Below are 56,557 nucleotides of genomic sequence, written 5' to 3' on the forward strand. Positions count from 1 at the left end.
GGGCGGCCCGCTCCGCTCGACGCCCGCGGCGGTGACCTCGGCCGTCACACCCAGCCGCGGCGCGCAGCCTGCACGCCCAGCTGGAACCGGCCTTCCGCACCCACCCGTCGGGCAAGGTCGGCCAGGCGCCGTTGCACCGTGCGGTGCGAGAGCCCGATGGCGCGGGCCATCGCCTCATCCGTCATCCCGGAGCTGAGCATCGCCACGAGCCGCCGTTCCACCTCGGTCAGGACGTCACCCCCGAGGCCGTCAGCCCCGTCGTCTCCGCCCCGGGCGACGTCGGCGATCGGCAGGGCCAGCTCCCACTGGAGTTCGAACAGCCGCACGAACGCGTCGACGAGCAGGGATCCCCGCACCACGAGGGCCTCCCCCTGGCCGGCCGCACCGGCCAGGCCGACGAGCGCGGCGTCGTCGTCGGCGATCAGCAGCTTGAACGGCAGCCGCGGCAGGATCCGGCCGGTCTCTCCGGGCGTCGAGCCGAGGTGTTCCCACCGGTCCGGCGGCTCGGCCTGCAGGGACCGCCCCTCGTAGACCACGCGCCACGGCACACCGCGCGTCCAGGAGCGGGATTGCGCGTCGTCCGGCAGGGAGCCGTCATGGAAGTAGGGGCCGCGGTCGAAGCCACGGACGAGCCGGCGCGCCTGCCGCGCGATCTGCACGCCCGCGCCGACGATCTCCGGCCCTCCGACCACCACCTCCACGGCGTCGCGGGCAGCCCCGGGACGCCGGTGGAACTCCGCCCGCAGCGTCTCCGCGGTCTCCCGCAGGGCATCCGCACGGGACTGGGCCCGGTGCGCCTCCGCCAGCAGGGGCCGGTGCGGGGGCAGTGCGGCGAGGGCCCCGTCGACGCCGCGGCGCACCAGGCCGAGCGCCTCCAGGCGGTCGACCGCGGCGGGGTCGAGGTCGGCGGCCAGAGTCTCGGGCCGGGCCAGGAGGGCGCGGAAGACGTCGACGTCCGCCGGGTCCAGCCCGGCGTGGCCCGCCATGTCCATGCGACCCCTCCCTTCCTGCCGGGCGAACGGCCTCGGTCACGGCCCGACGCGCAGAGCTCCCCCGGGGTGGCGGGATCACGCCATGGCATGTTCACGCTAGCGCACACCACCCTGTGACGGCTCTCACAGTGATGGGATGGCTCGAACGGCCCGCGGGCGGGCCGGCGCGGGTTCGAGGAAGCACCCCGCCCCCACCCGCGGGCCGGACCCACTCACCGAAGGGCTTTCCATGACTCACTCGCATTCCCGCCGCCAGCAGGCGCTCGGGATCACCTCTGCGCTCGCCCTGGTCCTGGCGGGCGCGGCCTCGGCCTCCGCCACAACCGACCCGGACGGCTCCGCCGTCGACGACGCTGTCGCCGCGGCCCCCGCGCCGACGCCGGATCCGGCGCAGCCGCGCACCGCCCCCGAGACGTTCGAAGACGGCGGCTACATCGTCCTGCTCGCCGAGCAGCCCGTGGCCTCCTATGACGGCGGCACCCCCGGGTTCGCCCCCACCAAGCCCGGCAAGGGCAAGGGCCGGGAGAACGGGTTCCAGCCGAAGAGCGCGAACGCCAAGGCGTACGCCGCCCACCTGAAGAAGAACCAGGACGCGACCCTGCGGCGCGCCGGCGCCGGTCCCGACACCCCGCACACCCGCTACACCACGGCCCTCAACGGCTTCGCGGGCACCTTCACGGCGGAGGAGGCCGCCGCCCTCTCGGCGGACCCGGCGGTGCTGGCCGTCGTCCCGGACGAGATCCGCCCGCTCGACACCGTCTCCTCCCCCGACGTCCTCGGACTCACCGGCAAGAAGGGCCTCTGGGCCCAGGTGGTGGGCAAGAAGACGCCCGCACAGGACGCCGGTCGCGGTGTCGTCGTGGGGATCGTGGACTCGGGGATCCGTCCGGAGGCGCCGTCCTTCCAGGACCAGGGGCACCCGGCCGCCCCTGCCGACTGGGTCGGCGGGTGCGAGACCGGTGATGAGGACGCGTTCGCCACCGACTCCTGCAACGACAAGCTGATCGGCGCGAAGTACTTCGTCAACGGCTTCGGCACGGGACGCCTGGCGCCGGTCGAGACCCTGTCCCCGCTGGACGCAGGCGGTCACGGCACCCACACCGCGTCCACCGCCGCGGGCAACTCCGGGGTGAGCGCCGTCGTCGACGGTGTCGAACGCGGCACGATCTCGGGCATGGCCCCCGGCGCCCACGTGGCCGCGTACAAGGCGTGCTGGGAGGGCGTGCCCTCCGGCGGCTGCGCCACGTCAGACACGGTCGCGGCGATCAACGCCGCCGTCGCCGACGGCGTGGACGTGCTCAACTACTCCATCTCCGGCACCACGACCAACGTGGTGGATCCGGTGGAGGTCGCGTTCATGCACGCCGCGAGCGCCGGCGTGTTCGTGGCCGCGTCCTCCGGCAACTCCGGGCCCACGGTCTCGACGACGGCGCACCCGTCCCCGTGGATCACGACGGTGGCCGCCTCCACCCATGCGGTCTACGAGCAGACCCTCGTCACCGGGGACGGTCAGCGCTTCATCGGCTCGTCCATCACCGCACCGCTCGAGGCGGAGACCCCGATGGTCTACGCCGGCGACGTCGCCGCGGCCGGTGCCACCTCTGCCTCGGCGGCCCTCTGCCTGCCCGGCACCCTCGACTCGGCGGCCACCGCGGGCAAGCTCGTGGTCTGCGACCGCGGCGAGAACGCCCGCGCCGAGAAGTCCCAGGTCGTCGCAGACGCCGGAGGCGCCGGCATGGCCCTCGTGAACGTGACCGACGCCGGGCTCAACGCGGATCTGCACGCGATCCCCGCCGTGCACCTGTCCCACACGGAGCGGGACCGGCTGCTCGCCTACGTGAAGACGGACCGCCCGACCGGCCGCATCCTGGCCACGAACGAGGGCACCGCGACCCGCGTGCCCGAGGTCGCCGGGTTCTCCTCGCGCGGGCCGTCGCTGGCGGCGAAGTCCGGCCTGCTCAAGCCGGACGTCTCGGCACCGGGCGTGGACGTCCTCGCGGCCTACTCGCCGGACAACGGCGGCGAGCGGTTCGCCTACTCCTCCGGCACCTCGATGTCCTCCCCGCACATCGCGGGCCTGGGAGCGCTTCTGAAGCAGGCGCGCCCGGATCTGAGCCCGATGGGCATCAAGTCCGCCCTGATGACGACGGCGCGCGACCACGCCTCGGCCACCTCGCCCTTCGCGGGCGGCGCCGGGTTCGTCGACCCGCTGAAGGCACTGGACCCGGGCCTGGTCTTCGACTCGGACCAGCAGGACTGGTACGACTACCTCGCCGGCCAGGGCATCGCGTGGTCGAACACGGGTGAGCCGGTCTCGGAGCACCCCATCCCGGCCGCCGAGCTGAACGTCCCCTCCCTGGCGATCAGTGAGCTGTACGGCTCGCAGACCGTCACCCGCACCCTGAAGAACGTGGGCGGCAACAACGGCACCTGGACCGCCCACGTGGAGGGGCTCCAGGGCCTCGACGTCGCCGTGTCCCCGAACGTCATCCGGCCGACGCGCGGCAGCGAGCAGGACGTGGCGATCACCGTCACCGCCGCAGGTGCGCCCGCGGGCCAGTGGGCCACCGGCCACGTGGTGTGGTCCGGCCCCGCCGGCAAGCAGGTGCGGATCCCCGTGGTGGTGCGCCCCGGCATCGCCGACGCACCGGCCGCGATCACCGTGGCCCGCGACGCGGACACGCTGGAGCTGCCCGTGGTCTCCGGCATCGACGGCACGCTGTCCACCCGCGTGAACGGGCTCGTGCGTGGTGACCAGTACACCGGCTCCACCGTGCGCCGCGCCGTGTTCGACGCCTCGGACGCGGCTCTCACCGCCCACGACTTCGCGTACCCGCGGGGCTACCCCAAGGTCCGCATCGAGGCGGAGGCCGCGAACCCGGACGTGGACCTGGACATCTACGTGACCAGCTCGTGGTCCAGCTACCCGGTGGCACGGTCGGTCACGCGCGGCACCGGAATGGAGGTGCTGGAGCAGTCGATCATCAGCTCGGCCCCGCAGCACAGGATCTACGTGGTGGCCAAGCCCGGCGCGGACCTGAAGGACTCCGACGCGCCGATCGACTACACCCTGCGCGTGTTCTTCCCGAAGGACGGAGACGCGGGGAACCTCGTGTTCGACCCGGCGTCCGCGGACGTGAAGCCCGGGGCGGAGCACGTCTTCCAGGGCACCCTGACCACGGACGGCACGAGCGTGTACCTGGGCACCGTGGACATCCTCCACGGCAGCACGGTCGTCGACTCCACGAAGATCCGCGTGGAGTGACCGGTCCCGGCGACGGCTGCCGGGCCTGAGGACGGGGCGGTCTCCCAGCGGAGGCCGCCCCGTCGTCGTCCGCACGCCCGCTCCGCCCGACGCCCGCGCACTACCCTGGGTCCCATGTCTGAGAGCCCCGCCGCCCCGACGCCGCAGCCCGCCTCCGGTGCCCCCGCGCATCCCTCGCAGTTCGGCTTCGAGGTGACGCACCGGCTGGAGACCGGCGGTGCGGACGGCGCCCCGCTCGGGCGCACCGGCGTGATCACCACGCCGCACGGGCGGATCCAGACGCCGGCGTTCATCCCCGTCGCGACGCAGGCCTCGGTGAAGGCCGTGCTGCCGGAGTCCATGGCGGAGCTCGGCGCGCAGGCGCTGCTGGCCAACGCGTATCACCTGTACCTGCAGCCCGGTGACGACCTCCTGGACGAGGCTGGCGGCCTCGGCGCGTTCATGAACTGGCCCGGGCCGACCTTCACGGACTCGGGCGGCTTCCAGGTGATGAGCCTCGGCTCGGGATTCAAGAAGGTCATCGACATGAAGGGCCCCGGCGCGCCCGAGGGGCAGGGCGCCGACGACGCCGTCGCCCCCGGCAAGGAGCGCCTGGCCAATGTCGACGACGACGGCGTCTGGTTCAAGTCCCACCTCACCGGGGACCGGCACCGGTTCACCCCCGAGGTGTCCGTGGGCATCCAGCACAACCTCGGCGCGGACATCATGTTCGCCTTCGACGAGCTGACCACCCTGCACAACTCCCGCGGCTACCAGGAGGAGGCGCTCGAGCGCACCCGTCGCTGGGCCCAGCGCTGCCTCGACGAGCACGCCCGCCTCACCGGGGTGCGCGCGGCGCGGCCGTACCAGGCGCTGTTCGGCGTGATCCAGGGGGCCCAGTACGAGGACCTGCGCCGCAAGGCCTGCCGTGACCTCGCGGCGATGCGGGCCGAGTTCCCGGCCGCGGGGGAGCTCGACGGCGTGGCCTCCGGCTTCGACGGCTACGGCGTCGGCGGGGCCCTGGAGAAGGAGAACCTCGGGACCATCGTGGGCTGGTGCGCGCAGGAGCTGCCCGAGGACAAGCCGCGCCACCTGCTGGGCATCTCCGAGCCCGACGACCTGTTCACCGCCGTCGAGAACGGCGCCGACACCTTCGACTGCGTCTCCCCCACCCGGGTGGCCCGCACCGGCGCGTTCTACACCCGCGACGGGCGCTACAACCTGCCCGGGGCGAAGTACCGCCGCGACTTCGGGCCGCTGGATCCCGAGTGCGACTGCTACACGTGCGCCCACTACTCCCGCGCGTACCTGCGGCACCTGTTCAAGGCGAAGGAGATGGTGGCGCACACGCTCCTCTCCATCCACAACGAGCGGTTCACGGTCTCGCTCGTGGACCGGATCCGCGCGGCCATGCAGGACGGCACGCTCGCGGAGCTCAAGGCCGAGACCCTCGGCCGGTACTACGCCCCGAAGGGCTGAGCGGTGCTGGGTGCGCCGGCACGCTGCGACGGGCGCGAGCCAGACGTTTCTGCTGTTCTGAGGGGGCTGTCACGGCCGATTCGTCTGGCTCAGCGCCGCCCGGACGCTTGGGGGATGTGAGCCAGACGATTCAGCGGCTCCTGCACAGGGCCGCCGGCCCGGCTCGCCCTCCACGGCCCTCGCGGTCGCGGCACCGGGTCCGCCCGTGGAAGGGGACGCTGGCGGCATGGTCGCCCCTCCTCCGCACGACGACGACGCCCTCAGCCCCGTCTTCCCGGTCGCCGCGGGGCTGCAGGCTGGTCTGACGGCCTCGCAGCTGCGCGGCCCCCGGTTCGACGCCCCGCACCACGGGCTGCGGCACACCGCCGGGGGTCAGCCCTCACTGGCCGACGTCGTCCGCGCCCTCCAGCGGACGAACCCCGGCACCGCGGCCACCCACGCCACCGCCGCTCGCCTCTGGGGGATGTGGCTGCCGCGGCAGTGGGAGCGCGGCCCCATCCATCTGGCGCGCACGCGGGCCGAAGGCGGGGCGCCGCGCCGCAGCGGCGTCGTCGGGCATGAGCTGCACCCGCAGGACCCCGTGCTGGTGCGTGCCGGGGTGCGGATCACGACGCCGGCCGCCACCTGGGCGGCGCTGGCGCAGCTGGGTCTGCCGTTGGCCGACGTCGTCGCCGCCGGGGACAGCCTGCTGCAACGGGCTGACGGCCCGGCGGGCCGGCGTCACCCCGGCGAGCATCCACGGTGCACCGTGCGTGATCTGGAGGCGGAGGTGCTCCGGGTGCGCGGGAGGCGAGGGACGCGGACCTTGCGGGCGGCCCTGCCGCTGCTCAGGGACGGCGCGGATTCGAGGGCCGAGACGCTCCTGCGACTGGCGCTGACCGACGCGGGCGTGCCGGAGCCGGAGGTGAATCCGCTGCTTCTGCTGCGTGACGGGTCCACCGTCCGGCCGGACCTGGTGTGGCGGGAGGCCCGCGTCTGCGTGCAGTACGAGGGCGATCATCACCGGACGGACCCGCAGCAGTGGCGCCGTGACATCGAGCGCGACCGCCGGATGCAGGCCGAGGGGTGGATCGTGCTGCGCGTGGCCGCCAGCGTCTTCACCCAGCGCGGCCTCGACGCCCTGCTGCGCGACCTCGCCGCCCACCTGCGGCTCCCTCTGCCTGCGTGAGCCAGACGAATCGGCCGCCGAGCCAGACGAATCGGCGGCCGGGGGGCGTGCGTACCAGCAGAAATCTCTGGCTCACGCCGCCCCCGCTCGCGTCATCTCACACGAACGCGCCGGTCCCCGTGATCTCGCGGCCGATGATCAGCCCCTGCACGGTCTCGGTGCCCTCGTAGGTGTGGATCGCCTCGATGTCCGCGAAGTGGCGGGCCACCTCGTTCTGGATGAGGATGCCGTTGCCACCGAGCAGGTCGCGCGCGTTCGCGGCGATGGACCGCGCGGCCCGCGTCGCCGAGTACTTGGCCATGGACGCCATCGGCCCGGTGAGCCGGCCCTCGTCCTCGAGCCGGGTCGCACGGAGCACGAGCAGCTGCACCTGGGTGAGCTGGGAGAGCATCTCGGCCAGGCGGGTCTGCACGCTCTGGGCGGCGGCCAGCGGTCGGCCGAACTGGACGCGCTGCCCCGCGTAGTGCACCGCCGCCTCGTAGCAGCCCACGGCCTTCCCGAGGGCGGACCACGCGACCCCCACGCGCGTGGCGAAGAGGACGCGGGAGGTGTCCTTGAAGGAGCGGGCCTCGGGCAGGACGTCGGCGTCGGGCACGAACACGCCGTCGAGGGTGATGTGGGCCTGGTCGATAGCCCGCAGCGCGACCTTGCCCTTGATGACCTCGGCCGTGTAGCCCTCGGACTCCTGGCGCACGATGAACCCGCGGACCTTCTCGTCCTCGGCGCTGCGCGCCCACACCACGGTCACCCCGCCGGCGGCCCCGTTGCCGATCCACTTCTTGTGCCCGTGCAGCCGCCAGCCGCCGTCGACGCGCTCGGCGCGGGTCTCCAGCGAGACGGAGTCGGAGCCGTGGGTCGGCTCCGTGAGCGCGAAGGCGCCGTAGAGCTCGCCGCGCGCCATGGCCGGCAGGTGCTCGGCACGCTGCTCCTCGCTGCCGCACAGCTGGATCGAGCGCATGGCCAGACCGCCCTGCACGCCCGTCATCGTGGCGATCGAGCCGTCCAGGCGCGAGAGCTCCATCATGGCCAGGCCCGCGGCAACGCGGGAGACGTCGGGCAGCCCGTCCACGGGGACGCCGTCGCGCAGCAGGTCGGCCTGGCCCAGGCGGGCCACGAGGTCGAGCGGGTACTCGTGACGGTCCCACGCCTCCCGGATCCGGGGCAGCACGTCCGGCTCGAGCGCGAAGGCGCGGGCCCGACGCCACACGTCCTTCTCGGCGTCGGAGACGTCCGCGAGCGCGAGGTAGAAGTCGGTGTCCAGCGGCGTGGCGACGTCGTACTCGGGCTCGACGGTGGGCAGGGTCTCGGTCATGGTGGCCTCCCGGGCGGGGTCGGAGAGATGGGTGTGTCCGTCATCACCCTACACCGGCTGACACGCCATCTCACAGAATCAGACGCAGTCTCACCCCCCTCTCCGCGCCCGTGGCACCATGGCCCGCATGACGACGCCCGCCGAGGACACTCTCACCGCCCTGATCCACCTCCTGGACCGCGAGGGCTACGACGCCGTCACGGCCGACCAGCTTGCCCGCCAGGCCGGCATGAGCCGGGCCAGCTTCTTCCGCCACCTCGGAGGGAAGGAGGAGGTGGTCTTCGCCGACCACGCGGCGCTGCTCGCCCGCCTAAACGACTTCCTGCGCGGCACCTCCCTCGGCGTGCGGGAGGCCCTCGAGGAGGCGGTCCTCCAGGTCTTCCGGCATCACACCGCCGATCCGGACCGGGCCCGGGCGCGCTCCCGCCTGCTGCGCGGCTCCCAGTCGCTGCGCACGCGCGAGCTGCTCACCTCGCACCGCTACACGGAGCTGTTCTCCGGCTGGCTCGCCACGGCCCTGCCGGACACGCCCGCGCGCGGCGGGATCGCCGTCGGGCTGGCGGCGGCCGTGGTGGCCGTCCACAACCGCGCCCTGCGGGCGTGGCTCCACGCCCCGGCCGACGACGCCGAGGCCGGCCTGCGCACGGACCTCGCGGAGGTCATCGCGCGGCTCACGGCCGAGCCGGCCGAGGCCGAGCGGACGCTCGCCGCCGTGCGCCGGCTCCTGGGCTGAGACCGGGCTCTCAGCGGCCGGCGACCTGCGCGTTCTCCGCCCCGAACGCGGGCGGGTACCGGAACTCGCCGGCGGGCACCTCGGCCCCGTCCTGGAGCGTGAGGACCTGCAGGGCCTCGGGCTGCCGGGCGAAGGCCGCGTGCACGCCGTGCTCGGAGGCCCGGTGGAAGCCGAACTTCGCGTAGTACTCGGGCCAGCCGTAGACCACCACGACCTCCTCGCCGTCGGCCTGCGCCTTCTGCAGCAGGGCGTTGACCAGCGCGGTGCCGGCGCCCTCGCCCTGGTGCTCGGGCAGGACGCCGTGCGGGGCGAGGGCGAGCACCTCGGCGTCGTCGATGTGGGCCCGGACCAGGGTGCCGTAGCCCATCGGGTCCGACTGCAGGTCCGTGCCCGGGATCGCGGCGGTCATGGCCACGAGGGAGTACTGGGGCAGCCAGCCCTCCGCGCCGCCGGCGAGCTCCTCGACGAGGTCGGCCTCGGCCGTGGACTCGAAGGCCAGCTCGGCGATCTGGCGGACGGCGCGGCGGTCCGCCGGATCGTCGTGATCGGCCTCGCGGGTGGACCAGCGGTGGCCGAGATCCTGGCCGGCGGGGACGTGGGCGGCGCGGTGGCCGGGGGTCTGGGTGCTGTTCTGCTCGGCGCTCATGCGCTCACCGTAGCCAGGGTGTGACCCCGGACACAGGGACGGCGCCCTGCGTCACGCTCGTGACGCGGGCGCCGTCGCCTCCTCCGGCCGGAGGCGGGCTCAGTCGATCTGCAGCTCGCCCATCGGGCCGAAGCCCTCCACGCCGACCTGCTCGGAGATGATCTGGGGCGTGCTCGCCAGCAGCGGACGCATCGCGTCCAGGCCCTCCTGGAAGTGTGGGGACGCCACGTGGGCCTGCGCACCCTCGTCCGTGAACCCCTCGAGCAGGAAGTACTCGTTGGGGCCCCCCTCCACCGGGCGGTACCACTCGAAGAACAGGTTGCCGGGCTCGGAACGCACGTCCGCGGTGTACTTCGCGACGGCGTCCATCCACTCGTCGGCACGCTCGGGCTGGACGGTGAACTTCAGGTTGATGAGGATCATGCGCTCCATTCTGGCCCACCCGGGACGGCCGCGGCACGGCCTCGCGTCCGCCGGTCGCGGAACCGCCGGGCCAGCAGCCACAGGCCCACGACGACGGCGACCACCAGCACGGCGACCAGCACCGGCAGGAACAGCGCGGCCGCCACGAGGCCGGCCGCCGAGACGTCCTCGGCCGCCGAGAGCACGGGCGCGGCGGCCCCGACCGTGACCGTGTTGGCGCCCACGCGGGTGCCGGCCTTGGCCAGGTGCACCGCGAGCGCGATGCCCGCGCCGGTGATCACCGGCACCCAGCCGGACCCGGCGAAGAGGGTGCCGGGGTCGTGGACCGCCGTCGTCTCGGTGCCGACGCCGGAGGCGAACACGATGCCGCCGGCCGCGGGGCGCACGACCGTCTGGACGGCGTCGTTGACCGCGTCCACCCCGGGGATCTTGTCCGCGACGAGTTCGAGCGCGAGCAGGACGCCCAGGATCCAGAGGGAGGCGTCGGCGGAGAGCCACGCCCAGCCTGCGGGCAGGTCGACGAGCCCCGTGAACCGGTCCAGCAGACCCAGGGCGAGCAGGGGGATGTAGGCGTTGAGCCCGGCCGAGGTGGCCAGGCCCGTGCCGGTGAGGAACTCGAGCACGTCCGTCCCCTTCCTTCGCAGGTCCCTCGGGGCGCCCGGGCGGACGCTCCGGGTCCGAGGACCCTCGCTCCCCAGTGAACACCGCCGGCCGTCGGGCGCTTCCCGTCCGGGGCCGGTCCTACCATGGGCGCATGCCCCAGACCGCGCACTCCCCCCAGCACTCCGCCTCCGCCCCCGCGCTCGCCCTGACCATCGCCGGGTCCGAGGCCACCGGCGGCGCCGGCGCCCAGGCCGACCTCAAGACGTTCCAGGAACTGGGCGTCTTCGGCATCGTGGCGCTGACCTGCATCGTCTCCTTCGACCCGGAGGACGACTGGAACCACCGCTTCTTCCCCGTGCCCACCGAGATCCTCCAGCAGCAGCTCGACGCCATCCAGGGTGACTACCCGGAGCAGCTGCGCACCGTGAAGCTGGGCATGCAGGGCTCCCCGGAGGTCATCCGCACCTCGGCCGCGGCCCTGCGCCGCGCCGAGTGGGACCACGTGGTCCTGGACCCCGTGCTCATCTGCAAGGGCCAGGAGCCGGGCCACGCCCTGGACACGGACCAGGCACTCAAGGCCGAGCTGCTGCCGCTGGCCACGTTCACCACCCCGAACCACTTCGAGACGGAGCAGCTCTCCGGCATGACCGTGCGCTCGGTCGAGGACCTGACGGCGGCCGCTCGGCGCATCCACGAGATCTCCGGCGCGGCCGTCCTGGCCAAGGGCGGGATGCACCTGCCCGGCCCGGACGCCGTGGACGTGTTCGTGGACGGGGACACCGTGGAGGTGCTCTCCGCCCCGAAGATCGGCCAGTCCGGCGTCTCCGGTGCGGGCTGCTCGCTCGCCGCCGCCGTCACCGCCGAGTTGGCCAAGGGTGCCACCACGCTCGAGGCCGCGCGCCGTGCCAAGGAGTTCGTGCGAGCCGGCATCGCGCAGGCGGTGGAGGGCCGCACGCCGTTCGCCGCCCTGTGGCAGGGCGGCCTGCGCTCCGCTTGAGCGCGCACGTGGGCCGCTGACTCGTCCTGAGCCGGGCGGTGCGCCACACTGGGGGCATGAAGCTCCCCTCCCCCGCCCCTTCCGTCCCCGGCGAGGTCCACCACTCGGCGTCGTCCGTTCCCGTCGACGACGCGGAGGCCGTCGTCCCCGCGTTGCGCCAGCGCGCCCTCGCCCCGGGCGGCCGGCTCTACGGGCTGGCGGCGGCGGCCGCGGTCGGCGGGCTCACCCTGTTGGATCCGCACGCCCGCCGAGGGCGCGAGCGCCGGGCCCTCGCAGAGCTCGAGGCCGCCGTCAGCGGCACGTTCCTCGCGGCCGAGACCGCCGGCGCCCTCCACACCGCCGCGATCGCCGACGGCGAGGTGGCCCCCTCCCCCGCCGCGCGTGCCCTGCGCGGGCTCGGCGGGCTGGCCGTCGGCGGCGCGGTCGCGGCGGTCGCGCTGCGTGCCACCGGCCTGAACGACAGGGTCGACGGCGCCGTGGTGCGCGGGCTCCAGCGGGTCGGCGTCCCCGCCCCGCGCGTCGCGCTGGCCGCAGCGGCCTCCCTGGCGATGCTGCTGGCCAACGAGGACGCCCGCCGGACCCGCCGCGACGCCGTCGAACTCGCCGTCACCGGCCCCGCCGGCCTGGACGAGGACACGGTCGACGAGGTCGAGCCCGAGGCCACCGCCGAGCTGCCGGTGGAGGTGCGCGTGCTGCTCGAGACCCTGCTCGACCCGGCGCTGGCCGAGGGCCGGGACCTGCCCGGGGCTGAGGCGCTGCGCTCCCAGCTGCCGCACGCGCGCACCGTCACCTCGGTGGCCGAGGCCATCCGTGAAGCCGGCGAGGTCCCGGACTGGGTGCCGCTCGTCGTCCAGACCGACGATGACGTCCGGCGCGCGGTGCCGAACGACTGCGTCTGGCCCGTCCGCGGCCGCTTCGCCTCCGGCTCCGCCGGAGGACACGAGCTCGAGCTGCGTCTGCAGGTGATCGACGGGGAGATCGGCGCCCTGACGGTGACCCTGCCCGCGGACGCCGAGGCGGACAGCGACGCCTGGGACGCGTTCCAGGAGATCGAGTCCTTCCCCGGCGTCGAGGACCTGACCTTCCACGTGGACGGCGACCGGCGCGCCTGACCGGGGACTCTCCCGGGGCCCGTCCAGCCCGGCCCACTACAGTGGGGACCCGCCCGACGTCGTCGATCCCCCTCCCGGAGAGTTCCCGCCATGACCACCCCCGCCCCGGTCGCGTCCGCCGCCCGTGCCCGTCGCCGCGCGGCCCGTTCCGGCCCCCGCCCGCAGCTGCGCATGGGACTGAACGGGTTCCTCGTGGCCTGGCTGCTGCCCAACCTCGTGATGGCCGCCGTGGTGGCGATCCTGGCCGTGGTCCCGGGCCTGCAGGCCTTCGGCAGCCTGACACCGCTGCTGACGGTGGTCGGGGTCGCCGGGCTGGTGGTGGGGCTGCCGCTGTGCCTGCTCGTGAACTGGGCGTTCCGGCACGTGCTCAACCAGTGGGTCCACGTGCTGGCGTACGCGCTGATCGGCATGCTCTACGGCCTGGTGGTGCTCACGCAGGGCGCGGCGGGCATCCTGCCGATGCTCATCCCGGTGATCGGCTTCCCGGCCGCCGTGCTCATGGCCCTGGGCCGGACGGCGGCCCGTCCCCTCGTCCGCACGGTCACCCCGGAGCCGTCGCCCGCCGAGCCGGCCTGAGCACGCCCGACAACGAGAAAGGACGATGGCCGGATGGCCATCGTCCTTCTCGGAACCGCGTCCGGGGCCCGCATCCCCTCAGGCATGTATCCCGGCTCGTGATTCGCACTGTGCACCGTCTCAATGGGGCATGACCCACTCTAGGAGGGACGACGGCGCCCCCGACAGTGGCGGAAGGTGCAGACTTTCGGGCCCTGATGTGATGCAGGTCACATGGGTCTGGTCCGCCGCTGCGACGGCGTCGGCCTCGTCAGACGGACCTGGGGAGCACCGCGCGCACCCGCCACCCCCAGCCCCCCGGCCCGGCCTCGATCGTGCCGCCGAAGGTGGCCACGCGATCCCGCATGGAGTTCAGGCCCACACCGGAGGAGTTCCACTGCGGCGGGCCGGACCGCTCGGTGACGGTGTTCTCCACCTCGAGCACCACGTCCGGCCCCGCGTCGCGGAGTTCGATGCACACGCGCGCGCCCTCGCCGGCGTGCTTGGCGACGTTCGTGGTGGCCTCTTGGAGCACCCGGTGCAGGGTGGAGCGCACGGAGATCGGCATCGCGTTCTGGTCGCAGCGGACGTCCGTCTCCACCGTCATTCCGAGACTGCGCAGCTCCTCGGCCAGTTGGGCCACGGACAGCACCGGATCCGCGGACGTCGCCCCGTCCGCGCCCCCCGCGGCGCCCGGCTCACCGCTCGGGTCCACGATCCCGTCCTCCTGGAGGATGGAGAGCATGCGCCGCAGGTCCCGCAGCGCGTCCTTCGCGGAGTCCCCCACCACGTCCAGCACGCCCTGAGCCGCCTCCGGGGCGCCGAGGTAGCGTGCCGTCCGAGCCTGCATCGAGATGATCGTGAGGTTGTGCGCGACCACGTCGTGCAGGTCGCGGGCCAGGGAGCGACGCTCGGCCTCGGCGGCCAGCCGGGCCCGCTCCTCCGCCTCGAACACCCGGCGGCGATCCCGCTCCCGCCGGGCCAAGCTCTCGCGGATGAAGAGCCCGCCGCCGAGGCCCATGGACATGAGCAGCAGGATGAACCACGTCGCGTTCGACTGACCCACCGCGAACGGCTGGGCGACGCCCCAGGTCAGTGCCAGGACGGCGGCCGTGACGACGAACCCCCAGGAACGGGCGGTCGCCGCGACGGCCCCGAGGACCACGGGCGCGACGACGGCGAAGAGCACCTCGGAACCGCCGACGACGGTCGCGACGGCCCCGGGCAGGAGCAGGGCGAAGCCCACCGTGCTGCGCCACCACTGGGCGAGGAAGGCGCTGGTCGCCGACGCGATGGCGATCCCGTCCAGGACCGGGATGGCGCCGTGGCCCGGGCCGAACAGACCGATGTCGGACGCGGTCGAGGCGAGCAGGAAGGCCGACCCGAAGGCGAGGTAGACGCGGCTCAGCGGCGCCGCGGCCCAGAACGCGCGCCACCGCAGGCTGCGCGCCTGACGCCACGCCGAAGAGCGGCGCGCCCGGGAGGGCGCGCCGCTCCGGACGGAGGGGGTCGATGGGCTCGAATCAGGCATCGGGGGCGGACCGCCCCGGGGTCAGTCGCACCAGATGCCGAAGTGGCGGCACGTCCACTCCGCAGTGCCTTTGCCGAGGCCCAGGGTCGTGACGACGTCGTCCTCGGCCGAGGCCGCCGAGGCGGCGGCGGCCGGAGCGCCGACGAGGGTGGAGGCGAGCAGGAGAGCGGAAGCGAGGAGAGCGCGAGTCTTCATGGCCCCAGTATGTATGACGCCCGTCACAAATGGTGCACGCCGCGCACAGGCCGCGCCGCGGCATGGCGCAGATGACGGCCGGCGGGCACCCCGGCCTCGCCCCGACGCCGACAAGGTGGCATGCGCCACAGCACCGGTTACGCTGACCTGCGTGTCCGAAGAGCTGCGCATCCTGATCGCCGACGACCAGCCGCTCATGAGCGGCGCGCTCCGCGTGCTCGTCGACTCTGCCCCCGGCATGACCTGCGTGGGTGTGGTCGCCAACGGCGTCGAAGCCGTGGAGGCGTGCGCCGCCATCGAGCCGGACGTGGTCCTGATGGACATGCAGATGCCCCTGATGGACGGGGTGGAGGCCACACGCCGGATCAAGGACACCCACCCCGCGATCCGGGTCCTGGCGATCACCACGTTCACGTCCGAGGACTACCTCGTGCCGGCCCTGCGCGCCGGAGCGGGCGGCTACCTCCTCAAGGACGCGGAGCCGCCGGCCATCCTGGGCGCCATTCAGGCCGTCCATCGCGGCGAGTCCGTGCTCTCCCCCGCCGTGGCGACCAAGCTGCTCGCCTCGATCGAGCGGGACCGGCCGACGGTGGGCCCCACCTCGGTGCAGCCCGGCAGCCCCGACGGCTCCGACCTCACCGAGCGGGAGCTGGGCGTGCTGCGGCTGCTGGCCCGGGGCCAGTCGAACCCGGAGATCGCCGCCAACCTCTTCGTCTCCGAGTCCACGGTCAAGGCCAACCTCACGCGGATCATGGCCAAGCTGGAGGTCCGCGACCGCGTCCAGCTGATCATCCGGGCGGCCCAGCTCGGGCTCGTCACCCTCGCCCTGGACTGAGCGCGGCGAGGTCAGCCGCGGGCCGCGATCTCGTTGCGCCGCGTGTTGAGGTCCTTCAGGACCTGCATCCCGTGCTCCACCACCGGGTCCGCCTCGGCCAGGAGCGAGTCCTTGGCCGGGCCGTAGGCGAGGTCGGCGAACGTGCCGTTCTCCGGGTCGAGGGCCCGGACCTCCTGCTGCACCAGGCGCACCTGGTCCAGGCCGGCCGCGTACTCCACCGATCGCTCGTCGATCTTCGTCAGGGACGCCTCCGCGTCCTCCGGGATCTGCTCCAGGGCGAACTGGGCCTCGTAGAGCAGGTTCTGGTACGTGCAGGGCTCCTCGATGTCGTAGAGCCCCACGCCACGGCCCACGGCCTCCTGATTGGCCTGCGCAATCTCCTCCGCCAAGCGCTCGCTGACGGCGACCTCCGTGGGGGCGCCCATGCCGGCCTCCGCCATGGCCACGTTGACGGTGCCGCCGCCGATCGAGATGACCGCGCTCTCCATCCCCTCGGGCGCGCCCTCGTCCGAGGTGGTCATGCTCGCGGTCGCCCCCTGCGGCAGCCGATCACGCAGCCAGGCGTAGGACTCCTCCCCCATGCAGAGGTTGGGGCCGACCTTGAGGCCCTCCGGGTTGCGGCCCGCGCTCGTGACGCCGGCGAGGACCACGGTCCGCTCGGTGCCGCCTTGGTTCACCACCACGGTGTTGCCGTCCAGCACGGTGACGATGTCCACGCGGGCGGCGTCGGCGGCCACGCCGCGGAGGACGGTGACGATGCCCAGCAGGAGCAGGACGGCGGCGACGGCGAGGAAGACCAGCAGCCCCTTCAGGGGGACCCGGGCACGGGCGGCGACGTGAGTCATGCGGACTTCCTGCAGGTGGACGGCGGGACGGGGGGCCGCGACGACGGCCCGGAGCCCGAGTCTAGCGAAGGGCCCCGGGACCGCCGAGCGGCGGGCCGAGGGACGGCTGCGTCGGGCTCAGCGCTCCCGGCGGTAGAACGGCGTGGCCACCACGGTAAACGGCTCACCGCGGCCGCGCAGGTCCACCTGCAGGGACGTGCCCTCGGCGGCTACGTCGCGGCGGACGCGGGCCAGGGCGATGGGGTGTCCGAGGGTCGGGCTGGGGGCGCCCGAGGTCACCTCGCCCACCCGCTCGCCGGACTCGTCCAGCACGGCGTAGCCGTGCCGGGCGGCACGCCGGCCCGCACCCTGCAGCCCCACGACGACCTCCTCGACGTCGTCCTTGCCGACCAGCGCGGACCGGCCGACGAAGTCGGCCTCCTTGCTCGCGGGCACCGCGAAGCCGACGCCGGAGGCGTGCGGCTGGTGCCCGGTGTCCAGCTCGTTGCCGTAGAGCGGCATGCCCGCCTCGAGGCGCAGCGAGTCCCGCGAGGCGAGCCCGCACAGCGTCAGTTCCACGCCCGCCTCGTCCGCGGCCGAGAGCATCGTGTTCCACACGGCGGAGCCGCGGTCACCGGCCTCGGCGGTGGAGGCGGCGGGCAGGAACAGCTCGAAGCCGTCCTCACCGGTGTAGCCGGTGCGGGCGACGACGGCGGTGACGTCGCCGGCGTCCGTGGGCACGGTCAGGGTCAGGTGGCCGTAGTACTTCAGCTCGGCCAGCTGCGCCGCGGCCTCGGGCATGGCCCGGGCAAGGATCGTCTCGGCCTGCGGGCCCTGCACGGCCACGAGGGCGGTGGTCGAGGACTCGTCCTCGACGACGGCGTCCCAGCCCGACGCCCGCTGGTTCAGGGCGGTGTGGACCGCGGCGATGTTGCCCGCGTTGGGCACCACCAGGTAGTCGGGCTCGGAGCCGGCCTCGCCGTCGTCCATCCGGTAGACGATCGTGTCATCCAGGATGGTGCCGGCGTCCGTCAGGCACAGGGCGTACTTGGCGCGGCCGGGCTTCAACGTGGAGAGCACGCTCGAGAGGGCGTAGTCCAGCATGGCCCCGGCCTCCGGGCCGGTGACCCGGATCTCGCCCATGTGGGAGAGGTCGAACAGGCCTGCGGAGGTGCGGACGGCCTTGTGCTCGGCCAGCTCGGAGCCGTACTTCAAAGGCATGTTCCAGCCCCCGAAGTCCGTGAACGTGGCGCCCGCGGCCTCGTGGACCGGGTGCAGCGGGGAGTTGCGCGTCGAATCGCTCATGGGGTGATCCTCTCAGTCCTCGTCGGCGGTGTCGGCCACGGCGTCCTCGAACGCCTCGGGCGGCGGGCACGAGCACACGAGGTTGCGATCGCCGTAGGCGCCGTCGATGCGGCCCACCGGCGGCAGGTACTTGTCCAGACGCAGGCTCGGCACCGGCGTGCCCGCCTGGGCGCGCGAGTAGGGGCGGTCCCATTCGTCGGCCATCAGGACGTTGAGGGTGTGCGGGGCGCGGCGCAGGACGGAGTCCGCCACGGTCTCCGGGGTGACGGCGGTGATCTCGGCGTGGATGGCCTCCATGGCCTCGATGAACCGCTCGATCTCCTCGAGGTCCTCGGACTCGGTGGGCTCCACCATGAGCGTGCCCGCCACGGGGAACGCCAGGGTCGGGGCGTGGAACCCGTAGTCGATGAGGCGCTTGCAGACGTCCTCGGCGGTCACGCCCGTGCGGGCCGTGAGCTCGCGCAGGTCGAGGATGCACTCGTGCGCCACGAGGCCGTCGTTGCCCGTGTACAGCGTCGGGTAGAGGGGCGCGAGGCGGCGGGAGATGTAGTTGGCGCCCAGCAGCGCGTGCTCGGTGGCGGAGCGCAGGCCCTCGGCGCCCATCAGGTGGATGTAGGCCCAGGAGATGGGCAGCACGCCGGCCGAGCCGTGCGGGGCCGCGGTCATCAGGGCCTCGCGGGAGGGCAGGTACGGCACCAGGTGCTCGCCCACCGCCACGGGGCCCACGCCCGGGCCCCCGCCACCGTGCGGGATGCAGAACGTCTTGTGCAGGTTCAGGTGGGAGACGTCTCCGCCGAACTCGCCCGGCTGGGCCAGGCCCACGAGCGCGTTGAGGTTGGCGCCGTCGATGTACACCTGGCCGCCCGCGGCGTGCACCGTGGCGCAGACCTCCTTGACGTCGGCGTCGTAGACGCCGTGCGTGGAGGGGTAGGTGATCATGATGGCCGCGATGCGGCCCTCGTTCGCCGCGATCTTGGCGTCCAGGTCGGCGGCGTCGATCGTGCCGTCGTCGGCGGTGGCGACGACGACGACCTTCAGCCCCGCCAGCACGGCCGAGGCCGCGTTGGTGCCGTGGGCGGAGGCCGGGATCAGGCAGATGTCCCGCTCACCCTCACCGCGGGCCAGGTGGTACTGACGGATGGCCCACAGGCCCGCGAACTCGCCCTGCGAGCCGGCGTTCGGGGCCACCGAGACGCCCGCGTAGCCGGTGATCTCGGCGAGCTTGGCCTCCAGGTCCGTGATCAGGAACCGCCAGCCCTCGGTCTGGTGGTCGGGCGCGAACGGGTGGATGGAGCAGAACTCGGGCCAGGAGATGGCCTCCATCTCCGCGGTGGCGTTGAGCTTCATGGTGCACGAGCCCAGCGGGATCATGGTGCGGTCCAGCGCCAGGTCGTAGCCGGAGAGGCGGCGCAGGTAGCGCAGCATCTTCGTCTCCGAGTGGTGGGTGTTGAACACCGGGTGCGTCATGAACGCGGAGGAGCGGCGCAGCGCCTCCGGCACGGCCGGGGTGGCCACGGCGCCCTCGTGCGCGGAGGCCGGCAGGGAGCCCGCGTCCAGGCCGAACGCCGTCAGGACGGCCACGAGGTCGGCGTCGACGGTGGTCTCATCGGCCGCGATCCGCAGGGTGTCCGCGTCCACCAGGCGCAGGTTCACGCCGTTCTCCTCGGCGGCCTGCAGGACCTGCTCGGCCCGGCCGGGCACGCGGACGGTGATCGTGTCGAAGAAGTGCTCCTCGGCGACCTCGACGCCGCCGGCCCGCAGCGCCTCCGCCAGGCGGACGGCCTGGGCGTGGGCGTGGCGCGCGATGCGGGCGATGCCCTGGGGGCCGTGGTAGACGGCGTACATCGAGGCGACGATCGCGAGCAGCGCCTGGGCGGTGCAGATGTTGGACGTGGCCTTCTCGCGCCGGATGTGCTGTTCGCGCGTCTGGAGGGCGAGGCGGTAGGCGGGCTTGCCGGCGTCGTCGTGGGAGACGCCCACGAGGCGGCCCGGCATGCTGCGCTGCAGGCCCTCCTTCACGGCCATGTAGGCGGCGTGGGGGCCGCCGAAGAACAGGGGCACGCCGAAGCGCTGCGTGGAGCCGACGGCGATGTCCGCGCCCTGCTCCCCGGGCGGGGTGATCAGGGCGAGGGAGAGGATGTCCGCCGCGACGGTCACGAGGGCGCCGGCCTCCTTGGCCTGCGCGATGACGGCGGCGTGGTCGTGGATGCGGCCGGAGTCGCCGGGCTGCTGCAGCACGACGCCGCACAGGCCCTTCTCCTCGACCTCGGCGCGGACGTCCTCCGGGATGCCTGCGGAGAGGTCGGCCACGCGCACGTCGATGCCCACGGCCTCGGCGCGCAGGCGCACCACGGAGAGGGTCTGCGGGAAGAGGTCCGCGTCGAGGAGGGTGACGCCGTCGGTCCTGCGGCGGTTGGCGCGGTGCATGAGGAGCACGGCCTCGGCGGCGGCGGAGGCCTCGTCCAGCAGAGAGGCGTTGGCGATGTCCAGGCCGGTGAGGTCCTGGACCATCGTCTGGTAGTTCAGGAGGGCCTCGAGGCGGCCCTGGGAGATCTCCGGCTGGTACGGCGTGTAGGCCGTGTACCAGGCCGGGTTCTCCAGCACCTTGCGGAGGATGACGCCCGGGGTGACGGTGTCCGAGAAGCCCTGCCCGATCATCTGGGTCTTCATGACGTTGCGGCCGGCGATCTCGCGCAGCTGCTCCAGAACCGCGGACTCGGTCAGCGGGGCGGGCAGCTCGAGGGGCTTCGGCTGGCGGATGCCGGCGGGGACGGCGGTGTCCACGAGGGCCTCGAGCGAGTCGTAGCCCAGGGTCTGCAGCATGTGCTCGACGTCCGCGGGGCGCGGGCCGATGTGGCGGGCCACGAAGGGGGCCGAGGCGGTGTCCTTGGGCTCGACGCGCTCGTGGGGCAGCGCGGTCGTGCTCTCGGTGGTCTGGGGGCTGGTCACGGGGTACCTCCGGGGGGATCCTGCCGTGGTCACGGCGTGGGTCTGCTCCTCCCCGCTCTGTCATGGACCTGAGAGTTTCCGACGCCCGGGTGGGCGGCTTGCACCGTCGGTGGTCTCGGTCCGGACGCGGGCGCGGCGGAGTGAGACGCTTTCCAGAGCGCCTGACCCCACGCGGTACGGATGCCTGAGAGATTCCCGGGGAGGGTTTGCTCCTTCGGCGGCCTGCTCACGCGGCCGGCCGGGGCAGGACGCGCGCCGACGCTCTCCCGCGCGGGGCATGCGGCGTGCCGTCAGTATCCCACACGTGTAGGCCGCGTCACAGGGCCGCCGGGAGGGGTCGAGACGGGGCGTGTCGGAGCGCTTTCGTTGACGAAACGGCGGCGTGTCGAAGCGCTTTCGTTCAGGAAACGGGCGCCCGGGAGGGGTTGAGTCACCCCACGCGCCCGTGTCTACCGTGGCGGGGACGGGCGGGCCGTGTTCCTCCGCCCCGGAGCCGACCGAGGGAGCGATCCACCCATGTACACCCGCAGCCGGAACGACGTCGAGAAGGTCGAGTGGGGCGGAGGCACCTCCGAACGCCTCCTCACCGCGAAGGACGAGATGGGCTTCGCCGTCGCCCACACGATCGTGCGCGCCGGATCGTCCTCGAAGCTCCAGTACCGCCACCACCAGGAGGCCTGCTACTGCATCGCGGGCAACGGCTCCGTGGTGGAGCCGGACGGCACCGTCCACGAGATCACGCCGGGCGTCATCTACGTGCTGCCGGACCACGAGCCGCACGACCTGCGCGGCGGCACTGAGGACATGCACCTGATCTCGGTGTTCAACCCCGCCATCACCGGCGACGAGAAGCACACCCTGTCGGAGGACGGCTACTCCAGCTACTGAGCCCGGGCACGGTGACGGGAGGCGTCGACGACGGCGTCTCCCGTCATCCTGCCGACGGCCCCCGTCGTCGGACAGCCGCGGCGCGTGGGACTGCTGGCGCTGCCCGTGGCCCTGTTCTTCCTGGGCGGGACGGCGGGCGCGGCCGGCTATCTCTGGCTGGGCTTCGAGGTGGTCATCCCGGTGGCCGGCGTGCTGCTGCTCATCGCCCACCGCCGGCTGATCCAGGACCTGCAGGACGCGTGGCTCACACGAAGGCCGAGACGCCGGTGAGGGCCCGCCCCACGATCAGGGTGTTCATGCCGTAGGAGCCCTCGTAGGAGTAGATGGCCTCCACGTCGCCCATGATCTTGGCGATCTCGTGCTCCGTGAGCAGGCCGTTGCCGCCGAGGGCGTCGCGGGCGAGCGCCGCCGAGGACCGGGCCAGCCGGGTCGAGGTGGCCTTGGCCATCGCCGCGTGCATCATCTCCATCCGCCCCTCCTGCCGCAGGGCGTCCACCTGGAGCATCATCCCGGCGGAGGCGGCCAGGTTGCCGGCGACCTCGGCGATCTGGGCCTGGATGAGCTGGAACGCGGCCAGCGGGCGACCGAACTGCTCCCGCCGCAGCGCGTAGGAGCGCAGCACGTCCAGCACGCCCATCTGCGCGCCGACGCCCTGCCAGCCGACCCACATGCGCGAGTCGCGCAGCAGGGCGCGGGTGGCGGCGAAGGTGGTGGCGCCGGGCAGGATCGCGTCCGCGGGCAGGCGCACGTCCAGGGTGATGTCCGCGTTCTGCATGATCCGCAGGCCCATCTTCCCGCTGATCTTGGTGGCCTCGTAGCCGGGGGTGTCGGTGGGCACCACGAAGCCCTTGATCTCGCCGTCGGCGGTGTCGCGCGCCCAGACGAGCGCGACGTCGGCGATCGTGCCGGCCCCGATCCAGCGCTTGGCGCCGCGGATGACCCACTCGTCGCCGTCGCGGGTGGCGGTGGTGGCGAGGCCGCCGGCGATGTCCGAGCCGTGGTCCGGCTCGGTCAGGCAGAACGCGCCCAGGGCGTCGAAGGATTCGAGGCGCCCCTGCCACGTGGCCTTCTGCCGCTCCGAGCCCAGGCCGGCGATCATGCCGAGGTTGAGCTCGTTGTGGATGCCCACGAGGGCGGACAGGGACAGGTCCACCCGGGCGATCTCCGCGTGCACGAGCTGCTGGAACAGCGAGGACGAGCCGTCCAGGACGAGGCGCCCCAGACCCAGCTCGGCCAGGCCCGGCAGCAGGTCGAACGCGAACTCCTCGGCGTCCCAGTACCGGGTCAGGTGCGGCCGCACACGGGTCTGCAGGTGGTCCTCGATCGCGTCGAGCCGGGCACGCTCGGCCGACTCGAGGCGGCCCCGCAGACGGAGCAGGTCCACGTGGGGCAGGCCAGGGGCGACGGCGGGCGCGCCGGAGGCGGGGACGGGGCGGTCGGCGAGGGCGGTCATGGCTCTCCTTCGGGGGCGGTCCGACGACGGCGGGCGATTTCGCCGCGAATCCGACTGTAGGACTTCCAACTATTCAGGTCTGCCAGTAGTGTTCCAGATCACAGGCCCCCGGCCAAGGATCCGTTCAGCAGCCACCCCGAGGAGGGACCCATGACCGTCCAGGACTCCACCGCCGTCGCCGCCCCGTCGCCGACGGAGGTGTTCCGCGCGGCCCGCGACCTGCTGGTCGAGTGCCAGACCGACGACGAGCGCGCCCGCACCGAGTTCGAGTGGCCCCGCTTCGAGCACTTCAACTTCGGCTTCGACTGGTTCGACCGCCTGGCCCAGGACCCGGCCCGCGCGGACGTGCCGGCGCTGATCATCGCCGAGGACGACGGTCGCAGCACCGAACGCACCTTCGCCGAGCTCTCCGCGGCCTCCAACCGGGTGGCGAACTGGCTCTCCGCGCAGGGCCTGCGCCGCGGCGACCGCCTCATCCTCATGCTGAACAACCAGGTGGAGCTGTGGGAGTTCATGCTCGCCTGCATCAAGCTGCGGGTGGTCATGGTGCCCACCACCACACAGATGACCTCCGGGGACCTCGAGGACCGCGTGACGCGCGCCGGCGCCGCGTGGGCCGTGGCCGGCGCCGAGGACCTGGCGAAGTTCGCCGGCGTCGGCGAGGGCCTGCACCTGGTGCACGTGCCGGGCGTCTTCGCGGAGGGCCCGGCGCGCCGCGCCCCCGACGTCGCCGGCCACACCGTGCTCTCCTACGACGACGCCGCCGACACCGCCGACGAGCTGACCCCGGCCGAGCCGACCCCCGCGGACGAGACCCTGCTCTTCTACTTCACCTCGGGCACCACCTCGAAGCCGAAGCTCGTGGAGCACACCCACACCTCGTACCCGGTCGGCCACCTCACGACGCTCTACTGGATCGGTCTGGAGCCGGGCGACGTGCACCTCAACGTGGCCTCCCCGGGCTGGGCCAAGCACGCGTGGTCCAACTTCTTCGCCCCGTGGATCGCGGAGGCCACGATCTTCGTGCACAACGCCCGCAAGTTCGACCCCGCAGCCCTGATGGCCAACATGGAGCGCTACGGCGTCACGAGCTTCTGCGCCCCGCCCACCGTGTGGCGCATGCTCATCAAGGCGGACCTGGCGCAGCTGACGACCCCGCCGGCCAAGACCATCTCCGCGGGCGAGCCGCTCAACGCCGAGGTGATCGACCAGGTGCACAGGGCGTGGGGCACCACGATCCGCGACGGCTTCGGGATGACCGAGACCACCCTGCAGATCGCCAACACCCCCGGCCAGAAGGTCGTCATCGGCTCGATGGGCCGCCCGCTGCCCGGCATGGACGTCACCCTGCTCGACCCGCTCACGGGCCAGGAGGCCGAGGAGGGCGAGATCTGCCTGCGCCTGGACCCGCGTCCAGTGGGCCTGCTGAAGTCCTACTACGGCAACCAGGAGAAGACGGGCGAGGTGTTCCGCGACGGCGTCTTCCACACCGGTGACATCGCCCGCCGCGACGAGAACGGCGTGCTGACCTATGTGGGCCGCGCGGACGACGTCTTCAAGTCCTCGGACTACAAGGTGTCCCCGTTCGAGCTGGAGTCGGTGCTGGTCAAGCACCCGGCCGTGATGGAGGGCGCGATCGTCCCCACCCCGGACGAGCTGCGGCTGGCCGTGCCGAAGGCCTTCGTCACCCTCGCCCCGGGCCACGAGCCCACCGCGGAGACCGCCCGGGCGATCCTGCAGTTCACGCTCACCCAGCTGCCCCCGTACAAGCGCATCCGGCGCATCGAGTTCCTCGAGCTGCCGAAGACCATCTCGGGCAAGATCCGCCGCGTGGAGCTGCGCAAGGCCGAGGTCGAGCGCGCCCAGACGGGCGCCGCCCCGGACGGCTACGGCACCGAGTTCCGCGAGGAGGACCTGGAGCTGCAGCGCTGACCGGGCCGTTCCCCGCCGCCGCCCCGTCCGGCGGTGGCGGGGGGCCCCCGGTGCGCCGCTAGTCTGGAGCGCCATGAAGAAGCCACCCCTCGCCCAGGACCCCATCCGGGAGGCCGCCCGGAACTGGGAGCGTCACGGATGGGGTGACGTGGCCCGCCCGATGGCCGCCATCACCTCGATCATGCGGGCCCAGCAGATCCTGCTGGGTCGGACGCAGGCCGCGCTCAAGCCCTACGGTCTCACCTTCGCGCGGTACGAGCTCCTGGCGCTGCTGAACTTCTCGCGCGAGAAGCGGATGCGGATGTCCAAGGCGTCCGCGCTCCTGCAGGTCCACCCCACCTCGGTGACCAATGCGGTGGACCGGCTCGAGGCCGCCGGGCTGGTGGAGCGCACCCCCCACGAGTCGGACCGCCGCGCGCTCGTGCTCGCCCTCACGGACGAGGGCCGGCGCGTCGCCGTCGCCGCCACGGAGACGCTCAACGCCGAGGTCTTCGGCCGTTCCGGCTTCGATCCGGCGGACGTGGACACCCTCATCGACGTCCTCGGCCGGTTCCGCGCCGAGGCCGGCGACTTCCAGGTCGACGGCCTCGACGCCGGCGCGCCCGCGACGGCGGAGCACACCTCCTCCTGACGCTCTCCGCAGCCGCCCGGCTCAGCGGGGCTCGAGGCGCACGGCGCCGTCGAGCCGGATGACCTCGCCGTTCAGGAACGGGTTGGACACGATCTGCTCGACGAGCAGCGCGTAGTCCTCGGGCCGGCCGAGGCGGGCCGGATGCGGGGTCTTGGTGGACAGCGCCTCGCGGGCGGCCTCGGGCAGGCCGGCCATCATGGGCGTCTCCATGAGGCCGGGGGCGATCGTGACCACGCGGATCTGGGAGGAGGCGAGCTCGCGGGCCGCGGGCAGGGTCAGCGCGACCACGGCGCCCTTGGAGGCGGAGTACGCGATCTGGCCGATCTGCCCGTCGTAGGCCGCCACGGACGCGGTGTTCACAATGACGCCGCGGTCCTCGCCGAGCGGCTCCTGCGTCCTCATCGCGGCGGCGGCCTGGGCCATCATCGACACGGTGCCGACCGTGTTGATCGCCAGGACCCGGCTCAGCACCTCGGCGGACAGCGGCCCGTCGCGACCCACGAGCTTGCCCGGCGTCGCCACGCCGGCGCAGTTGACCAGCACCCGCAGCGGCCCGGCCTCCAGCGCGGCGGCCACGGCCTCCCGGGCGGTGTCCTCGGCGGTGACGTCGCCCGTCACGAAGCGCGCATGGGGGCCGAGGGCGGCCACGGCGTCCGCGCGGACGGTCTCGCCCTCGCGGTCCGGCAGGTCCACCACCACGACGGCGGCGCCCGCGTCCGCCAGGCGGCGGGCGGTGGCGTGGCCGAGGCCCGAGGCCCCGCCGGTGACGATCGCGCTCTGGTTCGACAGGTCCATGGACGGACCCTCCCTTCCTCCTCGGGATACCCCCCGAGTTCGATAGTTGCATGTCCTACGTTCTCATCCTAGATTAGCGGATGAGTAACCCAGATCACATGCACGGCCGGGCCCGCCACGCCCGTCGTGGGCGGCGCCGAACGACGTCCGCCCTTCCGCCTGGACCCGCGAGGAGCCCCCATGTCCGAGAAGACCGCGCCCACCGAGACCGCCCCCGTGATCCCCCACTTCGTGCACGGCGAGCGGCGCGAGGGCGCCTCCGGCCGGCACAGCGACGTCTACCACCCGGCCACGGGCAGCGTGGCGGGCCGCGTGCCGCTGGCCTCCGCCGAGGAGATCGACGCCGCCCTGGCCTCCGCCGAGGAGGGCTTCGCCGCGTGGTCGACGCTGAATCCGCAGCGCCGCGGCCGCATCCTGCTGCGCTGGGTCGACCTGATCAACGAGAACATGGACGAGCTGGCCACCGTGCTCGCCCAGGAGCACGGCAAGACCGTCCCGGACGCCAAGGGCGACATCCAGCGCGGCATCGAGGTCGTGGAGTTCGCCGCGGGCGCCCCGCACCTGCTCAAGGGTGAGTTCACCGCCGACGCGGGCACCGGCATCGACGTGCACTCCATCCGCCAGCCGCTCGGCGTGGCCGTGGGCATCACGCCCTTCAACTTCCCGGCGATGATCCCGCTGTGGAAGGCCGGCATCGCCCTGGCGGCGGGCAACGCCTTCGTCCTCAAGCCCTCCGAGCGCGACCCCTCCGTGCCGGTGCGACTGGCCGAGCTGGCCCTCGAGGCCGGCATGCCCGCTGGCGCCCTCAACGTGGTGCACGGCGACAAGACCGCCGTGGACGCGCTCATCGAGGACCCGCGCGTCAAGGCCGTCGGGTTCGTCGGCTCCACCCCGATCGCGCAGTCCATCTACGCGCACGCCGCCCGCATGGGCAAGCGCGCCCAGTGCTTCGGCGGGGCCAAGAACCACGCCGTGATCATGCCGGACGCGGACCTCGAGATGGCCGCCGACGCCCTGGTCGGCGCCGCCTTCGGCTCCGCCGGCGAGCGCTGCATGGCGATCTCCGTGGCCGTCCCGGTCGGCGAGGAGACCGCCGACCGCCTGATCGCGCTGCTCCGCGAGCGCATGGAGGACCTCACGGTCGGCCCGTCGCTCGACGCGTCCTCGGACTTCGGCCCCGTCGTCTCGAGGGACGCGAAGGAGCGCATCGAGGGCTACATCGCGGCCGGCGTCGAGGCGGGCGCCGACCTGGTCACGGACGGCCGGGGCGTCGTCGTCGAGGGCCACGAGGACGGCTTCTACGTGGGCGCCACCCTGTTCGACCGCGTGACCCCGGAGATGAGCATCTACCGCGAGGAGATCTTCGGCCCGGTGCTCTCCGTGGTCCGCGCGAAGGACTACGAGGAGGCGCTCACGCTCGTGAACGAGCACGAGTTCGGCAACGGCGTGGCCATCTTCACCCGCGACGGCGACGCCGCCCGCGACTTCTCCACCCGCGTGGACACCGGCATGGTCGGCGTGAACGTGCCGATCCCCGTGCCGATCGCCTACTACACCTTCGGCGGCTGGAAGGCCTCCGGCTTCGGCGACCTGAACCAGCACGGCACGGACGGGCTGAAGTTCTACACCAAGACGAAGACCGTCACCACGCGCTGGCCCTCCGGCGTGCGCGAGGGCGCCAGCTTCGTGATGCCGGCCGGCTCCTGACCGCCCCGCAGCCCGTCCCGACCAGGAGGACCCCATGACCACCGTTCTGTTCCTCGGCCTCGGCCACATGGGCGGCCCCATGGCCGCCAACCTCGCCGCCGCGGGCCACCGCGTGCTCGGCTTCGACCTCGTCCCCGAGGCCCTCGAGAAGGCCCGTGCGGCCGGCGTCGAGACCGTCACGGACACGGCCGCGGCGGCCGCGGAGGCCGACGTCGTGCTGACCATGCTCCCCCACGGACGCCTGGTGCTGGACGTCTACCGGGGTGAGGACGGCGACGGCGGCCTGCTCGCCGCCGCCCGCCCCGGCACCGTGTTCCTGGACTGCTCGACCATCGACGTCGCCGAGGCCCGCGAGGCGGCCGCGGCGGCGGAGGCGGCGGGCATGCGGGCGGCCGACGCGCCGGTCTCGGGCGGCCAGGTGGGCGCCGAGGCCGGCACCCTCGCCTTCATGGTGGGCGCCTCGGACGAGGTGTACGCCGAGGTGCTGCCGCTGCTCGAGGTCATGGGCGCGCGGATCGTGCACTGCGGGGCCGCCGGCCTGGGCCAGGCCGCGAAGATCTGCAACAACATGGTGCTGGGGGTCACGCAGATCGCCGTCGCCGAGGCCTTCGTCCTGGGCGAGCGCCTGGGCCTGCGGCACCAGGCCCTGTACGACGTGATGAGCAAGGCCTCCGGGCAGTGCTGGTCCCTGACCACCAACTGCCCGGTGCCCGGCCCCGTCCCCGGCTCCCCCGCGAACCGGGACTTCCAGCCCGGCTTCGCCGGCGCCCTGATGGCCAAGGACCTCGGGCTCGCGCTCGCGGCCCTGGACGAGCAGGGCGTGGCGGCCGACCTGGGCCGCCTCGCGCAGGCCAAGTACGCCGAGTACGCCGCCGGAGAAGGCGCCGCCCGCGACTTTTCCGGCATCATCGAGGACATCCGAGCATCACACACGGACAGGAGCGAGGCATGAGCGAGCAGACCACCCCGGACGGCGCCGAGTCGCCGATCGTCGTCGAGCGGCAGGGCCGGGTCGGCCACATCCGCCTGAACCGGCCGAAGGCCCTGAACGCGCTGAACGAGGCGACGATGCGCGCCGTCGTCGCGGCGGTGCAGGAGCTGGACACCGACCCGGAGATCGGGGCGATCCTGCTCTCCGGCTCCCCCAAGGCGTTCGCCGCCGGCGCGGACATCAAGGAGATGGCCACCAAGGAGTTCTCCGAGATGTACGCGGCCGACTGGTTCGCCGGCTGGGACGGGCTCACCCGTGCCCGCACCCCCATCGTGGCGTGCGTGACCGGCTACGCCCTCGGCGGCGGCTGCGAGCTGGCCATGATGGCCGATGTGCTCGTGGCCGGCGAGGGCGCGAAGTTCGGCCAGCCCGAGATCAACCTCGGCGTCATCCCCGGCATGGGCGGCTCCCAGCGCCTGACCCGCGCCGTGGGCAAGGCCAAGGCCATGGACATGATCCTCACCGGCCGCATGATCGGGGCCGAGGAGGCCGAGCGCATCGGGCTCGTCTCCCGCGTGGTGGCCGACGAGAAGGCCCTCGAGGAGGCGCTGGAGGTGGCCGCGACCATCGCTTCCAAGTCCAAGCCGGCCTCCTGGATGGCCAAGGAGGCCGTCAACGCCGCGTTCGAGACCACGCTCGCCCAGGGCATCGCCTTCGAGCGCCGCGTGTTCCACGCCGCGTTCGCCACGGCGGACCAGAAGGAGGGCATGGACGCGTTCGCGGCGAAGCGCGAGGCGGGGTGGGAGCACCGATGAGCGACGCGCAGACCACGGCGACGACGGCCCCCGCGGCCGCACGGGACGGGGCGGCGGACGAGGTGCTCCTCGAGGTCCGCGACGGCCTCGGCCGCATCACACTGAACCGTCCGCGGGCCCTGAACGCACTGACGCAGGACATGGTCCGGGCGATCGACGCGGCCCTGACCGACTGGGCCGCGGACCCCGCCGTGCGCGGCGTGCTGATCCGCGGCGCCGGGGAGAAGGGACTGTGCGCCGGTGGTGACGTCGTCTCCCTGCGCTCCTCGCTCCTGGCCGGGCGGTTCGCGGAGGCCGAGGAGTTCTTCCGCGACGAGTACGCGATGAACGAGCGCATCGCCACCTACCCCAAGCCGTACGTGGCCTTCATGGACGGCATCGTCCTGGGCGGCGGCATGGGCGTGTCCGTGCACGGCTCGCATCGCGTGGCCACCGAGCGGACCCGCGCCGGCATGCCCGAGACGGCGATCGGGTTCACCCCCGACGTCGGCGGCTCCTTCCACCTCGCCCGCGCACCCTTCCAGGCGGGCCGGCACCTGGCCGCGACCTCGGCGCACGCCTCCGGTTCCGACGCGGTGGCCCTGGGTCTGGCGGACGTCTTCGTGGAGTCCGCCCGGCTGGACGAGCTCGAGCAGGCCCTCGCCGCGGCGTTCGGCGCCCTCGGCTCGGCCGCGGACGCGGGCGGGCGCGACGAGGCCGCCTTCGCCGCCGCCGACGAGGTGCTGGCCCGGTTCGCGGTGGCCGAGGACGCACGGCCCGCGTCCGCGCTGGTGGCCGGCCGGGAGTGGATCGAGGACGCCTACGGCCGGGAGTCGGCCGCCGAGGTCCTCGCCGCCCTGGACGAGCGCGCCGCCGCGGGCGGGGAGCATGCCGAGGCCGCGGGGCAGGCCGCCGAGGCCATCCGCACCAAGTCCCCGACCGCCGTCGCCGTGGCCCACGAGGCCCAGCGCCGGCTGGCCGCACGCGGGGCGGACCTGACCGTGGCCGACGCGCTGCGCCAGGAGTTCACGATCGGCACCCACCTGATGCGCGAGCCGGACATGGCCGAGGGCATCCGTGCGCTGCTCGTGGACAAGGACAAGGATCCGACGTGGAGCCCGGCCCGGCTCGAGGACGTCTCGGCCGAGGACGTGGCCGGGCACTTCGAGCCCGTGTCCGGAGTGGACCCGCTGCAGCTCGGCTGAGCCCGCCCCGACGGACGGCGCCCCGTGGTCACGTGTGGTGACCGCGGGGCGCCGTGCTGTGTGCGGCAGGCGGGGCCGAGCCCCGCGACCGGGTCCCGGCCCTCACCGCGGCGGTCCAGCCCGGTCTCAGCCGATCAGGCCGCGACCCACGATCATGCGCATGATCTCGTTGGAGCCCTCGAGGATCCGGTGCACGCGCAGGTCCCGGACGAGCTTCTCCACGCCGTACTCGTGGAGGTAGCCGTAGCCGCCGTGCAGCTGCAGGGCGGTGTCGGCGGCCTCGTAGCCGGACTCGGTGGCCACGAGCTTGGCCATGGCGCACAGGCGCACGGTGTCCGGGTCGTTGCGGTCCAGGGCGTCCGCGGCCCGCATGAGCATCGTGTGGGCGGTCTCCAGCTTCACGGACATGTCCGCCAGCTCGAAGACGAGGGCCTGCTTGGTGGTGAGCGGCTCGCCGAACGCGCTGCGCTCCTTGAGGTAGCGGGTGGCCTTGTCCAGGGCGGCCAGGCCGCCGCCGATGGAGCAGGCGCCGATGTTCAGGCGGCCGCCGTTGAGGCCCTTCATGGCGATGCGGAAGCCGTCGCCCTCCTCGCCGAGGCGGTCGGCCACGGGCACGCGGACGTCCTCGAAGATCACCTGGCGCGTGGGCTGGGTGTGCCAGCCCATCTTCTTCTCGTTGGGGCCGAAGGACAGGCCGGGGGTGTCCTTGTGGACCACGACGGCGGAGATCCCCCGGGCGCCCGTGTCCGCGGTGCGGCACATCACCACGTAGCAGTCGGACGCGCCGGCGCCGGAGATGAACTGCTTGACGCCGTTGAGGACGTAGTGGTCGCCGTCGCGGACGGCGCGGGTCTTCAGCGCGGCCGCGTCCGAGCCGGCGCCGGGCTCGGTGAGGCAGTAGCTGGCCAGGTGCTCCATGCCCACGAGGTCGGGGATCCAGCGGGCGCGCTGCTCGTCGCTGCCGAAGGAGTCGATCATCCAGGCGACCATGTTGTGGATGGAGATGTAGGCGGCGAAGGCCGGGTCCGCCTTGGCGAGCTCCTCGAAGATCAGGATCGCGTCCGTGCGCTCCAGGCCGGTGCCGCCGTGCTCCTCCCCCACGTAGATGCCGCCCAGGCCGAGCTCGCCGGCCTCGGCGAGGACGTCCACCGGGAAGTGCTTCTCGGCGTCCCAGTCGAGGGCGTGCGGGGCGACGCGCTGCTCGGCGAAGTCGCGGACGGCGTCGACCAGGGCTTTCTGGTCATCGGTGATGGGGAACATGGGTTCGTCCTCCTGGGGCTCGGTCCGGCCGCGCGGGCGGTCCACGACGGGGTGGGGCGGGGGTGACACCGCGGGCGGCGACAGGGTGTGACTGTCGTCACCATGATAATAGGACATCCAATGATTTGCCGTGTCGCCACCGGGCCGTGGGCTAGCGTGCTCCCCGTGCAGACCACCACCAGCCCCACCGCGGACTCGCCCACCGGCCCCCGCTCCCACGCCTCCGGCCGCACGGAACAGCTGTTCGGCATCCGCCGCCACGCGCTGATGACCGAGCGGGACGGTGCCCTCAACCCGGCCGCGTTCGAGGTCGGCCCGTGGTGCCTCGACCTGGACGGCCGGCCCACCGGCGCGGCGGCCACCGTGATCATGGACAACGCCACGGCGGTGGCCGTGCACCACGCGGCCCGGGACATCGAGACCGTGGTCACCACCGAGCTGCAGGTCAACGTGCTCGGCCCGCTGCCCGCCTTCGACGCCGTGGCCGTCACGGCCGGGGACGAGGACGGCCCGCTGCTGGAGTGCTGGACCCGCCCGCTGGCCTGGGATGCCGGCGGCGGCGTGGCCCGGGCGTGGCTCGAGGACGCGGACGGGCGTCGCGTGGTCGAGGCGACCGGCTGGTTCCAGTCGGTGCCGGCCGGAGCGCCGGAGCGGATGGCCGAGTTCGTCGCCGCCGGACGGCTGCCCCGCGGGGCCGAGACCCGCGTGCCCATGCCGGGGCTGCTGGCCGCCCGCCCCGAGTCACTGCCGACGGCCGCTCCGGACGTGCGCCCCGCCGTCGCCGCCGCGGCCACGGCGGGCGTGCGCTTCGCCCCGAAGCCGGAGCTGGCCAACCCGTCGGGCGCCGTCCACGGCGGGGCCATGACGCTGCGGGCGGCCACCGCCGCGCAGGCGGCCATGCCGGACCGCGAGCGCTACGACGTCCAGGCCGTGCGCGTGGTGTTCGTGCGCCCGGGCCACGGCGAGATGGTCGCCCTCACGCGGGTGCGGCACGCCGGCCGGTCCCTGCGCCTCGTGGACGTGGACCTCGTGCCGGTCGGCGCCGACGGCGTCCCCGTGGCCGACAAGCCGATGGTCCAGGTGCAGGTCACCTTCCGCGCGACCCGGAGCTGACGCCCCGCACGCCCGAGCACCCGAGCGCTTTCGAACGTGAGATAGGGCCTATCCCACGTTCGAAAGCGCTCATTCCCCCGACATCACGTTCGAAAGTCCCGGGAGGAGGGGCCGTCGTCGTGGGGCCGGCTCAGCGGCCCACGGTGCCGAACCGGGAGGCCACGGGGGCCGTGAAGGCGGGCTTCAGGAAGAACCAGGCGGCGGCGGTGACCGCCACGCTCACGAGGAACACCACGAGGCCCCACGCGTCGGTGGCCCCGCCGCGCGAGGTGTACATGTGGTTCAGGTTCGTCAGCAGGCCCGTGAAGGCCACGAGGAACACGTGCACCAGGATGAACGCCACGAAGAAGACCATCACCGGGAAGTGCACCTTGCGGGCCACCTCCATGGGGAACGCCTTGTTCAGTCCCGTGGCCTCCGTGGGGAACCACGAGGACATGCGCCAGCCCGTGAGGGCGGCGAGCGGGGCGGCCACGAACACCACCAGCGCGTAGGAGAGCATCTGCAGCGCGTTGTAGTGCACCCAGCCGTTCTCCGTGGGCCAGTCCAGGGACAGGTACTGGATGCCGGCGGACACGGCGTGCTGGAACACGTGCGGGTCCGTGGGCACGATCCGCGCCCAGTGGCCGGTGGCGATCAGCAGCACCACGAAGATCACGCCGTTGAGCAGCCACAGCGCGTCGAGGGCCTGGTGCATCCAGATGGTGAGCGAGAACTTCTTCGGGGTGTTGCCCCGCGCGGAGAACAGGCCGTCCTTCGTCGGCGTGAAGTTGGCCGGAGGCCGCGTCTCGTGACGGATCTGCAGCCCCGTCCGGATGATCAGCACCATCAGGAACATGTTCAGGAAGTGCTGCCAGCCCATCCACCAGGGCATCCCCTCGGGGGTGCCCTCTGGCAGGACCGGGTGCCCGTCGTAGGTCGCGATGAAGTCCGCCACCGGGTCCAGGCTCCGCAGCCAGCGTCCGGCCAGCACCGCGAGCAGCGCCAGCACCACGACGCCGGCCACCGCCGGCAGCGCCTTGCGCAGACGGGACGGGGCGGCGGACTCGGCGGCGTCCGTCTCCGCGGCCCGAGCGGGCGTACCGGTGGCAGCCCCGGGGGCGGCCCGGGGCGGCTGCGCGGCGGAGGCCGGCGGGGCCGACCGGGTGTCCGGCGCGGTGGGGGCCGGCTCCGCGGCCGACGCCGCGGCCACGGGGGCGGCGACGGCCGGTTCCGCATCGGCCGGCTCGACGGCGACCGGCCGGGCCGGCGCCGCGGCGGCGGGCTCGGCGGTGACCGACTCCGGTGCGACGACCTCCTGCGCCACCGTCTCCGGCGCGGTGGGGGCGCCCACGGCGGCCAGCTCGGTGAACCACTCCCCCTCCCGGGCGAACGGCACGTACCCGGCCATGCGTCGCCGCTCCGCGAGCGGCACGAGGTCGGACTCCACGGGAGCGCCCACCCCGGCCGCGGCCGGCGCACCGGTCGCGGAGGCGGCGACGGCGGCCGCCACGTCCGGCACGACGGGCTCGGTCTCCGCGGGTGCGGGGGCCCGCGTCGGGGACGCCGAGGCGGCGATCGGCTCGGGCGCGACGGGCACCGCCGGGGCGGCAGGCGGGGTCGATCCCGCGGCCGGGGCGGGGGCGCCGCCGAGCCACTCGGCCTCGCGGGCGAACGGGACGTACCCGGCCATGCGGCGTCGCGCGGACAGGGGCGTGAGGCCCGACGCCGGCGCGGTCGGCGCCACCGGGACGGCGGGCGCGACCACCGGGGCGGGGGCCGCCGTCGTGGTGTCCTGCGCCGGGGTGGGGGCGGGCTCGGTCTCGGCCGGGGCGCCCTTCAGGGGGACGTAGCCGGCCATTCGCTGCTTGGGCATGCTTCTCCTCGTCCGAGGGGCGCGGTCCGCAGCGGACCGCGCCCGCACCGGTTCAGCCGCGGCGGGTGCGCAGCTGCTCGATGACCTGCGGGACCACCTGGAAGATGTCCCCGACCACGCCGAAGTCGGCGTGCTCGAAGATCTCGGCGTCCTCGTTCTTGTCGATCGCCACGATGGTCTTGGCGGTCTTCATGCCGGCCAGGTGCTGGATGGCGCCGGAGATGCCCAGGGCGATGTACAGGTTCGGGGACACGATCACGCCGGTCTGGCCCACCTGGCGCTCGGCCGCGGTGTAGCCGGAGTCGACGGCGGCACGCGAGGCGCCCACGGCGGCGCCGAGCTCGTCGGCGAGCTGCTCGACTATCGCGAAGCCCTCCTCGGAGCCCACGCCGCGTCCGCCGGCGACGACGGTCTTGGCGCCGCGCAACGGCGGACGGGCGGAGTTCTGCGTGCGGGCGTTCACCTCGAGCACCCGGGCGCCGGCGGTCACCGGGCCGAGCTCGGCGGCGGCCAGCTCCACGACCTCGGGCGCCTCGACGGCCGGGGCCCGGTCCGCGACGGCGCCGGGGCGCACGGTGATGATCCGGGGGCCGCCCTCGCCGGTGGACTCGCTGAGGTAGTCGCCGCCGAACACGGAGTGGCGGGCGATGACCTCGTCGTCGGCCCAGCGCAGCCCCACGGCGTCCGCACACACGGGGCCGCGGGCCCGGACGGACAGGCGGCCGGCCACCGCGCGGGACTCGGGGCTGCCGGAGAGCAGCACGGCCACGGGCGCGGTGCGGGCGGCCGCGGCGGCGAGGGCCTGCACGGCGGCGTTCCCGAGGGTGGTGGCGGCGTCGTCGGCCACGAGGACGTGGACGCGCGTGGCGCCGTACTCCCCCAGCCGGGCGACGGCGGCGTCCCTGCCCTCCGCGCCGGTCACGAGGACGGCCTCGGGCACGCCCACGGTGGCGGCGGCGCCGAGCAGCTCGGCCACGACCGGGCGGAGCGCGCCGTCCGCGCCGATCTCGGCGTGCACCAGCACGGTCTGACCGCTGTTCGCGGCGTCGGTCTGCGTCGTCATCTCGGTCTCCTCCACGTTCGCGCTCACACGAGCCCCCGACCCGCGAGGAACTCCACCAGCCGCTCGGCGGCGGTGCCGTCGTCGGTGATCTTCTCGCCCGCGGCACGCTCGGGACGCGTGTCCGCCGAGACCATCACGGAGCGGTAGGCGGCCTCGGCCGGGCCCGCGGCGATGCCGAGGTCGGCCAGGGACAGCACGGTGAGCGGCTTCTTCTTGGCCGCCATGATGTTCTTGAAGTTCGGGAACCGCGGCTCCGCGGTCTTCTCCGTCAGGCCCGCCACGGCGGGCAGGACGACGGCGGCGCGCACGTCCGCGTCCGAGGTCGCCACGGTGCCGGTCAGCTCGCCGTCGGCCAGCTCGGGGGCCTCGGCGTGCGGCAGGTAGGGCCGGTCCAGGAGCTCGGCGACCATGGCCGGCACCACGCCGGTGCCGCCGTCCGTGGACACCGTGCCGGCGAGCACGAGGTCGGCGCCCTCCTTCTCGACGGCCGCGGCGATCACGCGAGCCGTCTGCACGGCGTCCGAGCCGACGAGTGCGTCGTCGGTGATCTGCACGGCGGAGTCCGCGCCCATGGCCAGCATCTTGCGCAGGGTCTTCGAGGAGTCCTCGGGGCCCACCGTCAGGGCCACGACCTCGACGTCCGCGCCGGCGTCCCGCCAGCCCAGGGCGACCTCCATGACGCGCTCGCTGATCTCGTCCGGCACGGGCTCGGCCGCGCCGTCGCGCACCACCCAGCCGGTCTCCAGGCTCAGCTCACGCTCCTGCCACGTGTCCGGCACCTGCTTGGCCAGCACCAGGATCTTCACGGCCTCTCCTCCTTGGGTCGCGGTCTCGCCCCGGGGCCTCCGCCCCGAGCACGGTGACTTACGCTACAGACTACGGGTCCGCGCACGTCCGGGCCGCATGACCCGCGCGCGGGAGCGGCCGGGGCCGCCGTCGTCGGCCCGTGCGTCCGGACCATGATCGCCCGAACCGAGGAGGCACCGTGAGCCCCGCCGTCCCGCCCGCCGAGCCGCCGGCCGCCGAGGACCGGCCCCGGGTCCCGGCGGTGCCCGCCTCCTCCCTCGTGCTGGTCCGGCCCGGGGCCGGCGGCGAGACCTCGGTGTTCACCGTCCGCCGCGCCGGGACCATGGCCTTCAGCGCCCACGCCACGGCCTTCCCCGGCGGCCGCGTGGACCCCGCGGACGACCTGCCGGACCGGCTGTGGGAGGGCGCGGATCTGACCGACTGGGGCCGGCGCCTGGGGCTGCCGCACGAGCCCGTGGACGCCCACGGCACCCTCACGGAGCTCGACCCCGCCGAGGGCGCCGGCCGCGTGCTGGCCGCCGCCGTCCGCGAGACGTTCGAGGAGACCGGAGTGCTCCTGGCCCGCGACGCCGACACCGGCGCCCCCGTGGACCCGGCCCGGGTGGCCGCGCTCCCCGACGAGCTGCGCGACGCCGTCGAGCGCCACGAGGTGGACTTCGGGGAGCTGCTCGACCGCGAGGGGCTGCGCCCCGACGCCGGCGCGCTCGTGCCGTGGTCCCGGTGGATCACCCCGCACGGGGGCCCGCGCCGCTACGACACGTTCTTCTTCGCCGTCCACCTGCCGCAGGGCCAGTCCCCCGAGCGGATGTCCTCCGAGGCGGCCAGCCACGGCTGGGCGTCGCCCGCCGAGCTGCTGCGCCGCTTCCGGGCCGGCGAGGTCAACCTGATGGCCCCCACGTGGTGGCAGCTGCGCACCCTGGTCGACGCCGGCGGGGACATCCACGCGGGCCGCTCCCGGTTCGAGCCCCTCGAGGGGGTCATGCTCGTGGCCGGGCAGGGGCCCGTGTTCCCCCACGCGGACGAGTATCTGCGTGACCTGACGGCGTTCCGTGCGGCCGCGCAGGTGGAGGAGTCCAAGGACAACATCCTCTGAGCGCTCCCGGCTCCGGTCCGTGCGGCGGGCGACGGGCCGGAGAGCACCGCGGACCACGAGCCGCGGCCCCATGGCCTGCCGGGCCCCGTGCCCCTAGTCTGGTCTGCACCGGATCACCCGGCTCCGCGCGGCCGGCCCGCACCCCCGGCCACCGCGCGTCCCGCTCGCACCCTAGGAGCACTGCATGGCGCTCAGCGTCCTCGACCTGTTCTCGATCGGCATCGGCCCGTCCTCGTCCCACACCGTGGGACCCATGCGCGCCGCCCGCCGCTTCACGGACAGCATGGGCCAGCACGGCGTCCTCGAGCGCACCGCCCGCGTGCACGCCGAGCTGTTCGGCTCGCTGGCGGCCACCGGAGTGGGCCACGGCTCGGACACCGCGGTGCTGCTCGGCCTGGCCGGCCAGGACCCCGAGACCATCGACCCGGACGCCTGCACCGGGCTCGTGGAGGAGATCGTCACGGGCGGTCGGCTGCCCCTGGACGGGCGCCACGAGATCGCCTTCGACCGGCGGGGCGACCTGACGCTGCACATGCGCGAGTCCCTGCCCGGGCATCCGAACGGCATGCGCCTGACCGCCTACGACGACGCCGGCGAACAGTTCCACACCCGCGACTACTACTCGGTGGGCGGCGGCTTCGTGGTCACCTCGGACGAGCTCGAGGCCGAGCTGGACGCCACCAGGGACGTCAACCGCGCCGACGACGGCGACACCGGCGAACCGTACCCCTTCTCCACGGGCGCCGAGCTCGCCGTCCGCTGCCACGAGGCGGGCCTGAGCATCGCGGAGCTCATGCTCGCCAACGAGGCCACCCGCCACGACCTCGACGAGCTGCGCACCCAGCTGCTGGCCATCTGGGCCGTCATGGAGGAATGCGTCCACAACGGCGTGACCCGCACTGAGCCGATCCTGCCCGGCGGACTGCAGGTCCGCCGTCGGGCCCCCGCGCTGCGGGAGCACCTGCTGCAGACCACCAACCGCACCGACCCCATGTGGGCCATGGAGTGGGTCAACCTCTTCGCGCTCGCGGTGAACGAGGAGAACGCCTCGGGCGGGCGCATCGTCACCGCGCCCACGAACGGCGCCGCGGGCATCATCCCGGCCGTCATGCTCTACTACATGCGCTTCGTGCTCCCCGAGGGCGCCACGCAGCAGGAGCGGGACGACAAGGTGGTCGAGTTCCTGCTCACCGCGGCGGCGATCGGCATCCTGTACAAGCGCAACGCCTCCATCTCCGGCGCCGAGGTCGGCTGCCAGGGCGAGGTCGGCTCGGCCTGCTCCATGGCGGCGGGCGCGCTGTGCGCCGTGCTCGGCGGCACCGTGGACCAGGTGGAGAACGCGGCCGAGATCGGGATCGAGCACAACCTCGGGCTGACGTGCGACCCCGTGGGCGGCCTCGTCCAGGTGCCGTGCATCGAACGCAACGCGATCGCGTCCGTGAAGGCCATCAACGCGGCCCGGCTGGCGCTGCTCGGGGACGGCTCGCACCGGGTGACCCTGGACCAGGCCATCAAGACCATGCGCGACACCGGCGCGGACATGAAGTCCAAGTACAAGGAGACCTCGCGCGGCGGCCTGGCCGTGAACGTCATCGAGTGCTGATCGCCCGGGTCCACGGCCCAGCGCCGCTCCGCTCGGGACGGACGGGGCACCCGTCCGCTACCGTGGGGCCCGATCCCCACCCTGCCCCGAGCGCGAGAGGACCGACGTGGCCATTCATCCTGTGGACGCGACCCTGGAGGCCGCGAAGATCGATCCCGACCAGCGTGCCGAGAGGCTCAAGGGCGTGAAGCTCGACGGCGCCGGCTGGAAGTACGCGCTCACGCGCGCGCTCAAGGAGTTCGGCAACGACGGCGGCACCGACCTGGCCGCGAAGCTCACCTACTACCTGGTGCTCTCACTGGCCCCCTCGCTGCTGGCCGTGTTCTCCATCCTGTCCCTCGTGCTCGCCTCCAACCGCGGGGCCATCGACGATCTGCTGGGGCAGCTGACCGGCCTGGTCCCGAGCGACTACCAGCCGCTCGTCACGAACCTGGTGACCACCATGAGCGACTCGGCCGGCTCAGGCGGCGGGATCATCGCCCTCATCATCGGCATCGCGACCGCCCTGTGGTCCGCCTCCGCGTACGTGAAGGCGTTCAACCGCTCGGCCAACACGGTGTACGGCTACGAGGAGGGCCGCGGCCTGGTGAAGCTGACGCTGACCAACCTGCTCACCACGCTCATCCTGATCGTGGGCATCGTGGCCGTGCTGATCTCGCTGGCGCTGAACCGCTCGCTCGTGGACGGCTTCCTCCAGCCGATCGCCGGCCCGCTCGGCATGACCGGCGTGGTGAACTTCCTCTCGGACACGTTCCTGCCGGTGTGGGCGTGGGTGAAGTGGCCCGTCGTCGTCCTGATCCTGCTGGTGCTGATCGCGACCCTGTACTACACCACCCCGAACGTCCAGAAGCCGCGCTTCCACCTCTTCGGTCCCGGCAACATCGTGGCGCTGGTGGGCATGGTGCTGGCCGCGGTGGCCCTGTCCGTGTACTTCACGCAGTTCGCCGGCTACTCGGCGTACGGCGCGATCGGCACGGTCATGGCGTTGCTGTTCGCCCTGTGGATCTTCAACATCGTGCTGCTGCTCGGCCTGGAGGTCGACGCCGAGGTGGAGCGTGCCCTCCAGCTCGAGGCCGGCCTGCCCGCCGAGGCTCGGGTGCAGCTGCCCCCGAAGGACGTGGCCGCGGTGGAGAAGCGCGCCGAGAAGCAGACGACCGTGGAGGAGCGCGGCTACGAGCTGCGGGCCGTCCACGAGGGCCGCTGACCGCACTCGGCGCAGCGCCGAGCGCACGTTCGGCACGGACGACGACGGCCGCTCACCTGGCGAGGTGGGCGGCCGTCGTCGTGCGCGGGGCCCTCAGCGCTGGGCCGCGCGGTAGCCGTCCGCCTGGGCCGCGGCGGCGGAGGCGTAGCAGTGGCGCGCGTTGGTCTTGCCGTAGTGCTGCTGACCGGGCACGTGGTAGATGCCCGAGTTGTCGTTGGCCTTGACCGGGTGGGAGTCCGGGCACACGGAGTCGGCTCCGCTCACCGGCCCCGCGTCGCCGGCCGCGGGGGCGGCTTCGGGTGCGGGGGCCGCCTCCGGGGCGGGGGCCGCCTCCGGGATGGGCTCGGCCGCGGTGCCGCACTCCCCGGAGAACCTGCCGACGCCGTTCGCCCGGGCCTCCTCCCACGCCGCCTCGACCTCAGGCAGGAAACGGTCGTTGCCGTCGAAGACCGCCGGCTCGCCGTAGCCCAGGCGGGCCATCTCGGCGTTGAGCAGGACGCCGTCGGCGTACACGCCGGCGAGGAGGCGGTCATAGCGGTCGTAGAGCCGGCGGTCGTACCGCAGCACCACCGTGTCGCCGGGGCTGATCATCGACTTCAGCGCCGCCGTCGCCTCCGGGCCCATGCACTCGACCGGCTTCGAAGGGTGACGGGTCTCGGGGGTGTCGATGTTGAGCAGGCGCACCCGCGTGGACACCTCGCCGAGGGTCACGCGGAGCGTGTCGCCGTCCGAGATCGACTCGACCGTGACCACGTCTCCCTCGACGTCGGCCGGGGCGGCGGACGCCGCCGGCTCGGCACTGCGGGAGCCCTCAGCAGTACGCGACTCCTCCGCGGCACGTGCGGCACGCGACTGCGCAGCCTTGATCGAGGACGACGCTGCGGCGCGCGAGCTCTGCGCGGCGGAGGAAGAGGCAGCCAGCGACGACGCAGCGGCACGGCTCGTCGCAGCCGCGTCGACGGACGGGGTGGGCGTCGTCGGCATCGTGCTGACCGACGCGGAGGTGTCGGCGGCGCTCGCCGGGGTGACGCCGTCGTCGGTGGCGGTGCAGCCGGTGAGCAGGAGCAAGGACAGTGCGGCCGCGAGGAGCGCCGCGCGCAGACGGGCAAGGGGCACGAGGATCCTGGAGGGGAAGGGACGGGGACATGACGAAGGCCCCGCCGTGAGGCGGGGCCTTCGGAGCACCACATCATCGCATGGTCGGCGGGGGTCGCCCCGCAGACTGTCAGCGCTTGGAAGCGCGGTAGCCGGCGGCCTGCGCCGCGGAGGCGGAGGCGTAGCAGTTGCGCGCGTTGGTCTTGCCGTAGTGCTGCTGGCCGGGCACGTGGTAGATGCCCGAGTTGTCGTTCGCCTTCACGGGGTACCCGTCCGGGCACACCCCGCCCGATCCGGCCACCGAACCCGTGTCGCCGGACGTGGCCGCCTCGACGGTGGAGTCCGACGACGACTCCTCGTCGCCGCAGTACTCGAACGTCTCGCCACCCGGGTCGTAGCAGCGGTTGGGCGCCTTGTTCGAGTTCGAGCCGGAGCCGCTGGACGACGTGTCGGCCCAGGTGCTCACCTCCGTCTCCTCGGCACGCGACTCGGCAGCCTCAGCTGCCGCCTCCTCCGCAGCGCGGGCCTCAGCAGCCGCCGCTTCCGCCGCGGACTGCTCCTCGGCCTCCCGCGCAGCCTCAACCGCCCGCGCTTCTTCAGCCTCCCGCGCTTCTTCAGCCTCCCGCGCAGCCTCAGCCTCCCGCGCAGCCTCAGCCGCCCGGGCTTCCTCGGCCGCAGCCTGCTCCGCCGCGGCCTGCTCCGCCGCGGCCTTCTGGTCAGCCTGCCGCTTCGCCTCCCGCGCCTGCTCGGCCGCCTCGTCAGTGCGCCGGCGGTGGTCGTCCACGACGCGCTGCACGCGGTCCAGCTCGTCCTTGTAGTGGGCCTCCATCCACGGCTGCTCGCCGGCGGCGACGACGGCGAGCACCGTGGCGAGCTCCCCGATCAGGGTCTCGTCGGGCTCCGCGGCCGCGGCGTCCGTGATGACCGGCAGGGAGCACGCGAGGTCCGGCTGGTGCAGGCCGGCCTGCTCCCCCTCGGCCTCATTCCAGGCCGCCAGGACCTCCGGGTAGAAGCGGCGGTTGGGATCGAAGACCACCGGCACGCCGAGGCCCAGCCGGGCGATCTCCGCGTTCACGAGCATCTCGTCTTCGAAGACCCCGGCCAGCGTGCGACCGTACTTGTCCGTGCGCTCCAGGTCGTAGCGCAGCACCACGTCGTCGCCGGGGCGCAGGAGCGTCTCGAGGGCCTGCGTGGCCTCCGGCCCCAGGCACTGCACGGCCTTGTTCGGATGCTTCGTCTCCGGGGTGTCGATGTTCAGCAACCGGACCGTCTCCTCCTGCCCGTCTCTGCGCACCACGATGGTGTCGCCGTCGATCACGCGGACGACGGTCGCGGGATCCCCGGCTTCGAGCGTGCTCGAGGGCTGGGCCACGACGGGCTGCGCGGAGGGGGCGCCGCCGTCACCGGTGGAGGGGATGCCGGCCTCGGCTGGCTCGGAGGGAGTGCAGCCGGTCAGCAGCAGGGCGGACAGCGCGACGGCGGCCAGACTGGCGCGCCCGCGGAGACGTGGGGGCATGAGGGCTCCTCGAGGATCGATGACGACATGACGAAGGCCCCGCCGTGAGGCGGGGCCTTCGGATCACCACATCATCGCATGGGGGAGGCACAGGTGTTGCCGCACGTCACGACAGCACCGGTCCCCGTTCCGTCAACGACGACGGGGTCAGCGGCGGCCGTCGATGGGGTCGCCGCCGCCGTCGAGGGCGTCGAGAACGAGGTCGCGGGCCTCGCCCGTCGCGGACCGGCGGGAGAGCAGCAGCGCGGCCAGCCAGCACAGCAGGACGATCGCGGCGCCGCCCCACGCCAGGAGGGCGAGGCTGCCCGAGAGCAGCCCCGTGCCGTCCGCGCGGCCGACGCCGATCCACACCAGGCCCCACGCGAGCGCGAACGCCGGAGCCGGGCGGCCGCCGTTGTACACGGCGGTGAACGCGCCGATCAGCACCGCCACCACGAGCATCACCTTCGCCCAGAGGGAGGACTGCCCCGGATCGCCGACGACGCCGGTCGAGGCCAGCCACGCGGCCAGGTTCGCCACGGCGGCGATCGAGACCCAACCCAGATGCAGGCCCTGCACCCCGTCCAGGAGGATCCGCTCACCCCAGCTGTGCGCGCGGACGGATTCGAGGAGCACCAGGATCCACGCCAGGCACGCCAGCAGCAGCGCGATCACCACGACGCTCAGCCCCAGCAGCCCGGCCTGCACCGTCCAGATCCACGCGGCGTTGAGCAGCACCGAGACCAGGATCCACGGTCGCAGGCGGTCGTGGCGGGCGGACTGGGCCGAGGGGAGGAACTGCCACACGGCGTACGCCAGCAGGCCCGCGTAGATCACGGACCAGATGCCGAACGCGGGGGTCGCCGGGGACACCCAGGTGGCGTCCGGGCCGAGCCAGCCGCCCGCGGCCTCGGCCACGGGGGTCAGGCCGCCGACGACGCCGGAGCCCAGGAACGCGGCCACGACCGCGAGGATCACGACCAGGAGCATGGCCACCCGGCCGCCCGTCGAGGACAGCCCCGTCCCCGAGCTGGGGACGCGCGCCGCGGCGTCGGGGCCGAAGGGGCTGCGGGACGGGCCGAGGTCGGTGGCGGTGCTCATGGGTGCTCCCGTGGGGTGATCGTCGGGGGTGCGCCCCGGGTGGGGCGGGTCTCAGGGTCAGCGTAGCCGCCGGGCCCATCGCGGGCACGGGCCACCGCGGCCTAGGGTGGGAGCATGCGCACTTCCTCCCCGATCGGACTCCTGCTGGACGTGGACGGCCCCGTGGCCTCCACCGAGACCCGGACCGTGCCGGAGGGGATCATCGACGTGCTCGTCCGCCTCGCGCGGCGCGGGGTGCCGGTCGGCTTCAACACGGGCCGCTCCACGGACTTCCTCCTGCACAACCTGATCGCCCCGCTGCGCGACGCGGGCCTCCCGGACGACGCTCCCTTCCACGCGATCTGCGAGAAGGGCGCCGTGTGGTTCCCGTTCTCCGCGGTGCCCTCCGGGGACCTGCCCGACGTCACCGTGGACGGCACCACCCCGGACTGGCTCCGCACCGACCCGGACATGGCCATCGACGCGGACACCCGTGACGCGATCTGGGCCCTCAACGATGAGCGCGCCGGGGACCTGCAGTTCACCGACCGCACCAAGCTGGCCATGGTCTCCCTCGAGAAGACGGTGGGCGCGGACCAGACGGAGTACGAGCGGGTGCGCGACGACGTCGCCGCGCGCGTCGAGGATCTGCTCGCCGAGCGCGGACTCGCCGAGGAGGTGCGCGTGGCCCCCTCGGTGATCTCGGTGGACGTCGAGCACCGCTCCTCGGGCAAGGACCTGGGCGTCGAGCGCTGCTTCGACCTGCTGGCGGAGGCGGGCACCCCGGTGCCCGAACGCTGGCTCACCGCGGGTGACTCGCGCAGCGACTACGCCATGGCCGACCGGCTGCACGAGCGCGGACTGGCCGTGGAGCACATGGACGTGCGTCCCGCCGACGGCGTCCCCGAGAAGCCCTACGGCGTGGTGACGGCGGCGATCCTCGCCGAACGCGGCATCGGCGACGCCGACGACGTCCACGAGCGGGCGGGCGAGTCCCTGCTGCGCTGGGTCGAGCGCGACCTGCTGCGCTGACCAGGCCGGACGCCCCCTCTGCGGGCGGCCGGCCCTCCCCGGGCCGGGACCTCGACCCCTAGCGTGGAAGGGAATGCCGCGCCCCTGCCGCACCGGCCCGGGCGCCTCCCGACCAGAGAGAGGTTCCACCGTGGCCACCGTCGCCCAGAACATCGTCGAGACCCTCCACGCCTCGGGCGTGCGCCGCATGTACGGCGTGCCCGGGGACTCCCTCAACGGGCTGACCGAGGCCCTGCGCTCCCACGGCGGCATCCAGTGGGTGCACACCCGGCACGAGGAGACCGCGGCCTTCGCCGCCTCCGCCGAGTCCCAGCTCACGGACGAGCTCGCGGTCTGCGTGGGCTCGTGCGGTCCAGGCAACCTCCACCTGATCAACGGCCTGTTCGACGCGCAGCGCTCCCGCACCCCGGTGCTCGCGATCGCCGCGCACATCCCCTCGGAGGAGATCGGCTCGGGCTACTTCCAGGAGACCCACCCGCAGGACCTGTTCCGCGAGTGCTCCGTCTACGTGGAGCACGTCTCCTCGGCGGACCAGATGCCCCGCATGCTGCGCACCGCGATGCGGGCCGCCGTCGAGCAGCGGGGCGTGGCCGTGCTCGTGATCCCGGGCGATGTGGCCCTCACCGAGCTCTCCGCGAAGCCCGAGGTGATCCGTCACACGCCGTCCCGCGTCATCCCGGCCGACTCCGTGCTGCGCGAGGCCGCCGAGGCCCTGGACTCGTCCAAGCGGATCACCATCCTGGCCGGCGCGGGTGCGGCCGGCGCCCACGACGAGGTCGTGGCCCTGGCGGAGCGCCTGCAGGCCCCGATCGTCCACGCTCTGCGCGGCAAGGACCGGATCGAGTACGACAACCCGTATGACGTCGGCTTGACCGGCCTGCTCGGCTTCGCCTCCGGCTACCACGCGCTCAAGGAGGCCGAGACGCTGTTGATCCTCGGCTCGTCCCTGCCGTACCGGCAGTTCTACCCCGAGGACGCCACGGTCATCCAGGTGGACGTGCGCGGCGAGCAGATCGGCCGGCGGGTGGCCGTGGACGTGCCGCTCGTGGGCGGCGTGAAGGAGACGGCCCAGGCCCTGCTGCCGCTGCTGCGCGGGAACTCCTCGTCGGCGTTCCTGGACAAGGCGCTCAAGCACTACGCCAAGACCCGCAAGGACCTCGACCAGCTGGCCACCCCGGGCCGCGGACGCGTGCACCCGCAGTACGTGGCCCGCCTCCTCGACGAGCTGGCCGACGACGACGTGGTGTTCCTGCCCGACGTCGGCTCCCCCGTGATCTGGGCCTCCCGGTACCTGACGATGAACGGACGCCGCCGGATCATCGGCTCCCTGTCCCACGGCTCCATGGCCAATGCGGTCACCCAGGCGGTCGGCGCCCAGGCGGTCGACCCCACCCGCCAGGTGGTGGCGATGGCCGGCGACGGCGGGCTGGCCATGATGCTCGGCGAGCTGCTGTCGTTCGTGCAGAACGACCTGCCCGTGAAGACGCTCGTGTTCGACAACGACTCGCTGAACTTCGTGGAGCTCGAGATGATGGCGGCCGGGTTCGTCCCCTATGGGACGGGCCTGGAGAACCCGGACTTCGCGGCGATCGCGGAGGCGGTCGGCATCAAGGGCTTCCGCGCGGACCACACGACGGACCTGCCCGCGGTGATGCGCGATTTCCTCGCCCACGACGGGCCGGCGCTGCTGGTGGTCAAGACCGAGCGACAGGAGCTGACGATCCCGCCGAGCATCGAGTTCGAGCAGGCCAAGGGCTTCGCGCTCTACGCCATGCGCACCGTCCTCGACGGCAAGGGCACCAAGCTGCTCGACCTCGCCAAGGCGAACCTGCGCCAGCTGTTCTGACCTGCCGCGCACGACGACGGCCCGGACGCTGGCGGCGTCCGGGCCGTCGTCGTGGTGGGGCGGGGAGGGCCCAGCCCCGCCGGTCCGTCAGGCGCGGTGGGCGCCGCCCTCGGCGACGATCGGGTGCTCGGCCGTGCCGGCGACGCCCTGGGTGATCAGGCCGTCGGCGCGGTGCTCCCAGAAGTCCGCGTTGCGGATGCCGAGCGGGCGCGGGTCGAACTGCGGGTCGAGACCCTGGCGCTTCTGTGCGCGGTAGTCCTTGAGGGCCTTGAGGGCCGGGCCCTGCAGCACGAGGATGCCGAGGATGTTCAGCCAGGCCATGGAGCCCACGCCGATGTCGCCGAGGCCCCAGGCCGCACCCGTGGTGGCGACGGCGCCGTAGGCCACCGACACGAGGATCAGGGCCTGCAGGAAGCGCAGCACGACGCGGCGGACCATGCCGTTGCGCAGGTTGCGCGTGAGGTACACGAGGTTGACCTCGGCCATGTAGTAGTACGCCACGATCGTGGTGAAGGCGAAGAACGCCAGGGCCACGGCCACGAACGTGGGGCCGAAGCCGGAGAACACGGCGTCGAAGCCGGTCTGGACGAAGGCCGGGCCCTCGGAGGCCGTCGGGGAGACGATGCCTTCGAACAGCAAGCCGGAGCCGGACCCGTCCGAGTACACCCGGTAGGCGCCCGTGGAGATGATGATGAACGCGGTGGCCGAGCAGACGAAGAGCGTGTCGATGTACACGGCGAACGCCTGCACGAAGCCCTGCTTGGCCGGGTGCGAGACCTCGGCGGCCGCGGCGGCGTGCGGGCCCGTGCCCTGGCCGGCCTCGTTGGAGTAGACGCCGCGCTTCACGCCCCACTGGATGGCGAGGCCGAGGATCGCGCCGAACACGGCGTGCACACCGAACGCGCTGGCGAAGATGGAGCCGAAGACCTCGGGGATCTGGTCGAAGTTCAGGAACAGCACGATCAGCGCGAGGATGATGTACAGCACGGCCATCACCGGCACCACGTAGACGGCGAACGTCGCGATGCGCTTCACGCCGCCCAGGACGATGAAGGCCAGCAGGATGACCATGGCCAGGGCCACGACCCAGGCGGGCACGGCCCACGCCTCGCCCACGGCCGCGGCCACGCCGTTGGCCTGCACGCCCGGCAGGAAGTAGCTGGTGGCGAAGACGGTGACGACGGCGAACAGGATGGCGTACACCTTGAACGCGGGGGCGGCGGCCGTGTGCTTGTAGGCCTTCTCGAAGTAGTACGCCGGGCCGCCGCGGTACTCGCCGGTGTCCGGGTCGCGCTCCTTGTAGATCTGGCCGAGCGTGGACTCAATGAAGGACGTGGCGGCGCCGAGCAGGGCCATGACCCACATCCAGAACACGGCGCCGGGGCCGCCGAACGCGATGGCCGTGGCGACGCCGCCGATGTTGCCCATGCCGACGCGCCCGGCGAGCGACATCATGAGGGACTGGAAGGACGAGGTGCCGTCCGCGGAGTCCTCGCCCTCGCGGAGCTGCTTCACCATGTCCGGGATATTCACGAACTGCAGGAACATGGTCCGGATGGTGAAGTAGAGGCCGACGATCAGGCAGAGCCAGATCAGGGCCGGGGACCAGATGACGTCGTTCACGGCGGTGATGAGATCTGCGAAGGACATGGGGTCTCCAGATCGGGGTGGGGATGGCCGGTGCGGTGCGAGCTCCGAGCGGCGGCCGCCGGCGGTCCCGGACGACTGGGGAGAAGGATACGCGCAAATGTGACCCCCGTCTCGCATCCAGCGCGGCGGATGAGGAGTCCGGGCGCGCCGTGCCCCGTCGACAGCGGTCCCGGACATGCGAAAAGCCCCGGAACCACTGGGGTCCCGGGGCTTGTCCGCGGAGGATGGGGGATTTGAACCCCCGAGGGCTGTTAACCCAACACGCGTTCCAGGCGTGCGCCATAGGCCGCTAGGCGAATCCTCCTTGGTGCGCCCTCAGGCGGCGGACCGCGCGAGGGCAGGCTCCATCATAACCAGACACGCGCCCGGGGCGCCAATTTCGGCCCCGGCCCGCCGCCGCTCGAGGTGCGGCTGGGCACGCTCACTGCTAGACTCTTCGACGGCCCCTCACGTGGTGTCATCTCGCTGAACTCCCCCAGGACCGGAAGGTAGCAAGGGTAGGTGGGCTCTGGCAGGTGCGTGAGGGGTCTTCACTTTCCCCAGGAGATCCCATGCCCGCCGGACGCTACGCCCCCTCCCCCACGGGAAGCCTGCACCTGGGCAACCTGCGCACCGCGCTCGTCGCGTGGCTCGCGGCACGCGCCACGGACCGCGCCTTCCTGCTGCGGGTCGAGGACCTGGACCGCGTCCGCTCCGGGGCCGAGGCCGGGCAGCGGGCGGACCTGGCCGCCGTCGGGCTGGACTGGGACGCCGAGCCCGTGCGTCAGTCCGAGCGCACCGCCCTGTACGACGCCGCCGTGGCCGCCCTGCGCGCCGCGCACGGCCCGGACGCGGTCTACGAGTGCTTCTGCTCGCGCAAGGACATCGCCGAGGCGACGTCGGCCCCACACCCGAGGCCCGACGACGGCGCCCCCGCTTCCGGCGGCACCGTGCCGCTGCGTCCCCCCGGCTTCTATCCGGGCACCTGCCGGGGCCTGACCGAGGCTGAGCGGGCCGAGCGACGGCGGGCACGTCCCGCCGCCCTGCGGATCGACGCGGCGAAGGTCGCCGGCCTGCCTGCGGGCGAGATCCCCCGGGCCACCGCCGTGGACGTGCTGCACGGCGAGGTCACGGGCCTGGTCGACGACCTGGTGCTGCGCCGGAACGACGGGGCGTACGCGTACAACCTGGCCGTCGTCGTGGACGATCTGGCGCAGAGCGTGGACCAGGTGGTCCGCGGCGACGACCTGCTCGACTCGGCGCCGCGCCAGCGCTGGCTGGCCGAGGCACTGTGCGCCGCACGCGGGGTGCCGACGCCCGCGGTGGCGTACCTGCACTTGCCGCTCGTGCTGAACGCCGAGGGGCGGCGGCTAGCCAAGCGGGACGGCGCCGTGACACTCGAGGACCTCGCGGCGCAGGACCCGGCGTGGACCCCCGAGCGGGTGCGGGACCGGCTGCTGGAGTCCCTCGGCCTGCCCCCGGGGCCGTTGGCGGCCGCCGTGCCCGCGTTCGACCCGGCCGCCCTGCCGCGTGATCCGTGGGTGTTCACCGGGCTCTGAGCGGCCCGGCGCCCTGGCCCGCCGCAGGCCCCGCCCCGGTCAGAGGACCTGGGCGGCCTGGGCGAAGTCGAGGCGGCCCTGGCGGGGCTGCTGCGCCTTCTCGTCGTCCGCGGCGGCGTGGCCCACGTTGATCACCAGGAGGGACTTCCACGCACGGTCCGCGTGGAACTCGGCGTCCACGGCGGCGGCGTCGAACCCGGCCATGGGGCCGACCTCGAGACCGTGCGCGCGCAGGGCGACGAGCAGGTACCCCACCTGGATGAGCGCGTTCGTGCGGCCCATCCCCTCGCGCATGCCCGGCTTGCCCTCGGCGTCCTCCTCGAAGCCCTCCCGGAACGGGGCGAGGTGGCCCATGTGGCGGTGCCAGTCGAGGTCGTAGGAGGCGATCAGCGTCAGCGGGGCGCGCTCCGTCTTCTCCCGGTTGAACTCGATCATCAGCGGGGCCAGGCGGGCGCGGGCCTCGGGGCTGTCCACGACGTCGAGCCGCAGCGGCTGGTTGTTCATGGCGGTCGGCGCCCAGCGGAGGTCCGCGTAGGCCCGCTCGATCAGCGCGAGGTCGACGGGCTCGTCCGAGAAGAGCTGCGTCGTGTGGCGGTCCGCGAAGAGGCGGTCGATCTCGGCCTGACTCAGCGGTCCCGCGTCCGGGGCCGGCTGCGTGGGGTGGATCGTGTCCTCGGCGTCGGTGTGCATGTGCGTGGTGGTCATGGGCCAGGGAACGGGCCGGCGGGCGTGCGCATTCCCCGGCTCCCTTAGCCCGTCCGCCCGCCGGATAGGCTTTCGAGGGTGAGCACCGCCCTGTATCGCCGCTACCGCCCGGACCGTTTCGAGGACGTGATCGGGCAGGACCATGTCACGGTCCCGCTGCGCACCGCACTGGCGAAGGACCGCGTGAACCACGCCTACCTCTTCTCCGGCCCGCGCGGCTGCGGCAAGACCACGTCCGCCCGCATCCTCGCGCGCTGCCTGAACTGCGCCCAGGGCCCCACGCCCACGCCGTGCGGCGAGTGCGACTCGTGCCGGGACCTGGCCACCGGCGGGCCGGGCTCGCTGGACGTGCTGGAGATCGACGCGGCCTCGCACGGCGGTGTGGAGGACGCCCGCGGCCTGCGCGAGCGGGCCACGTTCGCCCCGGTCCGGGACCGCTACAAGATCCTCATCATCGACGAGGCGCACATGGTCACCGCGGCGGGCTTCAACGCGCTGCTCAAGATCGTGGAGGAGCCGCCGGAGCACCTGAAGTTCATCTTCGCCACCACGGAGCCGGAGAAGGTCATCGGGACCATCCGCTCCCGCACCCACCACTACCCGTTCCGGCTCGTGCCGCCGGAGCCGCTCATCGCCTACCTCGAGCAGCTGTGCGCGGAGGAGGCCGTGTCCGTGGAGAAGGGCGTGCTGCCGCTCGTGGTGCGCGCCGGCACGGGCTCGGTGCGTGACACGCTCTCGGTGCTGGACCAGCTGATCGCGGGCGCCCAGGAGGGCCAGGTCTCGTACGAGCTCGCGGTGAGCCTGCTCGGCTTCACCCCGGAAGCCCTGCTGGACGACGTGATCGACGCCGTCGCCGCGGACGACACCCCCACCGTGTTCCGCGTGGTGGACCGCGTGGTGCAGTCCGGCCAGGACCCACGCCGGTTCGTCGAGGACCTGTTGGACCGCTTCCGCGACCTCGTGATCGCCCGTGCCCTGCCGGAGGAGGCCGGGGCGATCCTGCACGGCATGCCGGAGGACCAGGTGCGGCGTCTCTCGGCGCAGGCCGCGCAGCTCTCCCGGGCGGAGCTCTCCCGCCTCGCGGACATCACCAACCTCGCGCTGACGGACATGGTGGGGGCCACCAGTCCCCGCCTGCACCTCGAGCTGCTCATGGCGCGCCTGCTGCTGCCCGCCTCGGACGAGACGCACCGCGGCCTGGCCGCCCGACTCGAGGCCCTCGAACGGCGCCTCGAGCTCGGTGGCGCCGCGCCCGTCGAGGACGGCGCCCCGGAGGGCACGACGACGCCGGCCCGGTCCGGCACGCCCGCCGCGGACGGCGGCGGGTCGGCCGGGAACGCGGACGGCTCCGGCCCTCTGACCGGTGCCGCGCTCGCCCGGGCCGCCATGCGGCGGACGGAGGAGCCCGCTCCGACGGCGCCGACCGCCCCGCCGGAGCGCTGGGCACCGCCCGCCCAGCCCTCCGCGGCCGAGGCGCCGGAGGGGGACGCGGCCGCCGGGACCACGGGGTCCGAGCGTCCGCAGCAGCCGCCGCAGCCCGGACGACCCGAACCGGCCGAGGCCGGGGCCCGTGCCGAGGGCGCGCGTCGCCCGGAGGTCGGGAGCCGCCCCGAGCCCGAGGACCGACCCGAGCCCGAGGGCCGGCCCCGGGCCCAGGAGCGCACCGGTGCCGCGCCGGCCCCCGCCCACCGGCCGGAGGAGACGGCCGCGCCGTCGAGCCCCGCTCCCGCCCCGGCGGCGAGCCAGGTGGAGATGATCCGCCGGGCGTGGCCGGACATCCTCGCGGCCCTCGAGGACGCCTCTCGGCTGGTGTGGATGCTGGTGAAGGACAACGCGAGCGTCGCGGGCTACGACGGCTCACTGCTGACGATCGGCTTCCAGCAGGACGGGCCCCGCCAGTCGCTGCTCGGCCGGGGCGGCGACCGCGTGCTCGGCGAGGCCGTCCACCAGGTGCTCGGCATCCGCCCGCGGCTCGACCTGATCCTCGGCGGGGACGCCCCGACCGGGGACGCCCGCGCACAGTCCGGCGCCCGCCCGGCCGGACCGGCGCGGACGGACCGGCCTGAGCGCCCGGCCCCGCAGCAGAGCCGGCCCGACCGGCCGGCGGCGCAGCCGAACCGCCCCGCCCCGGCGCCGGGTCCGGCCCCGCGCGAGCCGGAGTCCTCCCGCCCCACCCCGCCGCGCTCCGCCGCACCCTCCACCGCGGAGGACGACCCGGCGCCGCCGGCAGCTGCACCCCGGGCCACGCAGCAGCGCGAGACGCCGCAGCCGTCCCCCGCCTGGACGCCCGCGGCCCCCGCCACCTCCTGGGGGCCGACGCCGGCGTCGTCGTCGACGACGCCCGCCCCCGCGCCGCCGGCGGACGGCTGGGGCGGCCCGGACGAGGAGCCGCCCGCCTGGGACGACGCTCCCCCGCCCGAGGAGGACCCGTGGGACTCGCTGCCCGCGTTCGACCCGGACGCGGAGCAGGACGACTCGGACGGCCCCGAGGGCTGGACCCCGCCGGCCCAGGACGCCGAGGAGCGGCCCGTCGGCGCCGCCGGCTGGGACGGCCCCGTGCCGTCGGTCGACGACTGGGGAGCGCCGCCGCAGGCCGCACCGGCCCCTGGCGGTGCCGCGCCGGACGCCGGCCAGGACTCCCCGGCCCGGCCCGCCGCCCCGACCCCCGGCGAGAGCGAGCCGAGCGCCGAGGAGGTCCGTCGGGCCTACGACCCGGGGCCGCTGGTCCGCGAGGAGGAGCACTCGATCCCCGTGTTCGCCCGTCCGGAGGCGGAGCTGCGCGCCGAGTTCGCGAAGCGCTTCGGCGCAACCCGTCCCGCCGGCTTCGACGACGGCGCGGGCGCGGCCGCGGACGGTGACTCCGCCCGGCCTGCCACGCCGTCGCCCGCCCCGGACGACGACGCAGCGGCCACGGAGCGACGCGATCCCCACCCGGCCGCCTCGGGCGCCGGCCCGTCCTCGGACGAGCAACGGCGCCCCACGGGCGCGCCCACGGCCGACGCGACCCCCGACCCGGGCGTGCCCGCCGACGACGCGGACGCCACGCCGAGCACGGCAGCCGGCTCGGCCGGTTCGGACTTCCCGGGCTCGGGCCATCCGGCGAGCATGTACCCGCGGCTCATGGAGCGGCTGCGGGCCGGAGGGCCCCTCGAGCCTCCGGTGAACGCGGGCTCCAGCGGCGGGACGGGCGGCCCCGGCGCCCCCGGTGGCCCCGACCCGGACGCCACGCCGGGCTCTCCCGCCGGGGGCCGGCCGAGCGCGGCCTCGCTCGGGGCACGCCCCGCCGACGCCGAGCCCGCCGGGGGAGCCTCGGCGCCGCCGTCGTTGGACGCGCGGGCCGCGGCCATCCGCGCCGCCCGTGAGGCCGCCCAGGGTCGCGGCCCGGCCCGGCCCGCCGACACCGGCCCCGCCGCCCCGGCGACGTCCGGTGTGGGGTGGGAGGACGAGGTCGCCAGCGACGACGACGTCCCGCTCGAGGACTCGGGCCTCGTGGGCCGGGCCGTCGTCGAACGGGTGCTCGGCGGCCGTCTGCTCGAGGAACGCCCGAACGACGCCTGAGGCGAACGCGCCCGTACGCCGTCCGGGGCCGCGGGCATGATGGACGCGGCGCCGGACCACGGCGCCGCGTCGGGGCGCACGCCCCACGAGACGCACCATCGGACGAGGGAGACGGATGTACCAGGGCGCGGTGCAGGACCTGATCGACGAGCTCGGCCGCCTGCCGGGCATCGGGCCGAAGTCTGCCCAGCGCATCGCCTTCCACATGCTGGAGGCGGACCGGGAGGACATGCTGCGTCTCGCGGACGCCATCCGCACGGTCAAGGACAGGGTGCGACTGTGCTCGGTCTGCTTCAACGTCTCCGAGGACGAGGTGTGCTCGCTCTGCCGGGATGAGCGCCGGGACCGCTCCCAGATCTGCGTGGTCGAGGAGTCGCAGGACGTCATGGCCATGGAGCGCACCCGCGCCTTCCAGGGCCGGTACCACGTGCTCGGCGGGGCCATCAATCCGATCGCCGGCATCGGCCCCGAGCAGCTGCACGTCCGCGAGCTGCTCACCCGGCTGCAGGACGAGGCGGTGCAGGAGGTCATCCTCGCCACGGATCCCAACCTCGAGGGCGAGGCCACGGCCACCTACCTCGGCCGGCTCCTCGGCGCCACGGGCATCCGCGTCACGCGCCTGGCCTCCGGTCTGCCCGTCGGCGGGGACCTCGAGTACGCGGACGAGGTCACCCTCGGCCGTGCCTTCGAAGGCCGCCGCCTGATCAGCGGCTGACACCGGCCGGCGTCGAGCAGGTCCCGCCCGACGCCGGCCCGGTTCAGGCCACGCGCGTGCCCGCGGGCAGCCGCCCGGCCGGGGTGTCCAGGCGACGGTGGCCCCACCAGACCAGCCCGGCCACCAGCACACCCTGCATCGCGAGGCCGAGCGGCCACACCGGCCAGGTGCCCTGCCGGTCCGGAACGCCGCTCTGGTCGAGACCGCGCAGCTCGCCGTCGAGGCACTCGACGTCCCGGACGGGGTCTCGCTGGGTCCAGCGCAGCCCCACGGACAGCATGTTGAGCGGCCCGGGATCCACCCGGGTCCCGTTCTCGAGGAGCCCTGCCTCCCAGGGGGAGGCGTCCGCGAGGACGGCGTAGGGGTTCGCGGCGAGCAGCCATCCGCTGCGCCGCGGGTCGGGGATCGTCCGGGTGGTCACCGGGCCGACGCACCGGTCGGCGATCCCGTCGAACAGCTCCGGGTTCGCCGCCTCCCACTCGGCCCAGGCCTGCTCCGCCTCCTCCGGGGTCATCTTCTCGAGCTCCGCCTCGGTGAACGGCTCCGCCGTCATGGAGCCGTACTCGGCGTCGTTGGCCCGCACCTCGGTCTGCAGGAACTGCAGGG

General features: G+C 73.7%; 47 protein-coding genes, 1 tRNA gene, 1 other RNA gene and 1 riboswitch (1 of these 50 only partly in view). Of the genes, 26 read left to right on the forward strand and 23 right to left on the reverse strand.

Annotation, left to right across the window (positions count from 1 at the left end):
* Positions 1-44: 44 nt before the first annotated feature.
* Positions 45-992, reverse strand: a complete 948-nt coding sequence (locus AC0VX4_RS09580; RefSeq protein ID WP_102708197.1) for a helix-turn-helix domain-containing protein — start codon at positions 990-992, stop codon at positions 45-47.
* A 229-nt stretch (positions 993-1,221) separates the two neighbouring features.
* Between AC0VX4_RS09580 and AC0VX4_RS09585 the strand changes: the two genes are divergently transcribed.
* The 3 genes from AC0VX4_RS09585 to AC0VX4_RS09595 all read left to right on the forward strand — a co-directional run bounded on the left by AC0VX4_RS09585 (position 1,222) and on the right by AC0VX4_RS09595 (position 6,883).
* A complete protein-coding gene (locus AC0VX4_RS09585; protein ID WP_102708198.1) occupies positions 1,222-4,257 on the forward strand; it encodes a S8 family peptidase in 3,036 nt (1,011 codons plus the stop codon).
* A gap of 114 nt (positions 4,258-4,371) precedes the next feature.
* Entirely contained in the window at positions 4,372-5,715 is a 1,344-nt protein-coding gene (gene tgt / locus AC0VX4_RS09590; RefSeq protein WP_475464314.1) for a tRNA guanosine(34) transglycosylase Tgt, read from the forward strand.
* Positions 5,716-5,941: 226 nt separating this feature from the next.
* Positions 5,942-6,883, forward strand: coding sequence for an endonuclease domain-containing protein (locus tag AC0VX4_RS09595; RefSeq protein WP_475464315.1), 942 nt, complete (start codon positions 5,942-5,944; stop codon positions 6,881-6,883).
* Between the two features lie 97 nt (positions 6,884-6,980).
* Here the strand turns inward: AC0VX4_RS09595 and AC0VX4_RS09600 are convergent, their stop codons facing one another.
* Positions 6,981-8,195, reverse strand: coding sequence for an acyl-CoA dehydrogenase family protein (locus AC0VX4_RS09600; protein WP_098471159.1), 1,215 nt, complete (start codon positions 8,193-8,195; stop codon positions 6,981-6,983).
* Positions 8,196-8,322: 127 nt separating this feature from the next.
* Between AC0VX4_RS09600 and AC0VX4_RS09605 the strand changes: the two genes are divergently transcribed.
* Positions 8,323-8,928 carry a TetR/AcrR family transcriptional regulator gene (locus tag AC0VX4_RS09605; protein ID WP_049161321.1) on the forward strand — a complete coding sequence of 202 codons (606 nt, stop codon included), beginning with the start codon at positions 8,323-8,325 and terminating at the stop codon, positions 8,926-8,928.
* Between the two features lie 10 nt (positions 8,929-8,938).
* Here the strand turns inward: AC0VX4_RS09605 and AC0VX4_RS09610 are convergent, their stop codons facing one another.
* The 3 genes from AC0VX4_RS09610 to AC0VX4_RS09620 all read right to left on the reverse strand — a co-directional run bounded on the left by AC0VX4_RS09610 (position 8,939) and on the right by AC0VX4_RS09620 (position 10,620).
* The gene (locus tag AC0VX4_RS09610) at positions 8,939-9,574 is read right to left on the reverse strand and encodes a GNAT family N-acetyltransferase (RefSeq protein WP_049161301.1); all 636 of its coding nucleotides are present in this window, start codon (positions 9,572-9,574) and stop codon (positions 8,939-8,941) included.
* Positions 9,575-9,673: 99 nt separating this feature from the next.
* Positions 9,674-9,997, reverse strand: a complete 324-nt coding sequence (locus tag AC0VX4_RS09615; protein ID WP_002856700.1) for a putative quinol monooxygenase — start codon at positions 9,995-9,997, stop codon at positions 9,674-9,676.
* Entirely contained in the window at positions 9,994-10,620 is a 627-nt protein-coding gene (locus AC0VX4_RS09620; RefSeq protein WP_475464316.1) for a DUF4126 domain-containing protein, read from the reverse strand. Before AC0VX4_RS09620 ends, AC0VX4_RS09615 begins: the two co-directional genes overlap by 4 nt.
* A gap of 131 nt (positions 10,621-10,751) precedes the next feature.
* On the opposite strand from AC0VX4_RS09620, the gene AC0VX4_RS09625 reads away from it, so the two are divergent.
* From AC0VX4_RS09625 to AC0VX4_RS09635, 3 genes are all read left to right on the forward strand, one after another.
* Complete coding sequence (locus AC0VX4_RS09625) at positions 10,752-11,597, forward strand: hydroxymethylpyrimidine/phosphomethylpyrimidine kinase (protein WP_475464317.1); 846 nt, start codon at positions 10,752-10,754, stop codon at positions 11,595-11,597.
* Between the two features lie 56 nt (positions 11,598-11,653).
* Positions 11,654-12,709 (forward strand): hypothetical protein, encoded by a 1,056-nt coding sequence (locus tag AC0VX4_RS09630; RefSeq protein ID WP_475464318.1) that lies wholly within the window; start codon positions 11,654-11,656, stop codon positions 12,707-12,709.
* Positions 12,710-12,799: 90 nt separating this feature from the next.
* On the forward strand, positions 12,800-13,285 hold the full coding sequence (locus AC0VX4_RS09635; RefSeq protein WP_020624818.1) for a hypothetical protein: 486 nt from the start codon (positions 12,800-12,802) through the stop codon (positions 13,283-13,285).
* 250 nt (positions 13,286-13,535) lie between these two features.
* Here the strand turns inward: AC0VX4_RS09635 and AC0VX4_RS09640 are convergent, their stop codons facing one another.
* Complete coding sequence (locus AC0VX4_RS09640) at positions 13,536-14,795, reverse strand: sensor histidine kinase (RefSeq protein WP_078025375.1); 1,260 nt, start codon at positions 14,793-14,795, stop codon at positions 13,536-13,538.
* Positions 14,796-14,816: 21 nt separating this feature from the next.
* Positions 14,817-14,990, reverse strand: coding sequence for a hypothetical protein (locus AC0VX4_RS09645; protein WP_002856694.1), 174 nt, complete (start codon positions 14,988-14,990; stop codon positions 14,817-14,819).
* Between the two features lie 151 nt (positions 14,991-15,141).
* Between AC0VX4_RS09645 and AC0VX4_RS09650 the strand changes: the two genes are divergently transcribed.
* A complete protein-coding gene (locus AC0VX4_RS09650) occupies positions 15,142-15,825 on the forward strand; it encodes a response regulator (RefSeq protein WP_002856693.1) in 684 nt (227 codons plus the stop codon).
* Positions 15,826-15,836: 11 nt separating this feature from the next.
* Here the strand turns inward: AC0VX4_RS09650 and AC0VX4_RS09655 are convergent, their stop codons facing one another.
* The 3 genes from AC0VX4_RS09655 to gcvP form a co-directional block, all read right to left on the reverse strand.
* Entirely contained in the window at positions 15,837-16,670 is an 834-nt protein-coding gene (locus tag AC0VX4_RS09655) for a thermonuclease family protein (RefSeq protein WP_095695293.1), read from the reverse strand.
* Positions 16,671-16,787: 117 nt separating this feature from the next.
* Complete coding sequence (gene gcvT, locus AC0VX4_RS09660) at positions 16,788-17,954, reverse strand: glycine cleavage system aminomethyltransferase GcvT (protein WP_144824626.1); 1,167 nt, start codon at positions 17,952-17,954, stop codon at positions 16,788-16,790.
* Between the two features lie 12 nt (positions 17,955-17,966).
* Positions 17,967-20,903 carry an aminomethyl-transferring glycine dehydrogenase gene (gcvP, locus tag AC0VX4_RS09665; protein WP_065572888.1) on the reverse strand — a complete coding sequence of 979 codons (2,937 nt, stop codon included), beginning with the start codon at positions 20,901-20,903 and terminating at the stop codon, positions 17,967-17,969.
* A 162-nt stretch (positions 20,904-21,065) separates the two neighbouring features.
* Positions 21,066-21,182, reverse strand: a riboswitch (glycine riboswitch).
* Between the two features lie 237 nt (positions 21,183-21,419).
* Here gcvP and AC0VX4_RS09670 point away from each other — a divergent pair.
* Together AC0VX4_RS09670 and AC0VX4_RS09675 are read left to right on the forward strand one after the other, a co-directional pair.
* A complete protein-coding gene (locus tag AC0VX4_RS09670) occupies positions 21,420-21,791 on the forward strand; it encodes an ectoine synthase (protein WP_002856688.1) in 372 nt (123 codons plus the stop codon).
* A gap of 84 nt (positions 21,792-21,875) precedes the next feature.
* Positions 21,876-22,061, forward strand: a complete 186-nt coding sequence (locus AC0VX4_RS09675) for a hypothetical protein (RefSeq protein ID WP_036334812.1) — start codon at positions 21,876-21,878, stop codon at positions 22,059-22,061.
* Here the strand turns inward: AC0VX4_RS09675 and AC0VX4_RS09680 are convergent.
* Entirely contained in the window at positions 22,036-23,244 is a 1,209-nt protein-coding gene (locus AC0VX4_RS09680; RefSeq protein ID WP_002856687.1) for an acyl-CoA dehydrogenase family protein, read from the reverse strand. The genes AC0VX4_RS09675 and AC0VX4_RS09680 overlap by 26 nt on opposite strands.
* Before the next feature lie 150 nt (positions 23,245-23,394).
* Here AC0VX4_RS09680 and AC0VX4_RS09685 point away from each other — a divergent pair, with 150 nt between their 5' ends.
* Both AC0VX4_RS09685 and AC0VX4_RS09690 read left to right on the forward strand, forming a co-directional pair.
* Entirely contained in the window at positions 23,395-25,176 is a 1,782-nt protein-coding gene (locus AC0VX4_RS09685) for an AMP-binding protein (protein WP_002856686.1), read from the forward strand.
* Between the two features lie 73 nt (positions 25,177-25,249).
* Complete coding sequence (locus tag AC0VX4_RS09690; protein ID WP_002856685.1) at positions 25,250-25,807, forward strand: MarR family winged helix-turn-helix transcriptional regulator; 558 nt, start codon at positions 25,250-25,252, stop codon at positions 25,805-25,807.
* A gap of 21 nt (positions 25,808-25,828) precedes the next feature.
* Here AC0VX4_RS09690 and AC0VX4_RS09695 read toward each other — a convergent pair whose 3' ends face one another.
* A complete protein-coding gene (locus tag AC0VX4_RS09695) occupies positions 25,829-26,602 on the reverse strand; it encodes an SDR family NAD(P)-dependent oxidoreductase (protein WP_002856684.1) in 774 nt (257 codons plus the stop codon).
* 180 nt (positions 26,603-26,782) lie between these two features.
* Between AC0VX4_RS09695 and AC0VX4_RS09700 the strand changes: the two genes are divergently transcribed.
* Genes AC0VX4_RS09700 through AC0VX4_RS09715 form a run of 4 tightly spaced genes read left to right on the forward strand, consistent with a single transcriptional unit; the run spans position 26,783 to position 31,239 of the window.
* On the forward strand, positions 26,783-28,309 hold the full coding sequence (locus tag AC0VX4_RS09700; RefSeq protein WP_002856683.1) for a CoA-acylating methylmalonate-semialdehyde dehydrogenase: 1,527 nt from the start codon (positions 26,783-26,785) through the stop codon (positions 28,307-28,309).
* A 34-nt stretch (positions 28,310-28,343) separates the two neighbouring features.
* Entirely contained in the window at positions 28,344-29,261 is a 918-nt protein-coding gene (gene mmsB, locus AC0VX4_RS09705; RefSeq protein ID WP_049161272.1) for a 3-hydroxyisobutyrate dehydrogenase, read from the forward strand.
* Positions 29,258-30,055: an enoyl-CoA hydratase gene (locus AC0VX4_RS09710; RefSeq protein ID WP_002856681.1), complete on the forward strand. Its 798-nt coding sequence runs from the start codon at positions 29,258-29,260 to the stop codon at positions 30,053-30,055. Before mmsB ends, AC0VX4_RS09710 begins: the two co-directional genes overlap by 4 nt.
* Positions 30,052-31,239: an enoyl-CoA hydratase/isomerase family protein gene (locus tag AC0VX4_RS09715; protein ID WP_136941003.1), complete on the forward strand. Its 1,188-nt coding sequence runs from the start codon at positions 30,052-30,054 to the stop codon at positions 31,237-31,239. Before AC0VX4_RS09710 ends, AC0VX4_RS09715 begins: the two co-directional genes overlap by 4 nt.
* A gap of 126 nt (positions 31,240-31,365) precedes the next feature.
* Here AC0VX4_RS09715 and AC0VX4_RS09720 read toward each other — a convergent pair whose 3' ends face one another.
* Positions 31,366-32,499 carry an acyl-CoA dehydrogenase family protein gene (locus AC0VX4_RS09720; protein WP_049161266.1) on the reverse strand — a complete coding sequence of 378 codons (1,134 nt, stop codon included), beginning with the start codon at positions 32,497-32,499 and terminating at the stop codon, positions 31,366-31,368.
* 165 nt (positions 32,500-32,664) lie between these two features.
* Here AC0VX4_RS09720 and AC0VX4_RS09725 point away from each other — a divergent pair, with 165 nt between their 5' ends.
* Positions 32,665-33,612, forward strand: a complete 948-nt coding sequence (locus AC0VX4_RS09725) for an acyl-CoA thioesterase domain-containing protein (protein WP_475464319.1) — start codon at positions 32,665-32,667, stop codon at positions 33,610-33,612.
* A 130-nt stretch (positions 33,613-33,742) separates the two neighbouring features.
* Here AC0VX4_RS09725 and AC0VX4_RS09730 read toward each other — a convergent pair whose 3' ends face one another.
* From AC0VX4_RS09730 to AC0VX4_RS09740, 3 genes are read right to left on the reverse strand one after another with little or no spacing between them, the layout of a single operon-like run.
* Complete coding sequence (locus AC0VX4_RS09730; RefSeq protein ID WP_232502398.1) at positions 33,743-35,467, reverse strand: cytochrome b/b6 domain-containing protein; 1,725 nt, start codon at positions 35,465-35,467, stop codon at positions 33,743-33,745.
* Positions 35,468-35,519: 52 nt separating this feature from the next.
* A complete protein-coding gene (locus AC0VX4_RS09735) occupies positions 35,520-36,557 on the reverse strand; it encodes an electron transfer flavoprotein subunit alpha/FixB family protein (RefSeq protein ID WP_065572877.1) in 1,038 nt (345 codons plus the stop codon).
* Positions 36,554-37,336: an electron transfer flavoprotein subunit beta/FixA family protein gene (locus AC0VX4_RS09740; protein WP_336265350.1), complete on the reverse strand. Its 783-nt coding sequence runs from the start codon at positions 37,334-37,336 to the stop codon at positions 36,554-36,556. The genes AC0VX4_RS09735 and AC0VX4_RS09740 overlap by 4 nt, the downstream gene beginning before the upstream one ends.
* Before the next feature lie 179 nt (positions 37,337-37,515).
* On the opposite strand from AC0VX4_RS09740, the gene AC0VX4_RS09745 reads away from it, so the two are divergent.
* From AC0VX4_RS09745 to AC0VX4_RS09755, 3 genes are all read left to right on the forward strand, one after another.
* Positions 37,516-38,430, forward strand: coding sequence for an NUDIX hydrolase (locus AC0VX4_RS09745; protein WP_475464320.1), 915 nt, complete (start codon positions 37,516-37,518; stop codon positions 38,428-38,430).
* A gap of 184 nt (positions 38,431-38,614) precedes the next feature.
* Complete coding sequence (locus AC0VX4_RS09750) at positions 38,615-40,033, forward strand: L-serine ammonia-lyase (RefSeq protein WP_002856673.1); 1,419 nt, start codon at positions 38,615-38,617, stop codon at positions 40,031-40,033.
* Between the two features lie 106 nt (positions 40,034-40,139).
* Positions 40,140-41,237 (forward strand): YihY/virulence factor BrkB family protein, encoded by a 1,098-nt coding sequence (locus AC0VX4_RS09755; protein ID WP_387101073.1) that lies wholly within the window; start codon positions 40,140-40,142, stop codon positions 41,235-41,237.
* Positions 41,238-41,330: 93 nt separating this feature from the next.
* Here AC0VX4_RS09755 and AC0VX4_RS09760 read toward each other — a convergent pair whose 3' ends face one another.
* From AC0VX4_RS09760 to AC0VX4_RS09770, 3 genes are all read right to left on the reverse strand, one after another.
* A complete protein-coding gene (locus AC0VX4_RS09760; RefSeq protein WP_387101075.1) occupies positions 41,331-42,353 on the reverse strand; it encodes a thermonuclease family protein in 1,023 nt (340 codons plus the stop codon).
* 109 nt (positions 42,354-42,462) lie between these two features.
* Positions 42,463-43,848, reverse strand: coding sequence for a thermonuclease family protein (locus tag AC0VX4_RS09765; RefSeq protein WP_387101077.1), 1,386 nt, complete (start codon positions 43,846-43,848; stop codon positions 42,463-42,465).
* A 147-nt stretch (positions 43,849-43,995) separates the two neighbouring features.
* Positions 43,996-44,928, reverse strand: coding sequence for a TspO/MBR family protein (locus AC0VX4_RS09770; RefSeq protein ID WP_387101079.1), 933 nt, complete (start codon positions 44,926-44,928; stop codon positions 43,996-43,998).
* A 114-nt stretch (positions 44,929-45,042) separates the two neighbouring features.
* On the opposite strand from AC0VX4_RS09770, the gene AC0VX4_RS09775 reads away from it, so the two are divergent.
* The gene (locus tag AC0VX4_RS09775; RefSeq protein ID WP_387101081.1) at positions 45,043-45,939 is read left to right on the forward strand and encodes an HAD family hydrolase; all 897 of its coding nucleotides are present in this window, start codon (positions 45,043-45,045) and stop codon (positions 45,937-45,939) included.
* Positions 45,940-46,069: 130 nt separating this feature from the next.
* Positions 46,070-47,785, forward strand: a complete 1,716-nt coding sequence (gene poxB, locus AC0VX4_RS09780) for a ubiquinone-dependent pyruvate dehydrogenase (protein ID WP_475464321.1) — start codon at positions 46,070-46,072, stop codon at positions 47,783-47,785.
* 87 nt (positions 47,786-47,872) lie between these two features.
* Here the strand turns inward: poxB and AC0VX4_RS09785 are convergent, their stop codons facing one another.
* Together AC0VX4_RS09785 and AC0VX4_RS09790 are read right to left on the reverse strand one after the other, a co-directional pair.
* Entirely contained in the window at positions 47,873-49,435 is a 1,563-nt protein-coding gene (locus AC0VX4_RS09785; RefSeq protein WP_475464322.1) for an alanine/glycine:cation symporter family protein, read from the reverse strand.
* 218 nt (positions 49,436-49,653) lie between these two features.
* A tRNA-Ser gene (locus AC0VX4_RS09790) sits at positions 49,654-49,739 on the reverse strand.
* A gap of 134 nt (positions 49,740-49,873) precedes the next feature.
* Here AC0VX4_RS09790 and ffs point away from each other — a divergent pair.
* Positions 49,874-49,970: signal recognition particle sRNA small type (ffs, locus tag AC0VX4_RS09795), an RNA gene on the forward strand.
* A 16-nt stretch (positions 49,971-49,986) separates the two neighbouring features.
* Entirely contained in the window at positions 49,987-50,973 is a 987-nt protein-coding gene (gluQRS, locus tag AC0VX4_RS09800; RefSeq protein ID WP_475464323.1) for a tRNA glutamyl-Q(34) synthetase GluQRS, read from the forward strand.
* A 39-nt stretch (positions 50,974-51,012) separates the two neighbouring features.
* On the opposite strand, the gene AC0VX4_RS09805 is transcribed toward gluQRS, so the two are convergent.
* Complete coding sequence (locus AC0VX4_RS09805; RefSeq protein ID WP_002856661.1) at positions 51,013-51,678, reverse strand: malonic semialdehyde reductase; 666 nt, start codon at positions 51,676-51,678, stop codon at positions 51,013-51,015.
* Positions 51,679-51,756: 78 nt separating this feature from the next.
* Between AC0VX4_RS09805 and AC0VX4_RS09810 the strand changes: the two genes are divergently transcribed.
* Complete coding sequence (locus tag AC0VX4_RS09810) at positions 51,757-55,236, forward strand: DNA polymerase III subunit gamma and tau (RefSeq protein ID WP_475464324.1); 3,480 nt, start codon at positions 51,757-51,759, stop codon at positions 55,234-55,236.
* A gap of 115 nt (positions 55,237-55,351) precedes the next feature.
* Positions 55,352-55,951 (forward strand): recombination mediator RecR, encoded by a 600-nt coding sequence (recR, locus tag AC0VX4_RS09815; protein ID WP_002856659.1) that lies wholly within the window; start codon positions 55,352-55,354, stop codon positions 55,949-55,951.
* 43 nt (positions 55,952-55,994) lie between these two features.
* Here the strand turns inward: recR and AC0VX4_RS09820 are convergent, their stop codons facing one another.
* On the reverse strand, positions 55,995-56,557 hold the final stretch of the coding sequence (locus tag AC0VX4_RS09820; RefSeq protein ID WP_060775735.1) for an ABC transporter permease. It continues 694 nt past the right edge of the window; only the last 563 of its 1,257 coding nucleotides appear in the window; the start codon falls outside the window, past its right edge; the stop codon is at positions 55,995-55,997.

Source organism: Micrococcus sp. 63XJN7_8_ISO-PGPR-S23-253, from assembly GCF_056173425.1.

Bases quoted from the DNA above. Each gene is read 5' to 3' on its own strand.
- AC0VX4_RS09580 (WP_102708197.1), bottom strand. From the start codon at position 992: ATGGACATGGCGGGCCACGCCGGGCTGGACCCGGCGGACGTCGACGTC.
- AC0VX4_RS09585 (WP_102708198.1), top strand. From the start codon at position 1,222: ATGACTCACTCGCATTCCCGCCGCCAGCAGGCGCTCGGGATCACCTCT.
- tgt (WP_475464314.1), top strand. From the start codon at position 4,372: ATGTCTGAGAGCCCCGCCGCCCCGACGCCGCAGCCCGCCTCCGGTGCC.
- AC0VX4_RS09595 (WP_475464315.1), top strand. From the start codon at position 5,942: ATGGTCGCCCCTCCTCCGCACGACGACGACGCCCTCAGCCCCGTCTTC.
- AC0VX4_RS09600 (WP_098471159.1), bottom strand. From the start codon at position 8,195: ATGACCGAGACCCTGCCCACCGTCGAGCCCGAGTACGACGTCGCCACG.
- AC0VX4_RS09605 (WP_049161321.1), top strand. From the start codon at position 8,323: ATGACGACGCCCGCCGAGGACACTCTCACCGCCCTGATCCACCTCCTG.
- AC0VX4_RS09610 (WP_049161301.1), bottom strand. From the start codon at position 9,574: ATGAGCGCCGAGCAGAACAGCACCCAGACCCCCGGCCACCGCGCCGCC.
- AC0VX4_RS09615 (WP_002856700.1), bottom strand. From the start codon at position 9,997: ATGATCCTCATCAACCTGAAGTTCACCGTCCAGCCCGAGCGTGCCGAC.
- AC0VX4_RS09625 (WP_475464317.1), top strand. From the start codon at position 10,752: ATGCCCCAGACCGCGCACTCCCCCCAGCACTCCGCCTCCGCCCCCGCG.
- AC0VX4_RS09630 (WP_475464318.1), top strand. From the start codon at position 11,654: ATGAAGCTCCCCTCCCCCGCCCCTTCCGTCCCCGGCGAGGTCCACCAC.
- AC0VX4_RS09635 (WP_020624818.1), top strand. From the start codon at position 12,800: ATGACCACCCCCGCCCCGGTCGCGTCCGCCGCCCGTGCCCGTCGCCGC.
- AC0VX4_RS09640 (WP_078025375.1), bottom strand. From the start codon at position 14,795: ATGCCTGATTCGAGCCCATCGACCCCCTCCGTCCGGAGCGGCGCGCCC.
- AC0VX4_RS09645 (WP_002856694.1), bottom strand. From the start codon at position 14,990: ATGAAGACTCGCGCTCTCCTCGCTTCCGCTCTCCTGCTCGCCTCCACC.
- AC0VX4_RS09655 (WP_095695293.1), bottom strand. From the start codon at position 16,670: ATGACTCACGTCGCCGCCCGTGCCCGGGTCCCCCTGAAGGGGCTGCTG.
- gcvT (WP_144824626.1), bottom strand. From the start codon at position 17,954: ATGAGCGATTCGACGCGCAACTCCCCGCTGCACCCGGTCCACGAGGCC.
- AC0VX4_RS09670 (WP_002856688.1), top strand. From the start codon at position 21,420: ATGTACACCCGCAGCCGGAACGACGTCGAGAAGGTCGAGTGGGGCGGA.
- AC0VX4_RS09680 (WP_002856687.1), bottom strand. From the start codon at position 23,244: ATGACCGCCCTCGCCGACCGCCCCGTCCCCGCCTCCGGCGCGCCCGCC.
- AC0VX4_RS09685 (WP_002856686.1), top strand. From the start codon at position 23,395: ATGACCGTCCAGGACTCCACCGCCGTCGCCGCCCCGTCGCCGACGGAG.
- AC0VX4_RS09690 (WP_002856685.1), top strand. From the start codon at position 25,250: ATGAAGAAGCCACCCCTCGCCCAGGACCCCATCCGGGAGGCCGCCCGG.
- AC0VX4_RS09695 (WP_002856684.1), bottom strand. From the start codon at position 26,602: ATGGACCTGTCGAACCAGAGCGCGATCGTCACCGGCGGGGCCTCGGGC.
- AC0VX4_RS09700 (WP_002856683.1), top strand. From the start codon at position 26,783: ATGTCCGAGAAGACCGCGCCCACCGAGACCGCCCCCGTGATCCCCCAC.
- mmsB (WP_049161272.1), top strand. From the start codon at position 28,344: ATGACCACCGTTCTGTTCCTCGGCCTCGGCCACATGGGCGGCCCCATG.
- AC0VX4_RS09710 (WP_002856681.1), top strand. From the start codon at position 29,258: ATGAGCGAGCAGACCACCCCGGACGGCGCCGAGTCGCCGATCGTCGTC.
- AC0VX4_RS09715 (WP_136941003.1), top strand. From the start codon at position 30,052: ATGAGCGACGCGCAGACCACGGCGACGACGGCCCCCGCGGCCGCACGG.
- AC0VX4_RS09720 (WP_049161266.1), bottom strand. From the start codon at position 32,499: ATGTTCCCCATCACCGATGACCAGAAAGCCCTGGTCGACGCCGTCCGC.
- AC0VX4_RS09730 (WP_232502398.1), bottom strand. From the start codon at position 35,467: ATGCCCAAGCAGCGAATGGCCGGCTACGTCCCCCTGAAGGGCGCCCCG.
- AC0VX4_RS09750 (WP_002856673.1), top strand. From the start codon at position 38,615: ATGGCGCTCAGCGTCCTCGACCTGTTCTCGATCGGCATCGGCCCGTCC.
- AC0VX4_RS09765 (WP_387101077.1), bottom strand. From the start codon at position 43,848: ATGCCCCCACGTCTCCGCGGGCGCGCCAGTCTGGCCGCCGTCGCGCTG.
- AC0VX4_RS09770 (WP_387101079.1), bottom strand. From the start codon at position 44,928: ATGAGCACCGCCACCGACCTCGGCCCGTCCCGCAGCCCCTTCGGCCCC.
- AC0VX4_RS09775 (WP_387101081.1), top strand. From the start codon at position 45,043: ATGCGCACTTCCTCCCCGATCGGACTCCTGCTGGACGTGGACGGCCCC.
- AC0VX4_RS09785 (WP_475464322.1), bottom strand. From the start codon at position 49,435: ATGTCCTTCGCAGATCTCATCACCGCCGTGAACGACGTCATCTGGTCC.
- gluQRS (WP_475464323.1), top strand. From the start codon at position 49,987: ATGCCCGCCGGACGCTACGCCCCCTCCCCCACGGGAAGCCTGCACCTG.
- AC0VX4_RS09805 (WP_002856661.1), bottom strand. From the start codon at position 51,678: ATGACCACCACGCACATGCACACCGACGCCGAGGACACGATCCACCCC.
- recR (WP_002856659.1), top strand. From the start codon at position 55,352: ATGTACCAGGGCGCGGTGCAGGACCTGATCGACGAGCTCGGCCGCCTG.